The sequence below is a fragment of the Lentzea sokolovensis genome (assembly GCF_033949975.1).
GTDB classification, from domain to species: Bacteria; Actinomycetota; Actinomycetes; order Mycobacteriales; family Pseudonocardiaceae; genus Lentzea; species Lentzea sokolovensis.
The window spans coordinates 906,134-962,590 of the sequence record NZ_JAXAVU010000010.1 but is presented as its reverse complement, the minus strand read 5'-3'; the positions used below and the strand labels follow the sequence as shown (position 1 = coordinate 962,590).

The 56,457-nt window shown below is 68.8% G+C and carries 57 protein-coding genes (2 of these 57 only partly in view); 38 read left to right on the top strand and 19 right to left on the bottom strand.

Features of this window, described 5'->3' with window-relative positions:
• The 8 genes from SK854_RS26610 to SK854_RS26575 form a co-directional block, all read left to right on the top strand.
• Positions 1-61: the end of a F0F1 ATP synthase subunit B gene (locus SK854_RS26610; RefSeq protein ID WP_093593714.1), read on the top strand. 482 nt of this gene lie to the left of the window's left edge; only the last 61 of its 543 coding nucleotides appear in the window; its start codon lies beyond the left edge, outside the window; the stop codon is at positions 59-61.
• Positions 62-64: 3 nt separating this feature from the next.
• Positions 65-898, top strand: a complete 834-nt coding sequence (locus SK854_RS26605; protein WP_319977870.1) for a F0F1 ATP synthase subunit delta — start codon at positions 65-67, stop codon at positions 896-898.
• Positions 899-944: 46 nt separating this feature from the next.
• Entirely contained in the window at positions 945-2,591 is a 1,647-nt protein-coding gene (gene atpA, locus SK854_RS26600; RefSeq protein WP_319977815.1) for a F0F1 ATP synthase subunit alpha, read from the top strand.
• An 8-nt stretch (positions 2,592-2,599) separates the two neighbouring features.
• Entirely contained in the window at positions 2,600-3,514 is a 915-nt protein-coding gene (locus tag SK854_RS26595) for a F0F1 ATP synthase subunit gamma (protein WP_319977814.1), read from the top strand.
• Positions 3,507-4,943, top strand: a complete 1,437-nt coding sequence (atpD, locus tag SK854_RS26590; protein ID WP_030480452.1) for a F0F1 ATP synthase subunit beta — start codon at positions 3,507-3,509, stop codon at positions 4,941-4,943. The genes SK854_RS26595 and atpD overlap by 8 nt, the downstream gene beginning before the upstream one ends.
• Before the next feature lie 165 nt (positions 4,944-5,108).
• Entirely contained in the window at positions 5,109-6,275 is a 1,167-nt protein-coding gene (locus SK854_RS26585) for an MFS transporter (RefSeq protein ID WP_319977813.1), read from the top strand.
• Positions 6,276-6,291: 16 nt separating this feature from the next.
• Positions 6,292-7,797: an ABC transporter ATP-binding protein gene (locus tag SK854_RS26580; RefSeq protein ID WP_319977812.1), complete on the top strand. Its 1,506-nt coding sequence runs from the start codon at positions 6,292-6,294 to the stop codon at positions 7,795-7,797.
• Entirely contained in the window at positions 7,794-9,521 is a 1,728-nt protein-coding gene (locus SK854_RS26575) for an ABC transporter ATP-binding protein (protein ID WP_319977811.1), read from the top strand. The genes SK854_RS26580 and SK854_RS26575 overlap by 4 nt, the downstream gene beginning before the upstream one ends.
• On the opposite strand, the gene SK854_RS26570 is transcribed toward SK854_RS26575, so the two are convergent.
• Positions 9,518-10,756, bottom strand: coding sequence for a hypothetical protein (locus SK854_RS26570; RefSeq protein WP_319977810.1), 1,239 nt, complete (start codon positions 10,754-10,756; stop codon positions 9,518-9,520). The genes SK854_RS26575 and SK854_RS26570 overlap by 4 nt on opposite strands.
• Complete coding sequence (locus tag SK854_RS26565; RefSeq protein WP_319977809.1) at positions 10,747-11,235, bottom strand: SigE family RNA polymerase sigma factor; 489 nt, start codon at positions 11,233-11,235, stop codon at positions 10,747-10,749. Before SK854_RS26565 ends, SK854_RS26570 begins: the two co-directional genes overlap by 10 nt.
• A gap of 106 nt (positions 11,236-11,341) precedes the next feature.
• Here SK854_RS26565 and SK854_RS26560 point away from each other — a divergent pair, with 106 nt between their 5' ends.
• Together SK854_RS26560 and SK854_RS26555 are read left to right on the top strand one after the other, a co-directional pair.
• Positions 11,342-11,707 carry a F0F1 ATP synthase subunit epsilon gene (locus tag SK854_RS26560; protein WP_093592737.1) on the top strand — a complete coding sequence of 122 codons (366 nt, stop codon included), beginning with the start codon at positions 11,342-11,344 and terminating at the stop codon, positions 11,705-11,707.
• 22 nt (positions 11,708-11,729) lie between these two features.
• A complete protein-coding gene (locus SK854_RS26555; protein ID WP_360047835.1) occupies positions 11,730-12,161 on the top strand; it encodes a DUF2550 domain-containing protein in 432 nt (143 codons plus the stop codon).
• A gap of 419 nt (positions 12,162-12,580) precedes the next feature.
• Here SK854_RS26555 and SK854_RS26550 read toward each other — a convergent pair whose 3' ends face one another.
• Positions 12,581-13,153 carry a cob(I)yrinic acid a,c-diamide adenosyltransferase gene (locus SK854_RS26550; RefSeq protein WP_319977807.1) on the bottom strand — a complete coding sequence of 191 codons (573 nt, stop codon included), beginning with the start codon at positions 13,151-13,153 and terminating at the stop codon, positions 12,581-12,583.
• 35 nt (positions 13,154-13,188) lie between these two features.
• Here SK854_RS26550 and murA point away from each other — a divergent pair, with 35 nt between their 5' ends.
• Complete coding sequence (murA, locus tag SK854_RS26545; RefSeq protein ID WP_319977806.1) at positions 13,189-14,457, top strand: UDP-N-acetylglucosamine 1-carboxyvinyltransferase; 1,269 nt, start codon at positions 13,189-13,191, stop codon at positions 14,455-14,457.
• On the opposite strand, the gene SK854_RS26540 is transcribed toward murA, so the two are convergent.
• A complete protein-coding gene (locus tag SK854_RS26540; RefSeq protein ID WP_093592745.1) occupies positions 14,447-14,734 on the bottom strand; it encodes a hypothetical protein in 288 nt (95 codons plus the stop codon). The genes murA and SK854_RS26540 overlap by 11 nt on opposite strands.
• 103 nt (positions 14,735-14,837) lie before the next feature.
• Here SK854_RS26540 and SK854_RS26535 point away from each other — a divergent pair, with 103 nt between their 5' ends.
• From SK854_RS26535 to SK854_RS26520, 4 genes are all read left to right on the top strand, one after another.
• Positions 14,838-16,832: a protein meaA gene (locus tag SK854_RS26535; protein WP_319977805.1), complete on the top strand. Its 1,995-nt coding sequence runs from the start codon at positions 14,838-14,840 to the stop codon at positions 16,830-16,832.
• A gap of 71 nt (positions 16,833-16,903) precedes the next feature.
• Positions 16,904-17,206 (top strand): trypco2 family protein, encoded by a 303-nt coding sequence (locus SK854_RS26530; protein WP_319977804.1) that lies wholly within the window; start codon positions 16,904-16,906, stop codon positions 17,204-17,206.
• Complete coding sequence (locus SK854_RS26525; RefSeq protein ID WP_319977803.1) at positions 17,203-21,873, top strand: trypsin-like peptidase domain-containing protein; 4,671 nt, start codon at positions 17,203-17,205, stop codon at positions 21,871-21,873. Before SK854_RS26530 ends, SK854_RS26525 begins: the two co-directional genes overlap by 4 nt.
• Positions 21,874-21,883: 10 nt before the next feature.
• On the top strand, positions 21,884-22,642 hold the full coding sequence (locus tag SK854_RS26520) for an enoyl-CoA hydratase-related protein (protein WP_319977802.1): 759 nt from the start codon (positions 21,884-21,886) through the stop codon (positions 22,640-22,642).
• Here the strand turns inward: SK854_RS26520 and SK854_RS26515 are convergent.
• Entirely contained in the window at positions 22,557-23,411 is an 855-nt protein-coding gene (locus SK854_RS26515; RefSeq protein ID WP_319977801.1) for a helix-turn-helix transcriptional regulator, read from the bottom strand. The genes SK854_RS26520 and SK854_RS26515 overlap by 86 nt on opposite strands.
• A gap of 102 nt (positions 23,412-23,513) precedes the next feature.
• Between SK854_RS26515 and SK854_RS26510 the strand changes: the two genes are divergently transcribed.
• Positions 23,514-24,212, top strand: a complete 699-nt coding sequence (locus SK854_RS26510; RefSeq protein ID WP_319977800.1) for an SDR family oxidoreductase — start codon at positions 23,514-23,516, stop codon at positions 24,210-24,212.
• On the opposite strand, the gene SK854_RS26505 is transcribed toward SK854_RS26510, so the two are convergent.
• Together SK854_RS26505 and SK854_RS26500 are read right to left on the bottom strand one after the other, a co-directional pair.
• On the bottom strand, positions 24,209-24,616 hold the full coding sequence (locus tag SK854_RS26505; protein WP_319977799.1) for a hypothetical protein: 408 nt from the start codon (positions 24,614-24,616) through the stop codon (positions 24,209-24,211). The genes SK854_RS26510 and SK854_RS26505 overlap by 4 nt on opposite strands.
• The gene (locus tag SK854_RS26500) at positions 24,613-25,191 is read right to left on the bottom strand and encodes a DJ-1/PfpI family protein (RefSeq protein ID WP_319977798.1); all 579 of its coding nucleotides are present in this window, start codon (positions 25,189-25,191) and stop codon (positions 24,613-24,615) included. The genes SK854_RS26505 and SK854_RS26500 overlap by 4 nt, the downstream gene beginning before the upstream one ends.
• A gap of 109 nt (positions 25,192-25,300) precedes the next feature.
• Here SK854_RS26500 and SK854_RS26495 point away from each other — a divergent pair, with 109 nt between their 5' ends.
• On the top strand, positions 25,301-26,218 hold the full coding sequence (locus tag SK854_RS26495) for a GlxA family transcriptional regulator (protein WP_319977797.1): 918 nt from the start codon (positions 25,301-25,303) through the stop codon (positions 26,216-26,218).
• On the opposite strand, the gene SK854_RS26490 is transcribed toward SK854_RS26495, so the two are convergent.
• On the bottom strand, positions 26,209-26,745 hold the full coding sequence (locus tag SK854_RS26490) for an NUDIX hydrolase (protein ID WP_319977796.1): 537 nt from the start codon (positions 26,743-26,745) through the stop codon (positions 26,209-26,211). The genes SK854_RS26495 and SK854_RS26490 overlap by 10 nt on opposite strands.
• A 54-nt stretch (positions 26,746-26,799) precedes the next feature.
• On the opposite strand from SK854_RS26490, the gene nucS reads away from it, so the two are divergent.
• Positions 26,800-27,459, top strand: coding sequence for an endonuclease NucS (nucS, locus tag SK854_RS26485; protein ID WP_319977795.1), 660 nt, complete (start codon positions 26,800-26,802; stop codon positions 27,457-27,459).
• Here nucS and SK854_RS26480 read toward each other — a convergent pair.
• Positions 27,456-27,983, bottom strand: coding sequence for a hypothetical protein (locus tag SK854_RS26480; protein ID WP_319977794.1), 528 nt, complete (start codon positions 27,981-27,983; stop codon positions 27,456-27,458). The genes nucS and SK854_RS26480 overlap by 4 nt on opposite strands.
• A gap of 191 nt (positions 27,984-28,174) precedes the next feature.
• On the opposite strand from SK854_RS26480, the gene SK854_RS26475 reads away from it, so the two are divergent.
• From SK854_RS26475 to SK854_RS26460, 4 genes are all read left to right on the top strand, one after another.
• The gene (locus SK854_RS26475) at positions 28,175-29,866 is read left to right on the top strand and encodes a sodium:solute symporter family protein (protein WP_319977869.1); all 1,692 of its coding nucleotides are present in this window, start codon (positions 28,175-28,177) and stop codon (positions 29,864-29,866) included.
• Between the two features lie 11 nt (positions 29,867-29,877).
• On the top strand, positions 29,878-30,114 hold the full coding sequence (locus tag SK854_RS26470; RefSeq protein ID WP_319977793.1) for a hypothetical protein: 237 nt from the start codon (positions 29,878-29,880) through the stop codon (positions 30,112-30,114).
• 227 nt (positions 30,115-30,341) lie between these two features.
• On the top strand, positions 30,342-31,352 hold the full coding sequence (locus SK854_RS26465; RefSeq protein WP_319977792.1) for a DUF3558 domain-containing protein: 1,011 nt from the start codon (positions 30,342-30,344) through the stop codon (positions 31,350-31,352).
• An 88-nt stretch (positions 31,353-31,440) separates the two neighbouring features.
• On the top strand, positions 31,441-32,946 hold the full coding sequence (locus SK854_RS26460) for an aldehyde dehydrogenase family protein (protein WP_319977791.1): 1,506 nt from the start codon (positions 31,441-31,443) through the stop codon (positions 32,944-32,946).
• Between the two features lie 22 nt (positions 32,947-32,968).
• Here the strand turns inward: SK854_RS26460 and SK854_RS26455 are convergent, their stop codons facing one another.
• Positions 32,969-33,961: an ABC transporter substrate-binding protein gene (locus tag SK854_RS26455; RefSeq protein ID WP_319977790.1), complete on the bottom strand. Its 993-nt coding sequence runs from the start codon at positions 33,959-33,961 to the stop codon at positions 32,969-32,971.
• Between the two features lie 144 nt (positions 33,962-34,105).
• Here SK854_RS26455 and dhaK point away from each other — a divergent pair, with 144 nt between their 5' ends.
• From dhaK to SK854_RS26430, 5 genes are all read left to right on the top strand, one after another.
• Positions 34,106-35,098, top strand: coding sequence for a dihydroxyacetone kinase subunit DhaK (gene dhaK, locus SK854_RS26450; RefSeq protein WP_319977789.1), 993 nt, complete (start codon positions 34,106-34,108; stop codon positions 35,096-35,098).
• A gap of 1 nt (position 35,099) precedes the next feature.
• Positions 35,100-35,726: a dihydroxyacetone kinase subunit DhaL gene (dhaL, locus tag SK854_RS26445; protein WP_319977788.1), complete on the top strand. Its 627-nt coding sequence runs from the start codon at positions 35,100-35,102 to the stop codon at positions 35,724-35,726.
• A complete protein-coding gene (gene dhaM / locus SK854_RS26440) occupies positions 35,723-36,430 on the top strand; it encodes a dihydroxyacetone kinase phosphoryl donor subunit DhaM (protein WP_319977787.1) in 708 nt (235 codons plus the stop codon). The genes dhaL and dhaM overlap by 4 nt, the downstream gene beginning before the upstream one ends.
• A 658-nt stretch (positions 36,431-37,088) precedes the next feature.
• Positions 37,089-38,864 (top strand): 3-hydroxyacyl-CoA dehydrogenase family protein, encoded by a 1,776-nt coding sequence (locus SK854_RS26435; RefSeq protein WP_319977786.1) that lies wholly within the window; start codon positions 37,089-37,091, stop codon positions 38,862-38,864.
• A 43-nt stretch (positions 38,865-38,907) separates the two neighbouring features.
• Positions 38,908-39,501, top strand: a complete 594-nt coding sequence (locus SK854_RS26430; RefSeq protein ID WP_319977785.1) for a DUF3558 family protein — start codon at positions 38,908-38,910, stop codon at positions 39,499-39,501.
• Here the strand turns inward: SK854_RS26430 and sigJ are convergent.
• Entirely contained in the window at positions 39,498-40,367 is an 870-nt protein-coding gene (sigJ, locus tag SK854_RS26425) for an RNA polymerase sigma factor SigJ (protein WP_319977784.1), read from the bottom strand. The two genes, SK854_RS26430 and sigJ, sit on opposite strands and share 4 nt — an antisense overlap.
• A gap of 71 nt (positions 40,368-40,438) precedes the next feature.
• Here sigJ and SK854_RS26420 point away from each other — a divergent pair, with 71 nt between their 5' ends.
• A complete protein-coding gene (locus SK854_RS26420; protein ID WP_319977783.1) occupies positions 40,439-40,810 on the top strand; it encodes a hypothetical protein in 372 nt (123 codons plus the stop codon).
• Here SK854_RS26420 and SK854_RS26415 read toward each other — a convergent pair.
• Positions 40,807-41,010, bottom strand: a complete 204-nt coding sequence (locus SK854_RS26415; protein ID WP_319977782.1) for an FmdB family zinc ribbon protein — start codon at positions 41,008-41,010, stop codon at positions 40,807-40,809. The two genes, SK854_RS26420 and SK854_RS26415, sit on opposite strands and share 4 nt — an antisense overlap.
• Before the next feature lie 32 nt (positions 41,011-41,042).
• Between SK854_RS26415 and SK854_RS26410 the strand changes: the two genes are divergently transcribed.
• A complete protein-coding gene (locus SK854_RS26410; RefSeq protein ID WP_319977781.1) occupies positions 41,043-41,336 on the top strand; it encodes a hypothetical protein in 294 nt (97 codons plus the stop codon).
• Positions 41,337-41,339: 3 nt separating this feature from the next.
• Here SK854_RS26410 and SK854_RS26405 read toward each other — a convergent pair whose 3' ends face one another.
• Complete coding sequence (locus tag SK854_RS26405) at positions 41,340-42,032, bottom strand: alpha/beta fold hydrolase (protein WP_319977780.1); 693 nt, start codon at positions 42,030-42,032, stop codon at positions 41,340-41,342.
• Positions 42,032-42,577, bottom strand: coding sequence for a GNAT family N-acetyltransferase (locus SK854_RS26400; RefSeq protein ID WP_319977779.1), 546 nt, complete (start codon positions 42,575-42,577; stop codon positions 42,032-42,034). Before SK854_RS26400 ends, SK854_RS26405 begins: the two co-directional genes overlap by 1 nt.
• A gap of 24 nt (positions 42,578-42,601) precedes the next feature.
• Between SK854_RS26400 and SK854_RS26395 the strand changes: the two genes are divergently transcribed.
• Positions 42,602-43,129, top strand: a complete 528-nt coding sequence (locus SK854_RS26395) for a histidine phosphatase family protein (RefSeq protein ID WP_319977778.1) — start codon at positions 42,602-42,604, stop codon at positions 43,127-43,129.
• 103 nt (positions 43,130-43,232) lie between these two features.
• On the opposite strand, the gene SK854_RS48280 is transcribed toward SK854_RS26395, so the two are convergent.
• A complete protein-coding gene (locus tag SK854_RS48280) occupies positions 43,233-44,747 on the bottom strand; it encodes a chromosome segregation protein (RefSeq protein WP_406601829.1) in 1,515 nt (504 codons plus the stop codon).
• A gap of 36 nt (positions 44,748-44,783) precedes the next feature.
• Entirely contained in the window at positions 44,784-46,097 is a 1,314-nt protein-coding gene (gene ccrA, locus SK854_RS26385) for a crotonyl-CoA carboxylase/reductase (protein WP_319977777.1), read from the bottom strand.
• Between the two features lie 176 nt (positions 46,098-46,273).
• On the opposite strand from ccrA, the gene SK854_RS26380 reads away from it, so the two are divergent.
• Both SK854_RS26380 and SK854_RS26375 read left to right on the top strand, forming a co-directional pair.
• On the top strand, positions 46,274-46,633 hold the full coding sequence (locus SK854_RS26380) for an SPW repeat protein (protein WP_319977776.1): 360 nt from the start codon (positions 46,274-46,276) through the stop codon (positions 46,631-46,633).
• 60 nt (positions 46,634-46,693) lie between these two features.
• On the top strand, positions 46,694-47,251 hold the full coding sequence (locus SK854_RS26375; RefSeq protein WP_319977775.1) for a TetR/AcrR family transcriptional regulator: 558 nt from the start codon (positions 46,694-46,696) through the stop codon (positions 47,249-47,251).
• On the opposite strand, the gene mce is transcribed toward SK854_RS26375, so the two are convergent.
• Positions 47,223-47,660, bottom strand: a complete 438-nt coding sequence (gene mce, locus SK854_RS26370; RefSeq protein ID WP_319977774.1) for a methylmalonyl-CoA epimerase — start codon at positions 47,658-47,660, stop codon at positions 47,223-47,225. The two genes, SK854_RS26375 and mce, sit on opposite strands and share 29 nt — an antisense overlap.
• Positions 47,661-47,785: 125 nt before the next feature.
• On the opposite strand from mce, the gene SK854_RS26365 reads away from it, so the two are divergent.
• The 6 genes from SK854_RS26365 (at position 47,786) to SK854_RS26340 (ending at position 54,046) form a co-directional block, all read left to right on the top strand.
• The gene (locus SK854_RS26365; RefSeq protein WP_319977868.1) at positions 47,786-48,976 is read left to right on the top strand and encodes an acetyl-CoA C-acetyltransferase; all 1,191 of its coding nucleotides are present in this window, start codon (positions 47,786-47,788) and stop codon (positions 48,974-48,976) included.
• Between the two features lie 11 nt (positions 48,977-48,987).
• Complete coding sequence (meaB, locus tag SK854_RS26360; protein WP_319977773.1) at positions 48,988-49,938, top strand: methylmalonyl Co-A mutase-associated GTPase MeaB; 951 nt, start codon at positions 48,988-48,990, stop codon at positions 49,936-49,938.
• Positions 49,935-50,543, top strand: a complete 609-nt coding sequence (locus SK854_RS26355) for a hypothetical protein (RefSeq protein WP_319977772.1) — start codon at positions 49,935-49,937, stop codon at positions 50,541-50,543. The genes meaB and SK854_RS26355 overlap by 4 nt, the downstream gene beginning before the upstream one ends.
• 145 nt (positions 50,544-50,688) lie before the next feature.
• On the top strand, positions 50,689-52,200 hold the full coding sequence (locus SK854_RS26350) for a GAF domain-containing sensor histidine kinase (protein WP_319977771.1): 1,512 nt from the start codon (positions 50,689-50,691) through the stop codon (positions 52,198-52,200).
• Complete coding sequence (locus SK854_RS26345) at positions 52,191-52,844, top strand: response regulator transcription factor (RefSeq protein ID WP_319977770.1); 654 nt, start codon at positions 52,191-52,193, stop codon at positions 52,842-52,844. Before SK854_RS26350 ends, SK854_RS26345 begins: the two co-directional genes overlap by 10 nt.
• A gap of 14 nt (positions 52,845-52,858) precedes the next feature.
• Positions 52,859-54,046, top strand: a complete 1,188-nt coding sequence (locus SK854_RS26340; RefSeq protein WP_319977769.1) for a hypothetical protein — start codon at positions 52,859-52,861, stop codon at positions 54,044-54,046.
• Positions 54,047-54,063: 17 nt separating this feature from the next.
• On the opposite strand, the gene SK854_RS26335 is transcribed toward SK854_RS26340, so the two are convergent.
• Positions 54,064-55,581, bottom strand: coding sequence for an alpha/beta hydrolase (locus SK854_RS26335; RefSeq protein ID WP_319977768.1), 1,518 nt, complete (start codon positions 55,579-55,581; stop codon positions 54,064-54,066).
• Positions 55,582-55,593: 12 nt separating this feature from the next.
• Positions 55,594-56,457, bottom strand: partial view of an alpha/beta hydrolase gene (locus tag SK854_RS26330; RefSeq protein WP_319977767.1) — the 3' portion only. The gene runs 654 nt beyond the window's last position; only the last 864 of its 1,518 coding nucleotides appear in the window; the start codon falls outside the window, past its right edge; it ends in the stop codon at positions 55,594-55,596.

Genomic DNA, 56,457 nt, shown 5'->3' with positions numbered 1-56,457 from the left:
TGGCACCGTCGACCGCTTCCTCAACGAGCTGGACGCCGTCGCGGCGCCCGCGAGCAAGTAGAGGCTGCCGATGACGTTGCATGCCGCAAGTCGTGAAGCTCTGGCAGCCGCGGAACTGCGGCTGCTGGAGCTGGCCGACGCCACCACGTCGACGGACGACCTCGCCAAGCTCGGCGAGGAGCTCTTCGCCGTGCTCGGCCTGCTGATCCAGCAACGGTCGCTGCGTGGCGCGCTCGCCGACGCCTCGTCCGAGGCCGCGGGCCGTGAGCAGCTGCTCACCGGCCTGTTCGGGGGCAAGGTGAGCGACGCGACCCTGCAGGTGCTGGTCGCCGTCGTGACCGCGCGCTGGTCCAGCCCGCGCGAGCTCGTCGACGGTGTCGAGTCGCTCGCCCGCACCGCGCTGCTGGTGCGTGCCGAGCGCGACGGTCAGCTCGACTCGACCGAGGACGAGCTGTTCCGGCTCGGCCGCATCGTTGCTGGTTCGAACGAGCTCGAGCTGCTGCTGGCGGACCCCGCCGGTGACGCCTCCGGCAAGGTCGCGCTGGTCGACTCCCTGATCGAGGGGAAGGTCAGCCCGGTCACCAAGACGCTGGTGGACCAGCTGGTCCGCAACCCGCGTGGGGTGCGTGTGGCGGACGGGCTCTCCGAGCTCGCCGACCTGGCGGCCAAGCGCCGTCAGCGTTCCGTCGCGCACGTCCGGTCCGCGGTGGCGCTGACCGCGGAGCAGGTCGACCGCTTGACCGCGACGCTGACCACGATCTACTCGCGCCCGATCGCGCTGCACGTCGAGGTCGACCCCGCACTGGGCGGCGGCCTCACGATCAAGATCGGCGACGAGATCATCGACGGAAGCATCGCCGGCCGGTTGGCGGCACTGCGCCGCAATCTCGCCAGCTAGCCCCCGAGCCCTTTCCCAAGAACGAAGAAGTGAGAGCAGGAACGACATGGCGGAGCTGACGATCTCGTCGGACGAGATCCGCAGTGCGATCGAGAAGTACGTCTCGAGCTACTCCCCGGAGGTCAGCCGGGAAGAGGTCGGTACCGTCGCCGAGACCTACGACGGCATCGCCATCGTCGAGGGCCTTCCGGGCACGATGACGAACGAGCTGCTCGAGTTCCCCGGTGGCGTCCTCGGCGTTGCCCTGAACCTCGAGGTCCGCAACATCGGTGCGGTCATCCTCGGTGACTTCGACAAGATCGAAGAGGGCCAGGAGGTCCGCCGGACGGGCAAGGTCCTGTCCGTGCCGGTCGGCGACGGCTTCCTCGGTCGCGTCGTCAACCCGCTGGGCACGCCGATCGACGGCCTCGGTGACATCGTCGCGGACGACACCCGCGCCCTGGAGCTGCAGGCGGCCTCCGTGCTGCAGCGTCAGCCGGTGTCCGAGCCGATGCAGACCGGCATCAAGGCCATCGACGCGATGACCCCGATCGGCCGCGGTCAGCGTCAGCTGATCATCGGTGACCGCAAGACCGGCAAGACCGCGGTCTGCATCGACACGATCATCAACCAGAAGAAGGCCTGGGAGTCGGGCGACCCGAAGCAGCAGGTCCGCTGCGTCTACGTCGCCATCGGCCAGAAGGGCTCCACCATCGCGGGCGTCAAGGCCGCGCTGGAGGAGGCGGGCGCACTCGAGTACACGACGATCGTCGCCGCCCCCGCTTCTGACTCGGCCGGCTTCAAGTGGCTGGCGCCGTACACCGGCTCCTCCATCGGCCAGCACTGGATGTACCAGGGCAAGCACGTCCTGATCATCTTCGACGACCTGACCAAGCAGGCCGAGGCGTACCGCGCCATCTCGCTGCTGCTGCGCCGCCCGCCGGGCCGCGAGGCCTACCCCGGCGACGTCTTCTACTTGCACTCGCGTCTCCTCGAGCGTTGCGCGAAGCTGTCGGACGAGCTCGGCGGCGGTTCGATGACGGGTCTCCCGATCATCGAGACCAAGGCGAACGACGTGTCGGCGTACATCCCGACCAACGTCATCTCGATCACCGACGGTCAGTGCTTCCTCGAGTCCGACCTGTTCAACGCCGGTGTGCGTCCGGCCGTCAACGTGGGTATCTCCGTTTCCCGCGTCGGTGGCGCCGCGCAGATCAAGGCGATGAAGGACGTCGCGGGTTCGCTGCGTCTCGACCTGTCGCAGTTCCGCGAGCTGGAGGCCTTCTCCGCGTTCGCGTCCGACCTCGACGCCGCGTCGCGCGCCCAGCTGGACCGCGGTGCCCGTCTGGTCGAGCTGCTCAAGCAGGGCCAGTACTCCCCGGTGCCCGTCGAGGAGCAGGTCGTCGAGATCTTCGCCGCGACCAAGGGCCACCTGGACGACGTCCCCGTCGCCGACATCCGTCGCTTCGTGGCCGACTTCAAGGACTCGCTGCGCCGCAACCACGCGGACCTGCTGAGCTCCATCGTGGAGACCAAGAAGTTCCCCGAGGACTCGCAGAAGCGCGTTGTCGCCGCCGTGACCGAGTTCAAGAAGCAGTTCACCGCTTCGGACGGCACGACGATCGTCAACGAGGCGCCCGAGAAGGCGATGGACGCCGACAAGGTCGCCCAGGAATCGGTGAAGCTCCACAAGCCCGAGCCCACCAAGAAGTGATCTGAGCCATGGGCGCACAGATTAGGGAGCTCCGCCAGCGGATCCGAACGGTCAACTCGACCAAGAAGATCACGAAGGCGTACGAGCTCATCGCCACGTCTCGCCTCGCCAAGGCGCAGACCAGGGTCGCGGCCTCGCGCCCCTACGCGGACGAGATCACTAACGTGCTCTCCGCGTTGGCCGAGGCCTCGGCGAACCTCGACCACCCGTTGCTGACGGAACGCAAGAACCCGAAGCGCGCCGCTGTCCTCGTCGTCACCAGCGACAAGGGCATGTGCGGTGGTTACAACTCCAACGTCCTCAAGGCCGCGGAGCAGCTGATCGAGCTGCTCAAGTCCGAGGGCAAGGAACCGGTGCTGTACGCGACCGGCCGCAAGGCGATCGGGTTCTACAACTTCCGCCGCCGTGAGGTCACCGCGTCGTGGAGCGGGTTCTCGCAGACTCCGCACTACGTCGACGCCGTCGCGGCGGGTGACGCGCTGGTGGAGGCGTTCCTGGAGGGCACGGAGGACGGTGCGCAGGGCGTGGACGAGATCCACGTCGTGTACACGGAGTTCAAGTCCATGCTGAGCCAGACGCCGACCGCCAGGCGGATCGCGCCGATGGACGTCGAGTACACCGGTGAGACCCCCACGGGCCCGCGCGCGGTGTACGACTTCGAGCCCAGTGCGGAAGCGCTGCTCGGAGCGATGCTGCCCAAGTACGTGAAGACGCGGCTGTTCTCCGCCATGCTGGAGGCAGCGGCTTCGGAGTCGGCAGCTCGTCGTACGGCCATGAAGGCGGCGACGGACAACGCGACGGAGCTCGTGCGCAACCTCAGCCGGGCAGCGAACTCGGCCCGTCAGGCCCAGATCACCCAGGAGATCAGCGAGATCGTCGGTGGCGCCTCCGCGCTTACCGGTGGCGCAGGAAGTGATGACTGACATGAGTGCTACTGCCACCACCACCCGCACCGGCCGTGTGGTCCGGGTGATCGGTGCGGTCGTCGACGTGGAGTTCCCGCGCGACGCCGTGCCGGAGCTCTTCAACGCTTGCCACGCCGAGATCACCTTCGAGGCCGTCGCCAAGACGCTGACCCTCGAGGTCGCGCAGCACCTCGGCGACAACCTGGTCCGCACCATCTCGATGCAGCCGACCGACGGTCTGGTGCGCGGTACGACCGTGACCGACACCGGCAAGGCCATCTCGGTTCCCGTCGGCGACGTCGTCAAGGGCCACGTCTTCAACGCCCTCGGTGACTGCCTCGACGTTCCCGGCCTCGGCCGTGACGGCGAGCAGTGGGGCATCCACCGCAAGGCGCCCGCCTTCGACCAGCTCGAGGGCAAGACCGAGATCCTCGAGACCGGCATCAAGGTCATCGACCTGCTCACCCCGTACGTCAAGGGCGGCAAGATCGGCCTGTTCGGTGGCGCGGGTGTCGGCAAGACGGTGCTCATCCAGGAGATGATCACCCGTATCGCGCGTGAGTTCTCCGGTACGTCGGTGTTCGCCGGCGTCGGTGAGCGCACCCGTGAGGGCACCGACCTGCTGCTGGAAATGGAAGAGATGGGTGTTCTCGCGGACACCGCTCTCGTCTTCGGTCAGATGGACGAGCCGCCCGGCACGCGTATGCGCGTCGCGCTGTCCGCTCTCACGATGGCGGAGTACTTCCGCGACGTGCAGAACCAGGACGTGCTGCTCTTCATCGACAACATCTTCCGGTTCACCCAGGCCGGTTCCGAGGTGTCGACCCTGCTGGGCCGCATGCCTTCGGCCGTGGGTTACCAGCCGACGCTGGCCGACGAGATGGGTGAGCTCCAGGAGCGCATCACCTCGACGCGTGGCCGGTCGATCACGTCGCTGCAGGCCATCTACGTGCCCGCGGACGACTACACCGACCCCGCCCCGGCGACCACCTTCGCCCACCTGGACGCGACGACGGAGCTTTCCCGTCCGATCTCCCAGAAGGGCATCTACCCGGCCGTCGACCCGCTGTCGTCGTCGTCTCGAATCCTCGAGCCGTCGATCGTCGGCGAGGAGCACTACCGGGTCGCCCAGGAGGTGAAGCGAATTCTGCAGAAGTACAAGGAGCTGCAGGACATCATCGCCATCCTCGGCATGGACGAGCTCTCCGAGGAGGACAAGGTCCTCGTCGGTCGCGCCCGTCGTCTCGAGCGCTTCCTCGGCCAGAACTTCATCGTGGCCGAGAAGTTCACCGGTCAGCCCGGCTCCTTCGTGCCCATCAAGGACACGATCGAGGCGTTCGACCGCGTGTGCAAGGGCGAGTTCGACCACTTCCCGGAGCAGGCGTTCTTCTCCTGCGGCGGGCTGGACGACGTCGAGGCCAACGCCAAGAAGCTTGCCGGTAACTGAGGCTCGCTGACTTCCGAAGGGCCGTCCCTCCTTTGTGGAGGGGCGGCCCTTCGTCATGTCCGGAGCACATGACGTTTCCGGTGGATGGAAACCACCCTCCCGGCTGCGGGCCCTGACGTCGCACGATGCTCGGCATCACCAGGCCTCAGCGAGGAGGAAGAGCGCGTGAACAAATGGGTGTTGCCGCTGTGCTGGACCGCTGTCCTGCTCGACGGCTTTGACCTCGTCGTGCTCGGCACGGTGATTCCCTCGCTGTTGCAGGAGAAGCTGCTCACGACGGCGAGTGCCAGCGCGGTGTCCACGGCCGGGCTGGTCGGCATGATGCTCGGCGCGCTGATCATCGGAACCATCACCGACGTCATCGGGCGGCGCAAGGTGATGATCTACGCGGTGGCCGGGTTCTCCGTGTTCACGCTGGCCTGTGCGTTCGCGCCGGACGCGACGACGTTCGGGATCCTCCGCTTCCTCGCCGGCCTGGGGCTCGGCGGGTGCCTGCCCACGGCCATCGCGCTGGTCAACGAGGCTCGGCCGCAGCAGGGCGGGCGGGTCACCACGCTGATCATGACCGGCTATCACGTCGGTGCGGTCATCACGGCGCTGCTGGGGATCGTGCTGATCCCGCAGCTCGGCTGGCGGTCCCTGTTCGTCGTGGGGGCGCTGCCCGCGCTGGTGCTGATTCCGTTGATGGTCAAGAACTTGCCGGAGACGGTGGCGCGCAGGGCTCCCGCGCTGGAGGCGGTCGGGTCGCTGTTCAAGCCGGGTCTGCGCAAGGCCACGATCGCGTTCTGGGTGGCCTCGTTCATGGGGCTGCTGCTCGTGTACGGGCTCAACACCTGGCTGCCGCAGATCATGCGGAGCGCCGGGTACGAGCTCGGCACCGCGCTCGCCCTGCTGCTCACGCTCAACATCGGTGCTGTGATTGGACTTCTGGTCGCCGGCGCGGTGGCGGACCGGATCGGGATCAGGCCCGCGGCCATCGGCTGGTTCGCGGCGGCCGTGGTGTTCCTGGCGTTGCTGAGCATCAAGTTGCCCGGTTTCGGGGTGTACGTCGCGGTGCTTCTCGCCGGGTTCTTCGTGTTCAGCGCGCAGGTGCTCGTTTATGCCTATGCGGGGCGGGTTTACGAGGAGAACCGGGCGACCGGCATCGGGTGGGCCGCGGGCGTCGGGCGGTTGGGTGCCATCAGTGGGCCGCTGTTGGGCGGTGCGTTGCTCACGGCTGGTTTGGCGCACCCGTGGGGCTTCTACGCGTTCGCGTTCGTAGCTGCGTTGGGCGCAACGGCCGTTGGTGCGATTGGGCTGAAGGCGAAATCGGTCGTGGCACAGCCCGGCTGATGGCAAGGTCGGGGGCATGGCCCGACATGCCCCGTACGACGATCCGGGAACCCCCGACCTCAGGTCGCCCTGGCGCTACCTGTGGTGGCTGGTGCTCGCGCAGCGGGGCCGGGTGCTCGCCGGGGCGTGGTGGGGGTCGCTGTGGATGTGCGGGCTGATCCTGCCGCCCTATCTGATCTCGCGGGCCATTGAGGACGGTCTGCGTGGTGGTGATCGCGGCGCGCTCGTGTGGTGGTGCGTGGCGCTGGTCGTCACCGCGGGGGTGTTGTCGCTCGTCGGGATCGCGCGGCATCGCACGATGACGTTGGTGCGCACGGATGCTTCCCTCAGGACGGCTCAGATCGTCGTCCGGCACGTCACCGCGCTGGGCGGAGTGGTGCGGCGCAAGCTGTCCACAGGAGAGCTGACGTACCTGCAGAACGGGGACACGCAGCGGATCGCGCACGCGCTCACCAGCACCGGGCCCGGCGTCGGGTCGGTGGTCGCGTACGCGGTCACGGCGGTGTTGCTGGTGCGGATCTCGCCGCTCGTCGCCGTCGTCGTGCTCCTCGGGGTGCCTGTGCTCGCGCTGGTGACCGGTCCGGTGTTGCGGCGGCTGCACGCGGTCGAGGCCGGATATCGGAGCAGTCAGGGAGCGTTGAGCTCGCGGGCGGGCGACATCGTGGGCGGGCTGCGGGTCCTGTCGGGGATCGGCGGGAAGCCGGCGTTCGAGGACCGCTTCCGGGCGATGTCCGGTGAGGTGCTGCGGGACGGCTACCGGGTGTCGGTGTGGCTCAGCTGGGTGCAGGCGCTCACCTGGGGGCTGCCGGCGGTGTTCCTCGCCGTGGTCACGTGGATCGTGGCGCGGATGGCGGTGACCGGCGCGATCTCGATCGACGAGATGGTCGCGGTGTACCTGTACGTCACGACGTTGATCGTGCCCGTCAGCTTCTTCATCGAGGGCGCGGACAGCATTCCGCGCGCGTTGGTGTCGGCCGGCCGCGTGGTGGACGTGCTGCGGTTGGAGCGGGACGAGCAGGACGACGGCGCGGCGACGTTGGACGTGAAGACAGGCGCGCTGACGGTCGTCGTGTCGGCGAACGCGACGCTGGCGAGGGAAGCGGTGGACCGGTTGCCCGGCGTGGTGGCGGACAACGACGACTACCTGTTCCCGGGGACGGTGCGCGAGTCGGTCTCGGTGGCCGTGCACAGCGACGGCGAACTGGACGAGGCGCTGCACGCGGCGGCCGCCGTGGACGTGGTGGAGGCGTTGCCGGACGGGCTCGACTCGCACCTGGAACCACAGGGGCGCAACGTGTCCGGCGGTCAGCGGCAACGGCTGCGGCTCGTGCGGGCGTTGCTGAGCGAACCGGATCTGCTCGTGCTGGTGGAACCGACATCGGCGCTGGACGCGGTGACCGAGGCCGCGGTGGCGAAGCGGGTGCGGGAAAGACGATCGGGGCGGACCACCGTGGTCGTGTCGTCGTCGCCGTTGTGGGCGGGGCAGGCGGATCAGGTCGTGCACCTGGAGGAGAGCCGATGAACCGCTTGCCGATCGCGGATCGTCGTGAGGTGCGGCGGGCGGCCGTGCGGTTGCTGCGGAGCGAACGGCGGGCGCTCGTCGTGGTGCTCGCACTCACCGCGTTGACGGCGCTGACCGGGCTGGTCGGGCCGTACCTGCTCGGCAAGATCGTCGGCGGGGTGGACGACGGCAGCCTGAATCTGTCCACTGTGGACAAACTTGCGCTGGGCGTGCTCGGGGCGGCGGTGCTGCACCTGTTCCTGGTGCGGTACAGCGCTTTGCAGTCCGCACGGCTCGGCGAACGGCTGCTGGCCTCGTTGCGCGAGGAGGCGGTCAGGCGCACGCTGGCGTTGCCCGCGCGGGTGGTGGACCGGCTGGGCACCGGCGATCTGCTCACCCGAGTGACGGGTGACGTCGGCATCATTGGCCAGGCGCTGCGGGACAGCGTGCCGGAGGTGCTCACGGGTGTTGTGCAGCTCGTGGTCGTGCTCGTGGCGATCTTCTGGTTGGAACCGGTGCTCGGTCTCGCCGCGCTCGTCGGCGTGCCGTTCGTGGCGTGGGTGATGCGCTGGTACCTCGCTCGTGCGCGTGACGCGTACCTGGCAGAGAGCGCGGCCGCCGGTGACGTGGCGGAGATCTCCGCGGCGGTCGGCGAGGGCAGCCGGACGATCGAGACGTTCGGGTTGCGCACCCGGCTCGTGGCGGTCGCGGAGGCCGCGATCGCGACGTCGTTCCAGGCCCGGATGCGGACGTTGCGGCTGCGGAACGTGCTGTTCCCGGTCATCGGTTTCGTGACCACGGTGCCGACCGCGCTGGTGCTGCTCGTCGGCGGGCTGTTCTACGCAGCCGACGGCGTGGGCATCGAGGTCGTCGTCACCGGCAGCCTCTACGTGTGGCGGCTCATCGAGCCGGTGGAGCGGATCACGCTGTGGATCGAGTTCCTGCAGCGCGGCGGGGCCTCCTTCGCGCGGGTCGAGGGGATCGGTGCCGACGTCGAACCCGCGCCCGCCGTCAGCGAACCGGACGGTGACCGCATCGAGGTGAACGGTGTCCGTTACTCCTATGTGGACGGCCACGAGGTGTTGCACGGCGTAGATCTCGTGGTGCAGCCGGGAGAACGGCTGGCGATCGTCGGCGTCTCGGGCGCGGGCAAGTCGACGCTCGGCAGGCTGATCGCGGGGGTGGACCGGCCCGCGGAGGGCTCGGTGCTCGTCGGCGGAGTGCCCGTCGCGGATCTCGCGGCAGCCGGTGAACAGCGGATCGTGCTGGTGACGCAGGAACATCACGTGTTCATCGGCACGGTCAGGGAGAACCTCGCGATGGCGGCCCCGGACGCGCCGGACGAGCGGCTGCTCGAAGCGTTGCGCACCGTGGACGCGCGTTGGTTCGACGAGTTACCGGAAGGCCTCGACACGGTTCTGGGCGCGGGTGGAGTGGAGCTGGATCCCGCGCAGGCGCAACAACTCGCGCTCGCACGGGTCGAGGTCGCCGATCCGCACACGCTCGTGCTGGACGAGGCGACGTCCTCGCTCGACCCGGCCACGGCCAGGCACGCGGAGCGCGCGATCGCGGCCGTGCGGGAGAGACGCACCGTGATCGCGATCGCGCACCGGCTGCAGACCGCGCGCGACGCCGACCGGATCGCGGTCGTCGACGCGGGGCGGATCGTCGAGCTGGGATCGCACGACGACCTGGTCGCCAGGGACGGCACCTACGCGACGCTCTGGCGCTCCTGGCACGGCTAAGGCAGCCGGATCACCCTGGGCACGCCCTTCTGGCGCACGGTGACCTCCTTGGTACCCGCAGGAGCCAGCCAGGCGTGGTCGCGCTCCTGGGGGCCGACGGTGGCGTTGAACTCGGCGACGATCGTGCCCTGGCCGTCCGGCAGCGGCAGCACCGCCGAGTCACCCCTGACCACCTTGCCGCCGACGACGGAGGCGCTGAACGCGCCGTCCGGCCGGTAGAGCGCGCCGTACAGCTCGCCGTACGACTCGAACATCAGGGCGTACCGGCCGTCGGGCAGCCATGCGCAGACGCTCCAGTCGGTGGTCCCCTCCCAGCTGACGACGTAGTCGAGCACCGCGCGCTTCTGCAGTTCCTGCCGGATCGTCTGCATCGTCAGGCGCTGCCACGACCTCTTCTGCTCCGGGGTCTGCTCCGGGAAGTCAGTGGCGCAGAAGTTCCCCTCCCAGCCGAGGCCGGGGTGGGGATCGAACGGGAGGTCCGGCTGGAGTTCATCACTGATGATCGCGGGCTGGGTGAAGTCGCCGGGCTGGGGAACGGAGTCGCCGCGCACGAACACGGGCCGTTCGCCCACCGGGACGACGGTGAAGACCACGCCGTCCTGGTCGTGGGGCGCGGAGGCCCACGTGCGGGTCAGTCGGTGGTCGGGGCCGCGCTTCGGGCTCTGCGACCAGAACACCGTCTTGCCGAGGGTCAGCACCACGTACTGGTCGCCGGTCGGGCCGAAGCGGTAGAGCCCGGTCTCGCGATCCCTGGCTTCCGCGACCACGACCTCGCGGTTCACCACCTTGCCGTCGGCGACGAGACCGACGAGTGTCGCGGGTTTCTCGGAGGTGCGCACGTTCACCTGCTGCGCGACCAGAGCCGCGGGGCCGGTCGGCGTCTGCCCGGTCCAGAACATGTTCGGCTTCGACGAGACTTCGGTCACCGGCTCGTCCCGCTTCCACGGCTCGTCCTTCTGCGCTTCGTTCCACAGGTGCAGCGCGGTCGCGGTGAACTCGGCGTCGCCGGCGAGCGGGCCGGTCGGTGCCGCCGTCAGCCGCGGGTCGGGAGACTGCTCCGCCGGCCGCGTCAGCACCACCCCCGTCGTCACGCCTGCGAGCAGCGCCACCGCCGCGGTCACCGCCACCAGCCTGCGCGTGTGCCTGCGTCGTCCCCCCACCATCACGTCCCCCACGAATCCGGGCCGCACGTCCAGGTCCGCCGTCGCGGCCTCCATCGCCTGCTTCAGTTCCACGTCAGCACCTGCTCACCCATGAGTTCCCGCATGCGGGCGAGGCCGCGTGAGGTCTGGCTCTTCACCGTGCCGATGCCGCAGCCGAGCGCGCGTGCGGTATCGGCTTCGCTGAGGTCGTCGAAGAACCTCAGCACCAGAACGGCGCGCATCTTCTTCGGCAGTTGTGCCAGCGCACGCACCACGCTGTCCGCGTCCACGACCTGCTGTTCGTGCCCGCGGGCCGTCGGCACCGTCCCCAGTTCGAGCGGTGCCTCAGGTTTGCGCGAACGCCGTCGCCAGCGGTTCGCGGCCGCGTTGGCCAGCGCGGCGCGTGCGTAGGCCTCCGGAGAGGTCCTGATCCGGCGCCACTTGCCGTACATGCTCATGAGAACGTCCTGCAGAATGTCCTCAGCGGCGCCGATGTCGCCGCCGCACAGCAGGTAGGCGGTGCGCAACAGTGCCTGCGAGCGCAACGCCACGAAGTCTTCGAAGTCCTGCATGTCCCCCCTCCGGCGGTCGTCGAACGTACTGACACCGGGCGGGGCGGCAAGGTTGTCAGGCGACCGTTTAGACTCAGATCGACTCCAGACGACGAGGGAGATACGCGTGGCCGAGATGACCGTTGAACTGGTCGCCGTTGAACGCCGTTTGTGGTCCGGTACGGCCACCTCTGTTTCGGCGCAGACCACCGAGGGCGAGATCGGCATCCTGCCCGGTCACGAGCCCGTGCTCGGCCAGTTGGTCGAGGGAGGCGTGGTGCGCGTGCGCACGACCGACGGTGGCCTGGTCACCGCCGCCGTGCACGGTGGCTTCCTGTCCGTGACCGGCACCGGCGTATCGATTCTCGCCGAGGACGCCGAACTGGCGGGCGAGATCGACGTGGACGCGGCGCGCACAGCGCTGCAGGACGCGGACGACGCAGAGCGCGCACGTGCGGCAGCGCGCGTGCGGGCCGTGGAACAGTCGGCCTGAGACCGGGCACGAGGCCGCAGCCGTGGGGATCACCGAGATTGCCGGCCTGATCCTTCTTGGGGTGGCGATCGTCATCGCCTACTTCGCCTGGCGTCGCATCCGGCTGCTGCGTGAGGGTGGCGTGCACGTCGCGCTGCGCAGTCAGTTCGACGATCGCGGGCGTGGCTGGCACTTGGGCGTCGGGCACTACCGGGGCGACAAGTTCGCCTGGTTCCGGGTGTTGTCGCTCGGGTCCGGGCCGAACCAGCTGATCACCCGGGACGGGCTGGAGATCGACGCTCGGCGGGAGCCGACCGGTCCTGAGGCATATGCCATGCCTGTGGGGGCCACGGTGCTGAGGTGCCGGTCTGTTTCCGGTGAGGTCGAGATCGCCATGGGGCCGGATGCGCTCACCGGGTTCTTGTCCTGGCTCGAGTCCGCGCCGCCTGGGCGGTCCATTCCTTGGGCTTCTTGATGTGAAGTGTTGCGAAGGGCGCGTTCCTGCGGGGGCGCGCCCTTTGTGGTTTACAGGGTGCGGGTTGCGTGCGTTTGTCGCGTTCCAGCGGGGTGGGTCGCGTTCCGTGCGGGTGGTCGCCTTGCGAGGGTGGTCCATCAGGTCGTGACGAAGTGCGGGGTTGCGATTGGGGCTTGACCTTGAGCCTCTAGCTGGGTGCGTAGTCGGCCTCAAAGCCGGGGTGAAGAGCGTCCCGGCCGAGCCCAGACAGGGTGGCACCCAGCCCCTCAAGGTCAAGCCCCAATCGCCATGAGCGGGGCTCACCGCTTACCCGGCGCCCTAGGTTCAGACGGCTCGCTTCGCATCGCCACGCCAGGACTCGTACGAGGTCGCCTTGCGTGCGTGCGTCGCCTTACGAGGGTGGTTTCTCGGGTCGCGGGTCAGGCGTTTTCGCCTGGCTGCCAGAGCACGTCGCCGTCCGGGTTCGCCACGCGGGCCAGGATGAACAGCAGGTCCGAGAGCCTGTTCAGGTACTTGGCCGTGAGGATGTTCGTGTGTTCCGGGTCGGCTTCGATCAGCGACCACGCCCGGCGTTCCGCTCGGCGGGAGATCGTGCGGGCCTGGTGCAGGAGGGCTGCTCCTGGGGTGCCGCCGTTCAGGATGAACGAGTCGAGTTTGCCCAGGCGTTCGTTGAACGTGTCGCAGTAGGTCTCCAGGCGGTCCACGTAGGCCTGGGTCACGCGGAGTGGGGGGTACTTCGGGTCGGGCACGATCGGGGTGCAGAGGTCCGCTCCTACGTCGAAGAGGTCGTTCTGCACTTTGCGCACCACTTCGAACACGTCCGGTGCCAGCTGGCCCAGGGCCAGGGCCACGCCCAGCGACGCGTTCGTTTCGTCCACGTCCGCGTACGCCTCGATGCGTGGTGAGGTCTTCGGGACGCGGGAGAAGTCGCCCAGGCCGGTCGTGCCGTCGTCGCCGACCCGCGTGTAGATCTTGGTGAGATGTACCGCCATGACCGGCACTCTATGGGCGTACGTAGGATTGCCGCGTGAGCGAGCATTTCCGGGTACACGGTGGAGCAAGGCTGGTCGGCGAAGTTGACGTCGTCGGCGCCAAGAACAGCGTGCTCAAACTGATGGCGGCGGCTCTGCTCGCTGAGGGCACCACGACCATCACGAACTGCCCGGACATCCTCGACGTGCCGCTGATGGCGGACGCGTTGCGCAGTCTCGGGTGCGTGGTCGAGCTCGAAGGTGACGTGGCGAGGATCACGACGCCCCAGGAGCTCAGTCACCGCGCCGACTCCGAGGCGATGGGCAAGCTTCGAGCGTCTATCTGCGTGCTGGGGCCGCTGGTCGGGCGGTGCAAGCGCGCGGTCGTGGCGTTGCCTGGTGGGGACGCGATCGGGTCGCGGCCGTTGGACATGCACCAGAGCGGTCTCGAGAAGCTCGGTGCCCGGACCTGGATCGAGCACGGCTGCATCGTCGCCGAGGCCGAGGGGCTGCACGGCACGCAGATCTGGCTCGACTTCCCGAGCATGGGTGCCACCGAGAACATCCTGATGGCGGCCGTGCTGGCCACCGGGACGACGGTCATCGACAACGCCGCGCGCGAGCCTGAGATCGTCGACCTCTGCCTGATGCTCGTGCAGATGGGCGCGAAGATCGAGGGCGCCGGCACGTCCACGCTCACCGTTCACGGCGTGACCGAGCTCAAGCCGACCGAGCACCGCGTCATCGGTGACCGGATCGTCGGCGCCACGTGGGGGTTCGCCGCCGCCATGACGCGCGGCGACGTGCGGGTGCGTGGTGTGAATCCGCACCACCTCGACCTGGTGCTGGAGAAGCTGCGCATGGCGGGCGCCGAGGTCACCGTCTACGAGGGCGGCGAGGACGAGGGGTTCCGCGTCGTCATGGAAGGGCGGCCCAAGGCCGTTGACTTCGTGACGCTGCCGTACCCCGGTTTCGCCACGGACAACCAGCCGTTCGCGATCGCGCTGTCCACGGTGTCCGAGGGCACCGCGATGATCACCGAGAACCTGTTCGAGTCCCGGTTCCGGTTCATCGACGAGATGATCAGGCTCGGAGCCGACGCGCGCACGGACGGTCACCACGCCGTGATCCGCGGCATCGAGAAGCTGTCCAGCGCTCCGGTGTGGGCGTCGGACATCCGCGCTGGTGCGGGGCTTGTTCTCGCCGGTCTGTGCGCGGACGGGGCCACCGAGGTCTACGAGATCTTCCACATCGAACGCGGTTACCCTGGGTTCGTGGAAAACCTCCGCAAGCTCGGGGCCGACGTGGAACGCGTCAGCTCCTGAGCACCAGCCGCGCGTTCGCGACGTCCGCCGGGAACACCATCACCCGGTAAGGCGCGTTCCGCGAGCGCGTGGCACGCACCCCGTTCCTCTTCAGCTTCTGCACCAGCACGTTCGCGGCCTCTTCCGTGGGCACGACCGCCACCTCGTTCAGCAACCCGAAGTCCGTGCCGTCCAGATCCGGTACGGGCCGCTTGTCGTTGCCCGCGAAATACCTCAGCACCAGGGCCAGCAAGCCGAGAACGCCGAAGACGACCGCAGTCTGGTAGAAGCCCGTCACCCCTTCATCATGCTCCCAGTGGTCACGATTCAGTGAGCAATCGCACGCGCAGCAACGGTTACCGGCCAGTACGCTCCGGGGAACGACGATGTGGGAGGTTGCTGTGCCTTACCCAGCTGACCGTGAGCGTGACCGGCCCTGGGTGATGCGCACGTACGCGGGTCACTCGTCGGCCACCGCTTCCAACGCGCTCTACCGCCGGAACCTGTCCAAGGGGCAGACCGGGCTCTCCGTGGCGTTCGACCTGCCGACGCAGACCGGCTACGACCCCGACGACGAACTGGCGAAGGGCGAGGTCGGCAAGGTCGGCGTGCCCGTCAGCCACATCGGCGACATGCGGCAGCTCTTCGACCAGATCCCGCTCGCCGGTGCCAACACGTCGATGACGATCAACGCGACGGCCATGTGGCTGCTCGCCATGTACGTCACCGTGGCCGAGGAGCAGGGCGCGGATCCGTCGGCGCTCGCCGGCACGACGCAGAACGACATCATCAAGGAGTACCTGTCCCGCGGCACGTACGTGTTCCCGCCGGGGCCGTCACTGCGGCTGATCACCGACATGGTCGCGTGGACCGTGTCGAACGTGCCGAAGTGGAACCCGATCAACATCTGCAGCTACCACCTCCAGGAGGTCGGCGCGACGCCGGCGCAGGAGGTCGCGTACGCGATGTGCACGGCGATCGCCGTCCTGGACTCGGTGCGCGACTCCGGCCAGGTGCCGCAGGAGAAGTTCGGTGAGGTCGTCGCCCGCATCTCCTTCTTCGTGAACGCCGGTGTGCGGTTCATCGAGGAGATGTGCAAGATGCGCGCGTTCGCCCAGCTGTGGGACGAGATCACACTGGAGCGCTACGGCGTCGAGAACCCGAAGCACCGCCGGTTTCGCTACGGCGTGCAGGTCAACTCGCTCGGACTCACCGAGGCGCAGCCGGAGAACAACGTCCAGCGCATCGTGCTGGAGATGCTCGCGGTCTCGTTGTCCCGCAACGCTCGTGCGCGCGCGATCCAGCTTCCGGCGTGGAACGAGGCCCTCGGCCTGCCGCGCCCGTGGGACCAGCAGTGGGCGTTGCGCATGCAGCAGGTCCTGGCCTACGAGACGGATCTGCTGGAGTACGACGACATCTTCGACGGCTCACCGGTCATCGAGGCGAAGGTCAACGAGATCCTCGCCGGTGCCCGCGAGGAGATCGACCGCGTACAGGCCATGGGCGGCGCCGTCGCGGCCGTCGAGTCCGGCTACATGAAGTCGAACCTGGTGTCCTCACTGGCGGATCGCCGCCGCCGCGTCGAGGCGGGCGAGGACATCGTGGTCGGTGTCAACAAGTTCGACACGACCGAGCCGTCGCCGCTGCAGGCCGAGGGCGCGAACTCGATCGAGACCATCGACCCGATCGTCGAACTGCACGCCGTCGAGGCGATCCAGCAGTGGCGTGCTTCTCGTGACAACGCTGCGGTAGAAGCATCTTTGGACGCTCTGCGCGAGGCCGCGAAGACCGACCGGAACCTCGTCGAGGTGACGTTGGCCTGTGCGCGCGCCGGAGTCACGACAGGCGAATGGTCGCAGGCATTGCGTGAGACGTTCGGCGAATACCGTGCCCCCACAGGCGTTTCCGGCGCCTCGGCGTCCGGCGAGGCAGGCTCGGAGATCGCCCGCGTGCGCGACCGGGTGCGCGCGACCGGCGAGGAGATGGGCGAGCGCCTGCGCATGCTCGTCGGCAAGCCTGGCCTCGACGGCCACTCCAACGGCGCCGAGCAGGTCGCCGTGCGTGCCCGCGACGTCGGCTTCGAGGTCGTCTACCAGGGCATCCGCCTCACGCCGTCGCAGATCGTCGCCGCGGCCGTGCAGGAGGACGTGCACGTCGTCGGCCTCTCGATCCTGTCCGGCTCGCACCTCGAAGTGGTGCCCGCGGTCGTCGACGGCCTGCGCGCGGCCGGCGCCGGGGACATCCCGGTGATCGTCGGCGGCATCATCCCGCCGGACGACGCTCAGAAGCTGCGCGAGCGTGGCGTGGCGCGGGTCTTCACGCCCAAGGACTACGAGCTGACCCAGATCATGGACGAGATCGTCACCGTGATCCGGGAGGTGCGCGGGCTCGGCTGATCGGCTCGTGCCGCTGCTGCGCCCGGTGTAGAACTTCCCGTAGATCTTGTTCACGCGGGAGGGGAAGTGCGATGGCGGTGGAGCTCGCCGACCTGATCGGTCAGCTGCGTTCGGAGCTGACCGAAGCGATGCACGCGGGGGAGAACGAGGACCTGCGCTTCGAGCTGGGCCCGGTCGAACTGGAGCTGACCGTCGCGGTCACCAAGGAGGCCAAGCCGGGAGCGAAGGTCAAGTTCTGGGTGGTCGAGCTGGGTACCGACGCCACGCTCTCGTCGGCGACGACCCAGACGATCAAGCTCGTGCTGGATCCGCGGCGCCGCGGTCAGACCGGCAAGGTCGAGATCTCCGGCGCCGAGGTCGCTGACGAGAAATGACGGGAGCCCCGCTCGACCGGGCGCGGGTGGCGGAACTGATCGTCACCCGCGACGGTGAGCGGCACCGGGGGTCCGGCTACCGCGTGCGCGCCGGCGCAGTGCTGACGGCGGCGCACGTCGTTGACGGCGCGTCGTCGGTGCGCGTGCGGTTCGAGCCGGACCTGCCCGGCGAGTGGTCTGTCGACGCGACGTCCTGGTGGGCCGACCCGGTGGCGGACGTCGCGGTCGTGACGATCGACGGCCGCGAGTCCGTCGCACCGGTGACCTTCGGCCGGATCGACGACCGCGCGGCCGTGCTCGTGGTGGAGGCGGTCGGGTTCCCGCGGTGGAAGATGCGGGCGGACGCGGCCGGCCAGCGCTACCGCGACTCTGTGCACGTGCACGGGACCGTCGCGGTGCTGTCCAACTGGCGTGAGGGCACGCTGGAGGTCGTCGTCGAGCCCGCCGGTGCCGTGGTGGGAGACGTCTCGCCGTGGCAGGGCATGTCCGGTGCGGCGCTGTGGGCCGCCGGGCACGTCGTCGGCGTTGTCGCGAAGCACCACCCCGGCGACGGCCTCGGCCGGCTCGCCGCTTCCCGGCTGGACCTCGCCCTCGATTCCGCGGCCGGCACGTCGTTGCGCGAGGCTCTCGACGTGCGCGCGCCGTTGCCCGACGTGCTGCCCGCTCCCCGTACCGAGTTGATCACGAACGCCTACCAGGCGCTGGTCGCCGACGCCGCGCCCGAGCAGCTGCACGAGCGCACCGCGGAACTCGCCGAGCTGGCCAGGTTCTGCGCGGGCGACGAGCCGTACCTGTGGTGGCAGGCCGGTCCGTGGGCGGGCAAGTCCGCGCTGCTCGCCTGGTTCGCGCTGCACCCGCCCGACGGCGTGGACGTGGTGTCGTTCTTCGTCACCGGCCGCTGGGCGGGGCAGTCCGACAGCGACGCGTTCACCGAGGCCCTGATCGACCAGCTCGCCTCGCTCGTCGGCGAACCGGTCGACCTCGCCCTGGAGGCCCGTGCGCGCCGCGGCCACCTGCTGCGCCTGCTCACCACCGCCGCGGCCGTCCGCCCTCTGCTGCTCGTCGTCGACGGCCTGGACGAGGACACGAGCCGAGCCGACGGAGTGGCCCGGCCGAGCATCGCCGCGCTGTTGCCGCGCCGCCCACCACCGGGTCTGCGGGTGCTGGTGGCCAGCCGCCCGCACCCCGGCCTGCCGGACGACGTTCCCGGCGACCATCCACTGAGGACGGTCATGCCGCGCCCGCTCGCGGTCTCGCCCCACGCCAGGAACATCGAGACAGAGGCGAAGCGCGAACTCACGACGTTGCTCGCCAGGCCAGGCCCGCACCGCGGCCTGCTCGGCCTGATCACTGCGTCCGGAGGTGGTCTGACGCACCCTGACCTGGAGGAGCTGACCGGCAGCCCGAGCTTCGAACTCGACGCCGTGTTCGGCGGCGTGTTCGGCCGCAGCGTCGGCGCCCGCGGCACCGAGTCCTCCGAACGCGTCTACCTCTTCACCCACGACACGTTGCGAGAACAGGCCGAACGCGCCTACGGCAACGGAATCGCCCGATACCGCGAGCAGATCCACGCCTGGGCGGACGACCACCGCGCGCGAGGCTGGACCGCGGACACACCGGGCTACCTGTTCCGCGGCTACCCGCGCCTGCTCGCGGCTCTCGGCGACACCGGACGCCTGGTGGCCTTCGCCCTCGACCGTCCTCGGCACGACCGGATGCTGGTCCTGACCGGTGGCGACGCGCTGGCGTTGACCGAGATCGAGTCGGCGGCGGCGCTCCTGGCCCGCGAGCGGGAACCGGATCTGCTGACGATGCTCAGGGTCGCGCGCATGCGATGGGAGCTGGGCCGGCGCAACGACCACGTCCCGAGCGAGCTTCCTGCCGTCTGGGCGCGACTCGGCGAACTCGACCGGGCAGTCGCACTGGCACACAGCATGGGCAACGTCGACCGTTGTGCTGAAGCGTTCACCAAGATCGTTGCCGTGCTGGGCGACGAGAACCACCGGTTGGTCGACGACGCTGAGAAGGCGGTGATGCGGACCATCGAGCCGCATTGGCGCTACCAGGCCTTGCTGGACCTGGCCGCGGCGTTGCCGTGGGGAGAGCGCGCCCGGCGCATGCTCGCCGACGTCGAGGCGGGCGTACCCGCGGTCGGCGGGAGGTACCGCGACGACCTGTGGGCCGCCCTGTCCCGCCAGGCGCTGGCGAGGGCGGACGACGACGAAGCCGAGCGTTTCGCACTGGCCGTCGAGGACTTCTACGAGCGGGACCGGTTGCTCGAGAAACTGGTCTCGGACGCGCGGCCCGATCTCCATCGCGCTCTTCGGTTCGTGCTGCTGGCCGCCAGCGACTACGACCTCTTCGAATGGACGGAAGAGCTCGCTCGTGAGGCGGTGGCGGCGGGAGACGACGCCGGCGCGTTCCGGATCGCCCAGGAGTCGGGGGCGCAGGACAGCCTTCTGGCCGAGCTGGTAGCGGCCCTTCTGAAGGAGGGCGAACTGGTTCGGGCGGGCCGCCTGGCGTTGCGCGTCGAGACTCCGGGCGAGCGTGCTCTGGCGTTGTGCGCGGTGGCTCACGCGCACTTGGCGGCAGGACAGACCGAAGAGGCGGAGAGGCTGGCCGCACTCGCCGGGGCCACCTTGCCCGGCATCGCGAACCAGCGGGGCCAAGTGGTGCTGCTGACCGAGCTGGCCGCACTGGTGCCCGGTCGCGCGGCGGAGTTCCACCGCGCCGCGGACGCGGTAGTCGAGCGGCTCGGGGCCCGGCACAACCGTGCGATCGTGCTCGCGGAGATCGCCTCGGTCGCGGCGAGAACCGGTGACCCGCAACGGTTCGCCGACTGCGCGGATCGGGCAGCCGAGTTGGCGGAGCAGGCAGAACTGCTGGTCGAACTGGCCAAGCACGCGGTCGTCGCGGCGGACCACGGGCGTGCGCGTCGGCTGATCGAGTCGGCGTGGACGCCGCCGATGCTGCCGACCGGAAAGATAGAAGGCGTTTTGGAGTTCGGAACCGTTCGAGTCGCCTCCCGGATGGGTGCGGTGGACCTGGTGTTGCACGCACTCAAGCGCCGCCCTGCCGATCTGCTGGTTCAACTGCTTGCCGACGCGCCCGCTGACAGGGCCCTTTCGATCGCCGAGGTGATCGCGCGCCACCTGCCGTACCAGACGGCCTCCGACCAGATTCCGGCTCTGGCCGAACTGCGGGAGGACGACCTGGTGCTGTCGCTGGCGGCGCAGACCGGTGCCGGGAGCCTGGGCGGCCACGTGAGAGCTGTCGTGGAGGCCGCGACCGCTGCCGGCGAGGACGACCGGGCGCTGCGCCTCGCCGCGGGCATGGACTCGGAGTACGAGCGGTCTTCCGCATTGCTCGACAGCTGCATGTCGGTCCTCCACGACCTGGACCGGGCGGTGCGCTATGCGTCCGCCATCGAGAACGTCGATCTGCGGGACAGCGCGTTTCTCGAGATGGCCCACGTCGCGGACGACCACACCCGTGCGCTGGGGTTGCTCCAGGAAGTGAGCGGTCCCCACCGCCCGGCGGGGCTCGCCACCCTCGCGTCGGCCGCGGCCGACGCAGGTGATCTCGCCGGCGCACGGACGTTGTGCGTGGCCGCCGAGAACGCCGCACGTGCCGAAGGTGCGGAACGGCCGGAGCTGCTCCACGTCGATCTGGCCGACGCGCTCGCCTGGGCCGGGGACGTCGGCCGGGCCGAACGAGTGGGGCGAACGGTGCTCGGGCCGACACAACTGGCGGTGAGCCTGCTCAACCTCGCGCGCATCGCGCTGAGCGCCGGCGACGTGGACCGAGCTCGCGCACTCGCCGTCGAGGTCGCTGCGTTCGAGCGTGACGAGGACTTTCCGTTGTTCGGCCTCGTGGACACGCTGATGTCCACCGGCGAGCAGGGGCAGGTCGAACGGATCGCCGGCGAGATCGAGGTGCTCTCGGCTTCGTGCACCGACGTCTTTCAACGCGACGGACTGCGTGCGACGTTGGCCGGGATCGTGGCGAAGCTCGGCCGGCACGAGGAGGCGCTCGCTCTCGCAGGCGAGATCGGGGGAGAGCCAGAGCGTTTCGAGGCCTGGACCGCCATCGCGCGTGCCGTGCCGAACGGCCAGGTCCGTGCGGCCGTCAGAACCGCGATTCTGGATCTGACCGGCGATCTCAGCGAGTTCGCCAGGGACTACCGGTGCAAGTACGCCGTCAGGGCGTTGGCGGCGGTCGGCGAGCATGAGCACGCCTTGAGCGTGGTGGGTGGTTGTGAGCTGCCCGAGCACCAGGCGGACGCGTTCGCGGCGCTCGTCGGTGAGCCGGTTGCCGGACGGGAGGACCGCCGGGCGCTGTTCGAGTTGTGGGAGGCCGTGCTTGCGGGAGTGACCGACGACTACCACCGCGACTACACGTACTTCCGATTCGCCGTGTCCCGGTACCGGCAGGGCGACCACGAGGACGCGGTGCGGCTCGCCGGGCTGATCGTCGATCCGGCCGCGCGCCACGAGGTGCTGAGGACCTTGAGGCTCTGGGAGATGGCGGACGGACGCCAGACCGCGGACGCCCGTCGGTTCCTGGCCGGGGTTCTGGCCACGGACCAGTGGCGCAAGGCGCTGCCCTCGGTCGCGAAGCTGGACCGGGGCGCGCTCCAGCGGTTCGCGGACGAGGTTTTGGGTTAGCGTCTGGGGAATGGTTGACGTTTCGCGGGACGGGTCCGTCGTCCGGATCACGATGAACCGCGCGGCCAAGCGCAACGCGCTGTCCGCCGAGCACCTCACGGAGCTGCTGGACGCGTTCCGCGAGGTGCGCACGTCGGATGCCGCCGGGATCGTGCTGGCCGCCGAGGGGCCGGTGTTCTCCGCCGGGCACGACTTCGCGGACGTGCACGCGCGCGACGAGGAAGGAGTGCGGCTGCTGCTGGAGCTGTGCACCGTGCTGATGAAGACCATCCAGTCCGCGCCGCAGGTGGTGATCGCGCGCGTGCAGGGGCTGGCGACGGCGGCCGGGTGTCAGCTGGTGGCCTCGTGCGACCTCGCGGTGGCGGCGGACACGGCCGGGTTCTCGTTGCCCGGTGGCAAGGCCGGGTGGTTCTGCCACACGCCCGCGGTGCCGGTGGCGCGGTCGATCGGGCGCAAGCGGTTGATGGAGCTCGTGCTGACCGGGGACGTCATCGACGCGGCGACGGCCGTCGAGTGGGGGCTGATCAACCGCGCCGTGCCGTTGGACGAGTTGGACGCCGCCACGGACGACCTGCTGGCGCGGGCCACGCGGGGGAGCCGGGCGTCGAAGGCGATCGGCAAGCGGACGGTCTACGCGCAGCTCGACCGGCCCGAGATCGACGGGTACGAGATCGCGCTGTCCGTCATGGCCGAGACCTCGCAGTCCCCGTCAGCCAAAGAGGGACGGGCGTCGTTCCTGGAGAAGCGGCCGCCCGTGTGGCCCGACTAGTCGCGAGGAGCTTCAGCGCGTCGGCGTTCGGGCCCGGCTCGGCGCGGTAGACCACCAGGAACTGGCCGGGTGCCTCGCGGACGTCGAACGAGTGGTAGTTCAGCTTGATCGGGCCGACGGCCGGATGCACGAACTCCTTGGCGTCCTGGGTCTTTCCGCGCACTTCGTGGTGCTCCCACAGCTCCTTGAACACCGGGTTCTGGTTGAGCTCCTCGACCATGTTCTTGAGGCGCCGGGACTTCGGGTCGGCGGTCTGCCGCAGGTGCGCGACGGTGCTCTGCGCGACCCAGTTCCAACGCGGGTAGAAACGCGCGGCGGCGGGATCGAGGAACGTCATCCTGGCCGCGTTGTCGGCGGGTGTGAACGGCTCGTAGAGGGCTTCGGCCAGCGCGTTCATGGCGAGCATGTCGAGCAGCCCGTTCATCACGAACGCCGGCATGTCGTGCATGCCGCTCATGAGCTGCAGCAGTTCCGGGCTGACCGTGTCCGTGGCGTGGCCTTCGACAGCGACGACCCCGGCCAGGCGGTGCATGTGCGCACGGGCGTCGGTGTCGAGCTGAAGCGCGCGGCTCAGGGCGTCGAGGACCTGGGCCGACGGGTTGGTCTCGCGGCCCTGCTCCAGGCGGGCGTAGTAGTCCGCGCTCACGCCGGCCAGGACGGCGACCTCTTCGCGTCTGAGACCTTTCACCTTGCGCTGGGTGTGCGACGGGATGCCCGCGTCCTGTGGGTTGACGCGGGCGCGGTGGGCTTTCAGGAACTCGCCGAGCACGTGTCCGAGGTTATTCGCTGGGCCCGTGCTCTGCCTGGGTGTGGCACTCCTAGGGAGAAGGTGTCCTGGCTGAGGCCGGTTTCCGGCACGAGTGTGGTGGCCATGAGCAAAGTTGTGTTGATCAGTGGAGCGTCCAGCGGCATCGGTGAGGCCACGGCCCGAGTGCTGGCGAAGGCAGGACATCAGGTGTTCCTCGGGGCACGGCGGGAGGACCGGCTGGCGGCGTTGGCGGACGAGATCGGTGGTGCGTACGCGCCGCTGGACGTGACGTCGCGTGCGTCGTTCCAGTCCTTTGTGGATGCTGCGGTGGAGCGGTACGGGCGAGTCGACGTGCTGGTGAACAACGCCGGCGTGATGCCGTTGTCCCTCATGGACTCGTTGAAGGTCGACGAGTGGGACCGCATGGTGGACGTGAACATCAAGGGCGTGCTGAACGGCATCGCCGCCGTGCTGCCCCGGTTCGCGGGCGGCGGGCACGTCGTGAACGTCGCCTCGATCGGCGCCCACATGGTCATGCCGACCGCCGCCGTGTACTGCGCTACCAAGTACGCGGTGTGGGCGCTGTCCGAAGGGCTCCGTCAGGAGCGCGACGACCTGCGCGTCACCGTGATCTCGCCCGGTGTCACGGAGTCCGAGCTGGCGGACACCATCACCGAGGACTTCGCGGCGTCGTTGATGGAGGACTTCCGCAAGCTCGCGCTGCCGGCGACCGCCATCGGTGACGCCATCGCGTACGCGATCTCGCAGCCGGCGGAGGTCGACGTCAACGAGATCGTCGTGCGGCCGGTTTCGCAGCGTTAGGCGCCGGTGGTCGAGCCCGGCCGGAGGATCATCAGCACGGTCACGGTCGCCCACAGCAGGTTGAAGACGCCCGTGTACATGGCCAGGTGCTTGATGTCCTTGGTCTTCAACGCCTTCTCCTGGCCGGGCAGGATCTTCAGGGCCAGCACGAACGCGGCGGCGGTGGTGAGCGCGATCGACACGATCACCCAGGGGTGGCCGGTCACGCCCATCACGCCCGCCGTCGCGAACCCGAAGACCGGCACCGAGATGCCGATCAGGGCGTAGACGCGGCAGATCCGGTGCAGCAGCTCGGGATTGCCGGCCGTGGTCACCGCCTTCGGGAACATGCTGGCGGCGACGGTGACCGGGCCGATGGCGATGATGGCGGCGAGCACGTGCAGCGAGAGGAACAGCTTGCTCACGCGGCCCTCCACGCGGTGCCGCGGCGTTCGTGGGCGAACAGCTCCTCGACCTTCAGGGCCTGCTGGGCGCCGATCTCGCGGTCGATCAGGTAGAGGCCGAGGTCGACGCCCGAACTGACGCCCGCGGCGGAGACCAGGTCGCCGTCGTCGACGATGCGCGCACGGACGGCGTTCACGCCCATGGACTCCAGCGCGTGCAGGCCGAGGTGGTTGGTGGTGGCGTTGCGGCCTTTGATCAGGCCGGCGATGCCCAGCAGCAACGACCCTCCGCACACGGTGGCGATGATGGCCTTCGTCTCTCTCAGTGCGGGTCCGAGCGTTGCGGCACCTGCGCTGAGCAGGGCGAACACCTCCTCGTCCTTGAGGGCAGCCGCTCCGGGGACGATGATGACGTCGGCGCTGGGGTCGATCCGGCCGGTCGCCTTGAGGGACAACAGGCTGAGGCCGGCGGGGACCTCGCGCGCACCCTCCGCCGTCACCAGCTCGGTCCGGACTCCGCCCGCGGTCAGCGTCTCGTACGGGCCGATCGCGTCCAACGGGTCGAAGCCGTCGAACAACACCACTTGAGCTTTCACTTCGTTGACTCCTCGCTTCGGTGATCAAAACGGTAGGAGCGGGAGGCCGTGGCGAGAACTGGCTGGAATGCCATGTTCCAACGGATTCTCGCCAGCTACGGTGGTGGACGTGCACGAGGTGGCAGTGGTGGCGATGGACAGCGTGGTCCCGTTCGACTTCGCGACGCCGGTCGACGCGTTCAACTGGGTCGGGCGGTACCGGGTGCGCGTCTGCGGTCCTAAAAGGACTGTCGACGCGGGCTGTTTCGAACTGAAGATCCCGCACGGCTTGGAGTTGCTGTCCGAAGTGGACACCATCGTCCTGCCCGGCCACGACCCGGACATGGTCGTGCCGAAGGCGTTGATCGACGCGCTGCGGCAGGCGGCGGCGAGGGGTGCGCGGATCGCGTCGATCTGCACCGGGGCGTTCGTGTTCGCGGCGACCGGCCTGCTGGACGGGATGCGGGTGACCACGCACTGGCTGGGAGCCGAGGAGCTGGCGGCGCGGTTTCCGGCGCTGGAGGTCGATCCGGACGTGCTCTACGTCGACAACGGGCAGTTCCTCACGTCCGCGGGCGCCGCGGCGGGGCTGGACCTGTGCCTGCACATGATCCGGCGCGACCACGGGTCTGCGGTGGCGGCCGATGCGGCGCGGTTCGCCGTGATGCCACTGGAGCGTGAAGGCGGGCAGGCGCAGTTCATCGTGACACCGCCCGTGACGCCTCAAGGTGCGGAACTGGAGCCCGTACTGCGGTGGATGGAGGCCAACGCGTCGCACGACCTGACGCTGGAGGACCTGGCGAAACAGGCCGGCATGAGCACGCGGACGTTGAACCGGCGCTTCCGCGAGCAGACCGGCACGACGCCGCTCCAGTGGCTGCACCGCGCGCGGGTCCGCCAGGCGCAACACCTGCTGGAGACGACCAGGGACCCGGTGGAGCTGATCGCGAGCCGCGTGGGCTTCGGCTCGGCCACGGCGTTCCGCGACAGGTTCAAGCGGATCGCCGGGACCTCACCGCAGAGCTACCGGGCGGCGTTTCAGGGCTGAGAGTGCTCGTGCAGCAGGAGGAGGGTGTAGGCGGCAATCGACTGGGCGTCGGTGATCTCGCCCTTCGCGATCATCGACTCGAAGTCGGCGCGCGGGAACCATGCCGAGCGCATGTCCTGCTCCTCGTGCTCCCGCTCGTGGAAGCCCTCGATGAGCTGGGTCGCGAGGAACACGCGCCCGCGCTGCGACGACATGCCGGGCGCGACGTCGAGCAGACCGAGCTCGATCATCCGGCCGGCCCGCAGACCCGTCTCCTCGCGCAGTTCGCGGGCGGCGAGCTGCAACGGGTCGGAGGCGGCGCGATCAGGCGCGGTGCCCTGGGGGAACTCCCAGCGGCGCAGGCCGATCGGGTAGCGGAACTGTTCGACGAGCCGCACGCGCTCGCCGTCGAGCGGGATGATCAACGCGAAGTCGGGCTTGTCGACCACGCCGTAGATGCCGCTCGAACCGTCCGCACGCTGGATCTCGTCCTCGCGAACGGTCATCCACGGATTTACGTACACCTGACGGGTGCCGAGGCTTTCCACGCCACGGACCGTACCTAACGCAGGCATTCTGGACACACCCCGTAGCCTGTCGCGGTGCGTCTCGTCATCGCTCGCTGCAAGGTCGACTACGTAGGCCGACTCACCGCCCATCTGCCCATGGCACAGCGACTGCTGCTGATCAAGGCTGACGGCTCTGTGTCGATCCACTCCGACGACCGCGCGTACAAGCCGTTGAACTGGATGAGCCCGCCCTGCTGGCTGATCGAGGACCCGGACATCTGGACCGTGCAGAACAAGGCGGGGGAGAAGCTGATCATCACCCTCGAAGAGGTCATGCACGACTCCAAGCACGAGCTCGGCCCCGAGCCAGGCCTGCAGAAGGACGGCGTCGAAGCCGACCTGCAGAAGCTGCTCGCCGAGCACGTCACCACCCTGGGCGACGGCTGGTCCCTGGTGCGCCGGGAGTTCCCGACCCCGATCGGCCCGGTCGACCTGATGTGCCGCGACTCCGCCGGCAAGTCGGTCGCCGTGGAGATCAAGCGGCGCGGCGAGATCGACGGTGTCGAGCAGCTGACCCGGTACCTGGAGCTGCTCAACCGCGACCCGCTGCTGGCGCCGGTGCAGGGCGTGTTCGCGGCGCAGCAGATCAAGCCTCAGGCGCGGGTGCTGGCCGAGGACCGCGGAATTCGGTGCGTGGTGCTGGACTACGACGCGCTGCGCGGGATCGAGCCGGACGAGTTCCGCCTGTTCTAGCGGACGACGCGGTGCAGGGGGAGGTGCACGAGCTCGACGGCCTCCTTGAGGCCGCAGCCGGCCACCTCCCTGACCCGCTTGATCGCCAGGATCGTCTTCTTCGCCTCCAGCAGCCTGATGATCTCCGTGCGGGCGGAGCCGGGCCACTTCGCCCACTCCCGTTCCGCGTGGCACCACGTGCACGACTCGCCTGCGCGCGTACGGCTGCCGGCCTGGAAGTCGCCGCACTCAGGGCAGTTCCACGACGTGTGCTGCGCCGAGCACGCGTCGCACAACGCGCCGAACGGGTAGTCGTCGCGGTTGCTCGCCGGTGGCTGGTGGCAGTGGGTGCAGCGCAGATCGACACCGATGCGTGCGGCGAGCACCGCGACCGCCTCAGCGGCCAGCAGGCGGTCGCCGTCGGGGTCCGCGGTCTGCAGCTTGTACATCGCCACGTCTGACATCCGGTGCAGGACGTACGCCCACGCTTCGGCGTAGCGGGCTTCCGGCAGCGTGTCCAAGAACGTGATCGCGGCGTCGGTCATGGCCTGACTGTGTGTCCCGAAGATGTTTCGCGCACCTGTTTTTCCCAGCTCCCGACTTCAGTGAGCGCCCCAGATCAGGTCGTGGTTTGGTGATCAACCACACGGGGTAGGAACTCGCTCACCTGGAGTACTGTCCTCTCCTGGTCGGTTATGTTCGACTTTGTTGAAAGTCTTGGAGGTGGGCAGTGTCGATGTCGGTGCTGGCCGAGGCGGACCTGCGGCTTGACGCGGGACCGATCGACTACGCGTTGCTTCTCGTCTACTTCGTGGTGGTTCTCGGCATCGGCGTGATGGCACGACGATCCGTCTCCTCCAGCCTGGACTTCCTGCTGTCGGGGCGGTCGCTGCCGGCGTGGGTGACCGGGCTCGCGTTCATCTCGGCGAACCTCGGCGCGCTCGAGCTGATGGGCATGACGGCGAACGGCGCGCAGTACGGCATGGCGACCGTGCACTACTACTGGATCGGCGCCATCCCCGCGATGGTGTTCCTCGGTCTGGTGATGATGCCGTTCTACTACGGCTCGAAGGTGCGCAGCGTTCCCGAGTTCATGCGCCGCCGTTTCGGCAAACCGGCTCACCTGGTCAACGCCATCAGCTTCGCCGTCGCGCAGATCCTGATCGCGGGCATCAACCTGTTCGCGCTCGCGGTGATCATCGACGCACTGCTCGGGTGGCCTTTGCCGGTGTCGATCGTGGTCGCGGCCCTCGTGGTGCTGGCCTACACGACGCTCGGTGGCCTGAGTGCCGCCATCTACAACGAGGTGCTGCAGTTCTTCGTCATCGTGGCCGCGCTGGCGCCGCTGACGATCATCGGTCTGATCAAGGTCGGTGGCTGGCAGGGCATCGTCGAGAAGATCAGCGACCCCGAGCAGCTGTCCGCGTGGCCCGCGACAGAACTCACCGGCATCAACAGCCCGGTGTGGAGTGTCGTCGGATTGGTGTTCGGTCTCGGCTTCGTGCTGTCGTTCGGTTACTGGACGACGAACTTCGCCGAGGTGCAGCGCGCGATGAGCGCCAAGTCGATGTCCGCGGCCAAGCGCACGCCGATCATCGGCGCGTACCCGAAGGCGCTCATCCCGGCGATCATCATCATCCCCGGCATCATCGCCGCGCTGATCGTGCCGGAGATGGCGCAGCTCAAGGCCGGCGACACGAGCAGTGGCGTGGCCTACAACAACGTGCTGCCGCTGCTCATGCGCGACCTGCTGCCCAACGGCATCCTCGGCATCGCGATCACGGGTCTGCTGGCGAGCTTCATGGCCGGTGTGGCGGCGAACGTCAGCTCGTTCAACACCGTCTTCACGTACGACCTGTGGCAGGACTACATCAAGAAGGACCGGCCGGACGAGTACTACCTGCGCATCGGGCGGTTGGCCACGGTAGGCGCGTGCGTCCTCGCGATCGGCACGGCGTTCATCGCGGCGTCGCTCGGCGGGTCCAACATCATGGACTACATCCAGGCGCTGTTCTCGTTCTTCAACGCGCCGCTGTTCGCGACGTTCATCCTCGGCATGTTCTGGAAGCGGATGACGCCGACGGCCGGCTGGGTCGGTCTGCTCGCGGGCACGTTCACCGCGATCTTCATCTACGCGATCTCGGAGCCGTCGTTCGGCATCGAGCTGCTGGAACTGCCCGGTCAGGGCGCGAGCTTCCTCGGCGCGGGTCTCGCGTTCGTGGTCGACATCGTCGTGAGCTTCGCGGTCACCCTGGTCACGAGGCCCAAGCCGGACAGCGAGCTCGTCGGGCTGGTCTACAGCCTCACGCCCAAGGAAGACAGGGCGCACTCCACCACCGGTGAGGACGCGGGCTGGTACCGCTCGCCCGCCCTGCTCGGTGGCGGAGTGCTGGCCCTGACGACCGTTCTCTACTTCATCTTCGGCTGAGGGAGGCTGCCATGAGGTTGTTCGACCTGCGACTGATCATCGCTTTCCTCTTCGGCCTGTACGGCGTTGTACTAGTCGTCATCGGGCTCGCGTTCACGAGCGACGACGACCTGAAGAAGGCCGAAGGGGTCAACATCAACCTGTGGGCGGGCATCGCCATGGCGGTGCTGGCGGCGGTGTTCGCCGCGTGGGCGATGCTGCGGCCTCAGTTCGCGGAAACGGACAAGCAGCCGCTCAAGGAGCTATGACTGGGGACGACCAGGGTAAACAGGGTTGAAGGCCTCGATCGTCCACGCGTCGAGCCAGTTGAATGCGCGGCGAATACGATTTCGCACGTCTCTCCTTCTCTCGGGGTCTTCACCCTGTACAGCGCGTCGATCTTCTGAATCGTTCCCGTAGCACTGGGTGACATGTGCCACGGGACAACTCGGGGTACCGCCCACGAACGCACGCAAAGGTCGCTACCGTGCACGTCGTGCCTCGTTTTCGTGCCACCGCTGTGGTCGCCGCCGCCGCGCTGCTGATGGCCGGCTGTGCGACCGGGCCGGGTCTTGCCAAGACCAACTCGCCGCGCCGGACCGTGCAGGCGGGTGCGGAGGCGACCACGACCGATCCGTCGACCAAACCGTCGGCGCAGGCGGGCAAGCCCGTCGATCCGGCGTTCGCGGCGGAACGGTTGCGGCTGATCAACCCGTGCGCGTTGATCGACAAGGACTTGCTGCAGACGGTCGGCACGCCGTCGAGGTACACGAGCAGCTCGTACACGCGCTGCTCCAACTACATGAAGGACAAGGGCGGCAAGACGCTCAACTTCACGCTGGACATCGGGTACTCGCTGACTTCGAGCGAGGTGAAGAAGGCGACCAAGCAGATCGCGAGCCTCAAGAGCGGTGAGCAGAGCCTGAGCGGCACGTCGTGCTTCATCTGGGCCCTGACGCAGGAGAATCCGGCACAGGCCGTGCGGATCCAGGTGGGCACCAGCAGCGACGGCAGCGAGGCGTGCGAGCCGGGGCGCAAGGTGCTCGAAGGCGCGGTGCGCAAGCTCAAGGGCAACCCGCAGAAGTACAGCCCGCCCAAGGGCTCGCCGGTCGAGGTCGATCCGTGCACGATCGTCGACAAGGCGACGCTCTCGCCGGTGCTCGGTGCATCGCCGCGTGCGCTGCCGTTCGGTCTACACCAGTGTTCGTGGACTGGGCAGAGCGCGCAGATGCAGATCGAGTTCAAGACGGCGCGCATCCCGAAGGACGGCAAGTTCGACACCAAGTCGGTCGAGACCGACCTCGGTGGCGGGCTGAAGGGCTATCAGGCGTTGAAGGACGGTCCGTTCCCGACGTGCGAGATCGTGGTGGTCCGGACGAAGGACCAGAGCGACGCGGGTGAGATCGTGGAGTTCATCGTCGCGGCCTCGAAGGAGAAGGAAATGGATCGCTGCCAGGCGGCGCAAGCGTTCGCCAAGGCGGTTCTTCCTGCCCTGCCCCAGGCCTGACAGCTCCCCGCGCGGGACCAGGCGGGGGCTGAAAGTTCTTCGAGTACGCGTTAGTGTCGAGGTTACTGGCGAGTACCGGAGGAGTCCTATGACGCAGACCGCTTCGAACAGCGCGCTGTCGGCCGATGGCGAGCAGCGGCGGTTCGCATCACTGGACCCGCGCACCGGCGAGGTCGTCGCGCATCACCCGATCCACACGGCCGCCGAGGTCGAGGACGCGGTGTCCTCGGCGCGCGACGCCGCCGCGTGGTGGGCGGGCCTCGGGTTCGAGGGGCGCAAGACGAAGCTCGACGCCTGGCGCAAGATCCTCTCGCAGCGCTCGGACGAGTTCATCTCGTTGATCAGCTCGGAGACCGGCAAGCCCGCCGACGACTCCCGCGTCGAGGTCGCGCTGGTGATGGACCACCTGCACTGGGCCTCGCGCCATGCGGGCCGTGTGCTGGGCAAGCGCCGGGTGTCCTCGGGCATGCTGATGTTCAACCACGGCGCGACGCTGGAGTACCGGCCGTTGGGCGTCATCGGCGTCATCGGGCCGTGGAACTATCCCGCGCACACGCCGATGGGGTCGATCTCCTACGCGTTGGCCGCGGGCAACGCCGTCGTGTTCAAGCCGTCGGAGTTCACGCCTGGTGTCGGCACGTTCCTCGCGTCGACGTTCACCGAGGCGGTGCCGGAGTTCCCGGTGTTCCAGGTGGTCACGGGCTTCGGTGAGACGGGCGCGGCGCTGGTCGGCGCCGGCGTGGACAAGATCGCGTTCACCGGTTCCACCCGGACCGGCAAGAAGGTCATGGCCGCGGCCGCCTCGTCGCTGACGCCGGTGCTGGTCGAGTGCGGTGGCAAGGACGCGCTGATCGTCGACTCGGACGCCGACCTGACCGCCGCCGCCGAGGCCGCGATCTGGGGCGCGGTGTCCAACGCGGGCCAGACGTGCGCGGGCGTGGAGCGGATCTACGTGGCCGAGGACGTCGCCGACGAGTTCACCGAGATCGTCGTGAAGCGCGCGAAGAAGCTCAAGCCGGGTGGCGAGCCGAACGCGAACCTCGGGCCGATCACGATGCCGTCGCAGGTGGAGATCATCCGCGAGCACGTGCAGGACGCCCTGGACCGCGGCGGCAAGGCGCTCGTCGGCGGGCCGGACTCGATCAGGCCGCCGTACGTCGAGCCGGTGGTGCTGGTGGACGTGCCGGAGGACTCGCTGGCTGTCACCGAGGAGACCTTCGGGCCGACCGTGGTGATCAACCGCGTGCCGAACGCGCTGGAGGGCGTGCGGCTGGCGAACCAGTCGAAGTACGGGCTGGGTGCTGCCGTGTTCTCGAAGGCGCGTGGCGAGGAGCTGGCGTCGGAGCTGCGGGTCGGGATGGTGTCGATCAACTCGGTGCTGACCTACGCGGCGATTCCCGGGCTGCCGTTCGGCGGTGTCGGCGACTCCGGGTTCGGGCGCATCCACGGCGAGGACGGGCTGCGCGAGTTCTCCTACGCCAAGGCCGTGACGAAGCTGAAGTTCAAGTCGCTGATCAACATGGCGACTTTCGACAGGTCTTCCATGGCGGGCAAGCAGATGCTGCGCCTCGCGCGGACGCTCTTCGGTCGCTGAAGAACGTCCGCGCGCTGAGGTCTCAGACGCCGAGCTGCTTCTTCATGTCGTCCAGGACCACGTCCGCGGCGAGCACGCCGAGGCCGAGGAAGTAGGTCTCGTCGAGGACCGGCTTGGCCTTGCCCGCCTTCACGGCGTTCAGGCCGGTCCACAACGGACCACCGAGCACCGAGGCCTGCGCGGTCTTGGCCGGGTCGCCGTAGGTGGAGTAGAGGATGAAGTCGCCGTCGGCCTTGCCGATCTGCTCCGCGCTGACCTCGGCTGCCAGGTCGTCCACCTGGGACGAGGTCGGCTGCCCGATCTTGGCGTCGATCAGGATCGTGCCGATGAACGACTTCTTGGCGTACAGGCGGATGCGGCCGGGCATGAAGCGCAGCGCCGTGACCGTCGGGCGCACGCCGAGCTTCTTCTCGACGGCGTCGCCGGTCTCCGTGGCCTTCTTCGTGTAGTCCTCGAGCATCTTCGCCGCGTCGGCCTGGCGGTCGAGCGCGGCCGCGTTGAGGAGGAAGTTCTCCTTCCACACGTAGCCGGGGCGCACGCTGAACACCGTCGGGGCGATCGCGGAGAGCTTCGGGTAGAGGGCCTCCGCGCGCAGCTGCGAGCCCAGGATCAGGTCCGGGTTCAGCTTGGTGATCGCTTCGAGGTTGAGGTTGTTGGTCGTGCCGACGTTCTCCGGCGTGCCGCCCTTGTCGCCGATGTAGGACGGCATGGTCGGCGAGCCGTCGGTGTAGGCGATGCCGACCGGCTTGATGCCGAGCGCCACGACGTTGTCGAGCTCGCCGGTGTCGAGCACGATCACCCGTTCGGGTTTCTTCTCGAGCTTGGTCTCGCCCATCGCGTGCTTGATGGTGCGGGGGAACTCACCGGGCTTCTGCGTCGTGCCGAAACCGTTGCTCAGTTCGTACGCCTTGCCGAAGTCCTCGCCACCTTGGGCGACGGTCGGCTTGTCCGGCGTGCTGGAGCACGCGGTCAGGGTCAGGACGACTGCGACGAGCAGCGCGGCTCTCTTCGACACGACGTTGTTCCTCCACTACGGAACGTGATGTTGACCTGCGTTTCTTAGGGCGGCCTAACGGTACGCGGGTCCTTTGCCAGTTCCGAGTGTCAGACCCCGGGAGTAAGAAGGAACACGGCACCGACTTCTCGGGAGGGCTGATCGATGAAGAAGATCATCAATGATCCGGAAACCGTGGTGCGGGACGCGCTGCGGGGAATGCAGGCAGCCCATTCCGACCTGCTGACCGTGCACCACGACCCGGCGGTCGTCGTGCGCGCGGACACGCCGGTGAGCGGGAAGGTCGCGATCATCTCGGGTGGAGGGTCGGGCCACGAACCGTTGCACGGCGGGTTCGTCGGGCCGGGCATGCTCGACGCGGCCTGTCCCGGCCCCGTGTTCACGTCGCCGACGTCCGACCAGGTGCTCGACGCCGTGGTGCGGACGGACGGCGGTGCGGGCGCGTTGCTGATCGTGAAGAACTACACGGGCGACGTGCTGAACTTCGAGATGGCCGGTGAGCTGGCGGAGTCCGAGGTCAGGTCGGTCGTGATCGACGACGACGTGGCGGTGAAGGACTCGCTGTACACGGCCGGGCGTCGTGGTGTCGGTGGCACGGTGCTGCTGGAGAAGATCGTGGGCGCGGCGGCGGAACGCGGTGATGATCTGGCGGCGTGCGAGGCGCTGGCTTTGCGGGTGATCGCGTCGGTGCGCTCGATGGGTCTGGCCTTGACCTCGTGCACGGTGCCGCACGTGGGCTCGCCGTCGTTCGAGCTGGCCGACGACGAGATGGAGATCGGCATCGGCATCCACGGCGAGCCGGGCCGGCAGAAGGTTTCGGTGGGGACCGCGTCCGAGATGGTGTCGGCGTTGCTGGAACCGATTCTGGAAGACCTGCCGTTCGCCTCGGGTGATCGGGTGCTGCTGTTCACGAACTCGATGGGCGGGACTCCGCTGATCGAGCTGTACTTGGCGCACGGCATCGCGGAACAGCTGCTGGCCGATCGGGGGATCGTCGTGGAACGCAGGCTGGTCGGCCCGTACATCACGAGCCTGGAGATGCAGGGCATGAGTCTCACACTGCTTCGCCTGGACGACGAGATGCTCTCCCTGTGGGACGCGCCGGTCCACACGCCCGCACTGCGGTGGGGAGTCTGAGGTGGGCTGCACGGCAGCGGACGTCGTGACGGCACTGCGAGCCGCCGCGACGGTGGTCCAGGAACACCGCGACGAGCTGGTGCGCCTGGACCAGGCGATCGGCGACGCCGACCACGGCGAGAACATGAAGCGAGGCTTCACCGCCCTGCTGTCCCGTTTGGACGCCGAACCGCCGGACACCCCGGGCAAGGTCCTGAAACTGGTGGCCACCACGCTGATCTCCACGGTGGGCGGCGCGGCGGGCCCGTTGTACGGCACCGCTTTCCTGCGCGCCTCAGCCGCCGTGGGCGACGCACCCGAACTCGACGGCCCCCTGATCGCCCGCGCCTTGCAGGGCGCACTGGAAGGCGTGTTCGCGCGCGGCAAGGCCGTTGTGGGCGACAAGACGATGGTCGACGCCCTCACCCCGGCCGTGACAGCCGCGGCAAGCACGGAGGGCTCAGCGGCCGCGGCCCTCTCCGCGGCGGCCGACGCGGCAGCGGAGGGAGCGGAGTCGACGGTCCCGATGGTGGCGCGCAAGGGCCGGGCCTCCTACCTGGGTGAGCGCAGCGCCGGCCACATGGATCCGGGCGCCAGGTCGACGGCGTTGCTGCTGCGCGCCTTCGCGGACGCGGCGGCCAAGGCATGACGGCGGCCGCGGACACCGGCCGAGTGGGCCTGGTGGTCGTCTCGCACAGCGAAATGCTGGCCAACGGCATAGCCGAACTGGCCGCCCAAATGGCCCCCGACATCTCCGTACTTCCCGTGGGCGGCACAGAAGAAGGCGGCCTGGGCACCGACTACGCCTCAGTCGTCGAAGCCCTGGCGGACGCCGACTCCGGCGCGGGCGTCGTCGTGCTCTACGACCTGGGCAGCGCCAAGATGACGGCCGAGATGGCCGTGGAATCCGCGGACGACCCGTCCCGCTACGTGGTGGTGGACGCCCCACTGGTGGAAGGCGCGGTAGCCGCGGCCGTCGCCGCCCAGGGAGCCGCCTCCCTGGCCGACGTGGCCGCCGCGGCCGAGGGCGCGTCCGGCGAGGCCCCGGTGGCCGCACCCAGCCGCCCCTCCCTGCACCTCGTGCCGGACGCGGTGTCGGCGGAAGTGCTGCTGACCAACGAGGTAGGCCTCCACGCCCGCCCAGCGGCCTTGCTGGCACGCACCGTCGCCGAACTCGACGCCGACGTCGTCGTCCGCTACGGCGACGAGGAAGCGAACGCGGCGAGTGTGCTGGCGCTGATGGGCCTGAGCGCGCCCGGCGGCAAGTCGATCACCGTGGTGGCCACGGGGAAGGACGCGGGGGAGGCGGTGCGCCGCATCGAGGAGCTGGCGGGGAGGGGGTTCGACGACTAGCGGCCATCGCGGCCGCGGCCGCGGGCTCGCGACGCGAGGTGCGGGCGGGCTGGTGGCAGCGGACCGCGGTGTGAGCGGCTGATCGCAGGCTGGGCTGTGCGGTGGGGTGTGAGCGGCTGGTCGACGGCGGTGCCACGCGATGTTCGATGGCGTCGCGCGGAGGCAGCCGTGTGGCGAAGCCATGCCCGGTCTTGAAGGCGCCGCCCGAAACCAGCCTCCTCGTCCGGCGCCTTGGACTTCGGCCTCCACGCGGGTCGCTGCGGCACTCGTCCCGACCGCGCCGCGTCCGAAGCGACCTGCACGTCCCCTAGGCGGTCCCGGGCCCCGCCGCGTTCGAATCCCCACAGCGGTCCTCGGCCCATCGAGTCCGTTGCGACCCGCGTGTCCCAGGGCGGCCCCAGTCCTCGTCGGCTCCGATGCGACCCGCGAGAACCACGGCAGCCCCGGACCGAGCCGTTCCACCGACCCGGATGGCGCAGCTCTGCGTTCACCCACCTGGGTTCATCAGGCAAAAGGCCGGGTCTAGGCGTTTGCTGGACCGATAACTGTTTCGATCCTGATGGCGAAGCTCACGGCCCTCCTCAGCGCTGGGAGTGGCATAGTCGCCCGCAAGTTACTCCTTGGTAGCCCACGCTTTACCCCGCATGGGAGGTCTGCAGTGGCGCGCGAAATCAACACCGTCGGAGTCGTCGGCTTCGGAACCATGGGCGCGGGCATCGTGGAGGTACTCGCGCGCACCGGGCTCTCGGTCAAGGTGGTGGAACTCGACGCGGCCGGGGTCGAGCGCGGGCTCGGGCACCTCGAGCACTCGACGAAGCGGGCCGTCAAGCGGGAGAAGCTGACCGCGGACGAGAACGCCGCGCTGCACGGCCGGGTCACCACGAGCCTCGACCTGAGCAGTCTGCAGGACTGCGATCTCGTCATCGAGGCGGTGCCGGAGAGCGTCGAGCTCAAGGCGCGGATCTTCCGTGAGCTGGACGAGATCCTCAAGCCCGAGGCGATCATCGCGTCCAACACGTCGTCGCTCTCGATCACCGAGATCGGCGTGGTGACGAAGCGGCCCGGCAAGGTCGTGGGGCTGCACTTCTTCAACCCGACGCAGGTCCTCAAGCTGGTCGAGGTCGTGCGCACGGTCGTCACGGAGCCGGACGTGATCACCGACGTGGTCGCGTTCACCGAGAGGCTGGGCAAGTCGCCGGTCGTGATCGGGGACAGGGCCGGCTTCATCGCGAACGCTCTGCTCTTCCCGTATCTCAACCACGCGGTGAAGATGCTGGAGTCCAAGTACGCGACGCGTGAGGACCTCGACGCGGCCATGCGGTACGGCTGCGGTTATCCGATGGGACCCTTGGCGCTGTTGGACCTCATCGGTCTGGACACCGCGTACGAGATCCTCGACACGATGTACCACCAGTCGCGCAACCGGTTGCACTCGCCGGCGCCGCTGCTCAAGCAGATGATCACGGCGGGTCTCCTCGGCAGGAAGACCGGGCGCGGTTTCTACACCTACGACGGGCCCGACTCGCCGGTCGTCGTCAAGGACGTGCAGACACCGTCCGAAGTGGACAGCGCGACGCAGACCCGTGAGGTTCAACGGGTCGGTGTCATCGGCACGGGCACGATGGCTACGGGCATCGCCGAGGTGTTCGCCAAGCGCGGGTACGACGTCGTGCTGCGGGCGCGCGGTCTCGACAAGGCCGAGAAGGCGATCGGCGCGGTCCGCAAGTCGCTCGACCGCGCGGTCAGCAAGGGCAGGCTGTCGGAGCAGGATCGCGACGCGACGCTCGCCCGCATCTCGCCCGCCGTGGAGTTCGTGGAACTGGCGGACTGCGACCTGGTCGTCGAGGCGGTGGCCGAGGAGATCGGGATCAAGAAGGAGGTCTTCGCGGCGCTCGACGAGGTGTGCAAGCCCGGCGCGGTGCTCGCGACGACCACGTCGTCGTTGCCGGTCATCGAGATCGCGGCCGCCACGAACAGGCCCGCGGACGTCGTCGGCCTGCACTTCTTCAACCCCGCGCAGGTCATGAAGCTCGTCGAGATCGTGGAGACGATCTCCACGGGCGCCGATGTGGTCGCGACGGCCCGCAAGATCTGCCTCGACCTCGGCAAGCACCCCGTGCACTGCGGTGACGTGGCCGGTTTCATCGTGAACGCGCTGCTCTTCCCGTACCTCAACGACGCGGTGAAGATGCTGGAGGCCCACTACGCCGAGGCCGACGACATCGACAACGCGATGAAGGTCGGCTGCGGCCTGCCGATGGGACCGTTCGCGCTGCTCGACGTCGTGGGGCTGGACGTGTCGCTGGCGATCCAGCGCACGCTCTACAACGAGTTCCGCGAGCCCGGCTTCGCGCCGGCGCCGTTGCTGGAACACCTGGTCACGGCCGGTCGCCTCGGCCGCAAGACGGGCAAGGGATTCCGCGACTACTCGTGAGCCGCTAACAGGGGCACCATGTCGCGTCTGGCATGGTGGTGACATGCGGCGACTGGTGCTCCTGTTGGCTGTCCTCGTGCTCGCGTCCGGCTGTGCTCACGCGACCATCGGGGGCAGTCCGGTCGCGCAGGCGCCGCTCGACGTCGCCTCGCCGTTCGACCAGGAGGGCTCCACGGATCCGAGCACGGACCCGAGCGAGTCGCAGGACCCGGAGAGCTCGCCGATCGACGGCGAGATCACGCCCACCTGCGCCAAGCTGAAGTGGACGGACCTGCCCTACCCCGGCGCCAAGGCCGAGACGCCGCCCACGCAGATCAACTACGACTCGACGTTCGAGGAGTCGTGCCGGTGGACGACGAAGGTCGACGACGTCGAGGTCGGCGTCTCCCTGCGCTACCGCGAGGGCAAGCAGATCACGATCGAGCGCACCACCGGTGACTGGGACGTGAAGGGTCACAAGGTCATGTACCTGGACCGTTCCGACGAGCAGGACGTCGAACCGTCGTGCGTGCTGGCCCTGCCCTACAACGGTGGCGGGCTCGGGATCATCATCATCGACTCGTCCGGAAAGTTCGGCAGCGTCTGCGACCAGGGCCGCAAGGTCGCCGAGGTGCTGATCGACCGCGAGACCGCCTAGTCCTGTCCCGCGGTTCGCCAGGGCTTCAGCTTCTCCGGGTTCCGCACCGCCCAGATCCTGGTGATCCGGTCGTTCTCCACCTCGATCGCCGCCACCGTCACCGCGACACCGTCGTACGTCGCCACCAGGCCCGGCCTGCCGTTCACCGTCCTGGCGAGGAGCGTCAGATCCGGCGCCGTCCTCCCGATGCCGATGAGGTAGCGGGCGATCTGCTCGCGGCCTTCCACCGGCTTCAGCACCGTGCCGACCTGGCCGCCGCCGTCGGCGATCATGACGGCCGCCGGGTCCAGCAAGGCGATCAGGGCCTGGATGTCCTGCGCCTCCCACGCCTGCTTGAAGTCCCGCACCACGTCCGCCTGCCGCGCGGCCGGGATCTCGTCGCGCCGCGACGCGCGAATCCGCCGCCGTGCGGACGTGGCCAGTTGCCGGCACGCTGCCGGGCTCCTGCCGACGATGTCCGCGATCTCCGCGAACGGGAACCGGAAGACGTCGTGCAGCACGAAGCTGACCCGTTCCGCCGGGGTCATCTGCTCCAGCACCACCAGGAACGCCATGGTGACCGACTCGTCCAGGGTGACGCGGTCCGCCGGATCGGGCTCACCGCCCCATTCCTCGCGGTCCGGGAGCGGCTCCGGGATCCACTCGCCCACGTAGCGTTCCCGCCTGACCCTGGCCGACCCCAGCAGGTCCAGGCAGATGCGACCGGCCACCCTCGTCAGCCACGCGCCGGGGGACTCGATGGTGTCCCGCTGGTCCGCTGACAGGGCGTACCACCGCGCGTAGGTCTCCTGCAGCACGTCCTCGGCGTCGGCGAGCGAACCCAGCAGGCGGTAGGCGAGGTTCAGCAGCTGCCGCTGTTCGCTCACGACCGCGTGCACACCAGGATCAGCCAACGTCCCCCGCCTCACATTTCCGGCCGCTGCGTCGTCGGACCGTCATGGCCACGCACACCACGGCGAAACCCGCCAACCTCAAGCTCCTGCACGCCACCGTCGCTCTGCAGACCGCGGCCGTCTTCGTTCAGTCCATCACCGCGGGGCTGATGATGACCCTCCCGTACGGACACGTCCTGCACAGCGCCGGCTCGTACACGTTGTGGGTCGTGACGGTCGTCCACGTCGTCGTCGCGGTTCTCGCCTGGCGGCCGGGCGGCGGGTCGGCTCAGCCCATTTGGTACGCGGTGGGCTTTCTTGCATTGATCACCGCTCAGGTGTTCAGCGGCTTGTTCCACCTCACGGCCCTGCATGTTCCCCTCGCCGCGGCGCTGCTCGCCGCCAGCGTGGTCTACCTCTTCCGGATCCGGCGCTAGCCGCAGCAACCTCCACCGCAACAACCGCCGCCACCGCCCGCGGGCTGCTGCCGGGTGCCACCGATACCGGCCATGGACAGCAGTTTCACGGTGTCCTGGTGACCATCGGGGCAGCTCGCCGGCGAGGACGACTCGCTCATCGGGCGCTGCACGTCGAACGTGTCGTCACAGGTACGGCAACGGAACTCGTAGGTGGGCACGGACCGATTCTACGAGCGGTTAACGTGTTGTCGTGCCACGTCGTAACAGCCCCAAGCCAGAAGAATCCCGTCCCCTCGGAGGGGGCGTCGGCTGGGCGCGCGCCGAGTCAGGCCCGGACGGCGACTGGCTGGTCCGAGCCATCTCGGGCGCGCAGGCCCAGAAGACCTACCGCTGCCCCGGCTGCGACCACGAGATCCGCCCTGGTGTCGCGCACGTCGTCGCGTGGCCCGCGGAGGACACGGGCTCGGTCGAGGAACGCCGTCACTGGCACCAGACGTGCTGGGACTCGCGCGGCCGGCGAGGGCCGACCGCGCGTCGCTGGTAGTCCTCAGACCCCGACCTGCTTGCGCCACCGCTCCAGCCGAGCCAGGAACTCCTCCGGCTGCTCGACGGGCGGCAGATGTCCCGCGTCCTCGATGCGTTCGCTCGTCGCGTGCGGCAACGTCACGGCGAGCTTCGCGGCCACGTCGGGCGGCGTGAGCTTGTCGTGCTCGCCGACGAGCACGAGCGACGGGACGTCCAGCGACTCCAGCACGTCCGTGGAGTCCGGCCGCTTCGCCATCGCGCGCTGCCACCACGCCACGTCCTCGGCCCGCTGCTCCAGGATCATGGTGCGCACGGACGCCCGTGCGGTGTCCGAGGCGTTGGGGCCGAGCAGGTTCGGCAGCATCGCGTCCGCGAGCCAGTCGCCGACGCCCTCGCGTTCGACGCGGTCCGCCATCGCGTGCCGGTTCGCGGCCGCCTCCGGTGCGTCCGCGGTGTGCTTGGTGTCGACGAAGATCAGGCCTCGCACGCGTTCCGGTGCACGCCTGAGCAACGCCATCGCCACGTAGCCGCCCATCGAGCAGCCGCCGAGCACGACGCTGTCCAGGTTCCGTTCGTCGAGCACGCCGAGAACCCGCGCCGCGACGGTGTCGAGATCGGGCTCGCCGTGGCCGCGCAACGACGGCGTCAACGCGCCCGGCACGTCCCACATCCGCGCGTCGAGCGGAAAGGCGTGCAACAGCACCAGATCGTCCATCAGCTCTCCCACTCCGACGCCAGCACCGACCACACCTCGAGGTCCTGACGAACCCCGTGGTGCAGGAAGTACGAGCGCAGCACGCCGTCCCTGCTCATGCCGAGCCGCCGCGCGACCGCGATGCTGGGCGCGTTCTCCGACGACACCTGCCACTCAACCCGATGCACGCCGCGCTCGCAGATCGCCCAGTCGATCAGGATCCGCGACGCCCGCGTGATCAGCCCCCTGCCCGTCGCGGCCGGCTCCAGCCAGCACCCGACCTCGGCGCGCCCCTGCGGGATGTCCATCACGCGGAACAGCACGCCGCCGACCAGCTTCTCGTCGAGCCAGATCCCGAAGATCCGCCCGGTGTCGGCCGCCGCCTTGTCCGCGTAGCTCTGCAGGAGCTCCCGCGCGCTCTCCAGGTCCTTCGCCTTGTCCGCGAACCCGATGTGCTGCCCGATGAACTCCCGGCCGCGCTCCATGTGCGCGAAGAACTCCTCGGCCTGCCAGGGGTCCAACGGCCTGAGCTCGGCGCCGTCCACGCCCAGCGATCTCACGAACATCCTGTTCCCCCAAGATGGTGTGTTGTGTCCACGCGAATCGTATTGGTGCGCCATGCGCAATCCGTCCTGCCGCGCCTCGGCGAGCCCGACGACGACCAGCGGCCGTTGGCCCCTGCCGGGTTGGCGGCGGCGGAGGCTCTGGTCGATCGACTCGCCGCTTACGCACCCGCGGCCGTGTTGTCGAGTCCGCTGTTGCGCGCGGTGCAGACCGTCAGGCCGGCCGCGGACGCGTTGGGGCTCGCGGTGACGACCTGGCCGTCGTTGCGGGAGTGGGAGTCGGGGTTGGTGCCGAGCGCGGACTGGGAGACGCCGTACGCGTACAGCTGGGCTCATCCCGGCTTCGCTCACGGGGCGGGGGAGAGCCTCGACGCCGTTACCGTGCGGGCGGGGAAAGCGTTGGCGCGCATGGGTGAGGAGTATCCGGACGCGACTGTGCTCGTCGGGTCGCACGGGACGTTCCTGACGCGTGCGCTGATCGCGTCGGGGCAGTGGGCGGATTGGGAGTTCTGCCGCGCCATGCCGATGCCGGCGATCTACGAGGTCACGGTCTGACCTGCGCGGACCCGAAATTGTCGGTGCCGGCTGGGACAATTGAAATCAGGGGTCCCCCTGGGCGGGGGACCCCTGCGTGAGCTTGCTGTGTGAGCTTGCTGGGTCAGGACTTCTTGGCCGTCTGCGGGCGTGCGAGCTTGGCAGTGGGGCCGTCTACCTGAGGCGCCTGAGCCTGGGATGCCTGACCCTGCGATGCCTGGGCCTGAGGCGACTGGGCCTGGGAAGCCTGGCCCTGAGGCGACTGGGCCTGGGAAGCCTGGCCCTGAGGCGACTTGGCTTGGGAAGCCTGAGCCTGGGATGCCTGCGACGCCTGAGCTTGAGCAGCCGGGGCTGGGGACCCCTGCGCCGGCTTGTTCTGCGCCTTGTTCTGCGCCGAGGGCGCGGCCGGCTGAGCCGGTGCAGCCTGAGCGGGCTTGTTCGGCGCGGCAGGAGCGGCCTGGGCGGGAGCTTGCGGCTGAGCCTGCGGTGCCGCGGGCCTCGCCGGTGCCTGACCTGCCTGCGGTGCCTGACCTGCCTGCGGTGCCTGACCTGCCTGCGGTGCCTGAGCGGGCTGGGCCGGCACCGGAGCGCCACCCTGTCCCTGAGCCGGAGTCTGGGTGGGAGCTGGAGCCGCGGGCTTCTCCTCGTCCACCGGGTCGAGCAGCGGCACGACCTCCTGCAGCGCCGTCCGCACGTTGTGGAGCTGGTGCGAGAGGCGGTTGCGGAGGTTGCGGAGCTGGTCGACGCGCTGGGTTGCGGCGGTGGTGCGGCGGTTGGCTTCCTCGGTGGCCTCGCGGACGCGGCGGTTCGACTCGTCGGTCGCTTCCTGGATGCGCGCGGTGGCCTCGGTGATCGCGTCGTGGCGGCGGCGGTTCGCCTCTTCGGTGGCCTCGCGGACTCGGCGTTCGGCGTCGGCCTTCGAGGTGGTCTGCTCGGTCGTGATCGCGGCGCGGACTCGGGCGGCCTCTTCGGCGGCTTCGCGCAGGCGCCGGTCGGCCTCGGCCTTGGAGCTGGCCTCCTGCGCGGCCAGCGTGGCCATCGCCTCGGAGCGGCGGGCGGCCATCGCGATCTCGAAGTCCTCTTCGACGGTCACGCGGCGCTGCTCGGACTCGTCGGCGATCTTGCGGGCGGCGGACTCCGCCTCGGAGACGATCTTCTCCGCCTCGTTGCGCGCCGTTTCGAGAACGCCCTTGTGCTCGGACTCCATGGCGCTGCGGCGCTCGTCGAGTTCGGCGATGAGCTTCTCGTAGCGCTGGCGCAGCACACCCGCGTCGGCTTCCGCCTTGGCGCGGATGTGCCCGCCCTCCGACTCGGCACGGGCCTTGATCTCGTTGGCCTCGTCCTGCGCCAGCCGCAGCATGCGCTGGAGGCGCTCGGAAAGCCCCTCCAGCGTCGTCGGCGGCAGTGACAGGCGCTCCACCTGGTTGCGCATCTCGGTGATCTCCGAGCGTGCGGCTTCCAGCTGGCGCGCCAGATCTGACGTCTGGGAGACAGCGGCATCGCGGTCCGCGGCGAGCAGTCGCAGGTCCGAGTCGAGGCGTTCGAGATGATCCTCGACCTGGTTGCGGTCATACCCGCGCTTGACGATGTCGAAGCCGGATCCCAGTGGGACGAGGTCACGGTCGTCGGCGAGGCCCATGCCCCTCACGCTACCCGTTCGGGTAACCCCAGAAGGTCACACACCCCGGAATCGATTGATAGCCGTGAGGTGTTGTGCGCGTAGTTCGTGATCCAGCACACCAAGACCTTCTTCGGGCGCAAGGCAGAGCACGCCGACCTTGCCCTGGTGCGCGTTGCGGTGCACGTCGTGCGCTGCCTGGCCCGTTTCGTCCATTGAGTACACCTTGGACACTGTCGGGTGGATCTTTCCCTTGGCGACCAAGCGGTTCGCCTCCCACGCCTCGCGGTAGTTCGCGAAGTGCGAGGAGATGATGCTCTTGAGGTTCATCCAGAGGTAGCGGTTGTCGTACTGGTGCATGTAGCCGGACGTCGACGCGCACGTGACGATCTTGCCGCCCTTGCGCGCCACGAACACCGAAGCGCCGAACGTCTCCCGGCCGGGGTGCTCGAACACGATGTCCGGGTCCTCGCCACCGGTCAGCTCACGGATGCGCGCACCGAACCGCTTCCACTCGCGCGGGTCTTGCTCGTGCTCGTTCTTCCAGAACTTGTAGCCCTCCGCCGAACGATCGATGATCAGCTCGGCGCCCATGGAACGAACGATCTCCGCCTTCTCGGGCGAGGACACGACGCAGATCGGCGTGGCGCCACCGTTCAACGCGAACTGCGTGGCGTACGAACCCAGGCCGCCGGACGCACCCCAGATCAGGACCGTGTCGCCCTGCTTCATGTTCGCGCCGTTGGTCGAGACCAGCTGGCGGTACGCGGTGGAGTTCACCAGGCCCGGCGACGCGGCCTCCTCCCACGTGAGGTGCTTCGGCATCGGCATGAGCTGGTTCGACTTCACCAGCGCCAGGTCGGCGAGACCACCGAAGTTCGTCTCGAAGCCCCAGATCCGCTGCTGCGGGTCGAGCATCGTGTCGTTGTGCCCGTCCGGCGCTTCCAGCGGCACGTCCAGACAGTGCGCCACGACGCGGTCGCCCGGCTTCCACGCGGTGACGCCGGGACCCGTGCGCACGACGACGCCGGCCAGGTCCGATCCCACGACGTGGTACGGCAGGTCGTGGCGGCCTCCCAGCTTGCGCAGGAACCCGAACGTGGACACCGGCTCGAAGATCGAGGTCCACACGGTGTTGTAGTTGATCGCGGAGGCCATGACGGCGACCAGCGCCTCGCCCGGCCCGAGCTCGGGCGTGGCCACCTCGTCGACGTGCAGCGACTTGCGAGGGTCCTTGTCCCTCGTCTCCAGGCCCGAGAACATGTCGGCCTCGTCCGCGTGCACGGTCACGCCCCGATAGCTCTCCGGAACGTCCAACGAACCGATCGCGTCCAGCTCATCGGCCAGGATCGCGTCAAGGATCTTCTGCACGGCGGCATTCCTTCCCGATTGAGGGATAGTCGCAGGTTGCCGGAGGTTACTCAGCAGTAACCGATTCAGATGCACGCCTGTGAGGGATTCCACTCAGAAGTGTTGACCGGGCGGCCAACCAAAGAGGAGCATCGAAGGTGTCGAGAGGGAGGTAGCCAGAAAGGACAGGTGCAGTGATGACCAAGGCGTGGACCAGGTGGCAGGACTGGACCGAGGTGGCTATCGGTGTTCTGGTGCTGCTGTCTCCGCTCGTCGTGGACACCTCGAACGCGGCCATGTGGACGATGATCGTGCTCGGCGCGCTCATCGCGATCGACGGACTCGTCGACCTCGCCATGCCCGCGATGATCTACGGGGAGTACGTGCAGATGGTGCTCGGAGCACTGCTGTTCATCTCTCCGTGGGTGATGAGCTACAGCGACCTGATGGCGGCCTCGTGGGTCTCCTGGGTCGGTGGTGTGCTCACCGTTGCCGCGGGGGCGCTGGCGATGCCCTCCGCGAACGCAGCGCACTCGGCCGCCGCACAACCGCACTGATCAGTCAGGAAACCTGTGGGCCCAGGAACCTCTTGGGCCCACACACCCGTGGAGGAACGCGTGGAGGATTCGGCCAAGGAGCGCATCCTGGCCGCGGCCGAGGAGCTGTTCGCCGACGGAGGCTTCGACGCCACCCCGACCTCGCGGATCGCCGAACGCGCCGGGGTGCCCAAAGGCCTGGTGCACTACTACTTCAACCGCAAGAAGGACCTGCTCGCCGCACTGGTCGCGCGGTTGCCGGACAGCACGGTCGACCACCGCCGCGTCGTCGTGGCGGGGGACATCGCCGAGTCGCTCAGAAGACTCGTCGCCGCACTTGACGCGCGGTTGAACGCCTCACCGCTGCTGTCACACCTGTTGTGGCGTGAAGCGGATACGCATTCGGCTGTGCGCGACGCGATGAGGGCGCGCTACGAGAACGTCGCGGCGCAGATCAAGCAGGTCATCCTGGCCGCGGGCGGTGCCACCGTCGCGATGAAGGACGTCGAGGCCGCCGCGGCACTCCTCGCGCTGGCCGTCAGCTACCGGCACTCGGTGGCGCGGCACAGCGACGAGGAGGACCCGATCGACCGGGAACTGAGCTTCGTGGCTAACGCGCTGGCTCGACCAGCTCGATGAGCACGCCGCCCGCGTCCTTGGGGTGCACGAAGTTGACCCGGCTGTTCGACGTGCCGCGCCGCGCCTCCTCGTAGAGCAGGCGCAGGCCCTTCGCCCGCAGTGCGTCCGCCGCGACGTCCACATCGGACACCCGGTAGGCGAGCTGCTGCAGGCCCGGGCCGGAGCGGCCGATGAACTTGGCGATCGTCGAGTCCTCGTTCAGCGGCGCCAGCAGCTGGATGGCGGTGCCGTCGTGGTCGCCGGGCGCGTGCAGCATCGCCTCGCGCACGCCCTGCTCCTCGTTGACCTCCTCGTGCGCCACCTCGAGGCCGAAGTTGTCGCGGTAGAACGCGATGGCGACGTCGAGGTCGGGCACCGCGATGCCCACGTGGTCGATCGCGGTCACGAATCGAGCGATGTCTGCGTTCATAGCGGGCAAGGGTATCTACCTGATCGGTGCAGGTGCCGCTGTGCGGGGTCTCACACGATTACCGCCCAGTAGCCCCAGGTATGGTGCCTAGTTAACGACCGTTCGCTCTTCCAATGGAGGCAGTTGTGTCCGGTTCCGTGATCGTCGCCGGGGCGCGTACCCCGATGGGCCGACTGCTGGGATCCCTCAAGGACTTCTCGGGCGCCCAGCTGGGTGGCGTCGCGATCAAGGCGGCACTGGAACGCGCGGGCGTGGCCCCCGAGCAGGTGCAGTACGTGATCATGGGTCAGGTGCTCACCGCCGGCGCGGGCCAGATTCCCGCCCGCCAGGCCGCGGTCGCCGCCGGCATCCCGATGAGCGTGCCCGCGCTGACCATCAACAAGGTGTGCCTGTCCGGCATCGACGCGATCGCGCTGGCCGACCAGCTGATCCGCGCCGGCGAGTTCGACGTCGTCGTGGCCGGTGGCCAGGAGTCGATGACGCAGGCGCCGCACCTGCTGCCGAAGTCGCGCGGCGGGTTCAAGTACGGCGACGTGACGATGCAGGACCACATGGCGCTCGACGGCCTGTTCTGCGCGTTCGACCAGGTCGCGATGGGCGTCTCGACCGAGAAGTACAACGGCCGCTACGGCGTCACGCGTGAGGAGCAGGACGCGTTCTCGGCGCGGTCGCACCAGCTCGCCGCGAAGGCCGCCGGGAACGGTGTCTTCGAGGCCGAGATCGCACCGGTCTCGATCCCGCAGCGCAAGGGCGACCCCGTCCTGTTCAGCACGGACGAGGGCGTGCGTGCGGACACCACCGCCGACTCGCTCGGCAAGCTGCGCCCGGCGTTCGCCCCGGACGGCACCATCACCGCGGGTTCGGCGTCGCAGATCTCCGACGGCGCGGCCGCCGTGGTCGTGATGAGCAAGGCGAAGGCCGAGGAACTGGGCCTCGAGTGGATCGCGGAGATCGGCGCCCACGGCGTCGTCGCGGGCCCCGACGCCTCGCTGCACGAGCAGCCGTCCAACGCCATCAAGGCCGCGTGCGCCAAGGAGGGCATCGACCCCTCTGACCTCGACCTGATCGAGATCAACGAGGCGTTCGCGGCGGTCGGCATCGTGTCGTCCCGTCAGCTCGGAATCTCCGAGGACAAGGTCAACGTCAACGGCGGCGCCATCGCGCTGGGCCACCCGATCGGCATGTCCGGCGCCCGCATCGCCCTGCACCTCGCGCTGGAGCTGCAGCGCCGGGGCGGCGGCGTGGGTGCGGCGGCGCTGTGCGGTGGTGGTGGTCAGGGCGACGCTCTGATCATCCGCGTGCCCTCCAAGGCCTAGTCTCCTTGGCTGTGGCCACAGCTGTTGACGTAACAGGACTGGTCGACCGCGCGCGTGACGGCGAGCCGCGCGCGGTCGCCAGACTGATCTCCCTGGTGGAACAGGGGAGTGCGCAGCTGCCCCTGGTGGCGGCGGCCCTCGCCCCGTACACCGGGCACGCCCAGGTCGTCGGCATCACCGGCGCTCCCGGCGTCGGCAAGTCGACCTCCACGAACGCGTTGGTGCGTGCTTTCCGCGACCAGGACAAGCGCGTCGCGGTGATCGCCGTCGACCCGTCCAGCCCGTTCTCCGGCGGCGCCCTGCTGGGCGACCGCGTGCGGATGGGCGACCACGCCACCGATCCCGGCGTCTTCATCCGTTCCATGGCCACCCGCGGCCACCTCGGCGGCCTCTCCTGGGCGACCCCGCAGGCGCTGCGGGTCCTGGACGCGGCCGGGTTCGACGTGATCATCGTGGAAACGGTCGGCGTCGGTCAGTCCGAGGTCGAGATCGTGGCCCTGGCCGACACGACGCTCGTGCTCCTCGCGCCGGGCATGGGCGACGGCATCCAGGCCGCCAAGGCGGGCATCCTGGAGATCGCGGACGTCTTCGTGGTCAACAAGGCCGACCGCGACGGTGCCGACCAGACCGCGCGCGACCTCAAGTACATGATCTCGCTGGGCCGCAGGGACCGCGAAGGCCCGTCGTGGCGCGTGCCCGTGGTGAAGACGGTCGCGGCCCGCATGGAAGGCCTCGACCGCGTGGTCGAGGCGATCACCGAACACCAGTCGTGGATGGCCGAGCACGGCGAACTGACCGAACGGCGCCTGCGCCGCGCGGGCGCCGAGATCGAGGCCATCGCCGTCGAACGCGTCCGCACCCGCTTCGGTCCCGTCGACCAGCTGGCGAAGCGCGTGGTCGAGGGTGAACTGGACCCGTTCGCCGCCGCGGAGCTGTTGATCAGCGGTAACCTGCGGTCATGACCGCTTGGGGAGCGCCTGCGCCTGTCGTCATCGACCTCGGCAAGAGCGACACCCGCAAAGTCCTGATCGGCGGCTCGGTCGCCGGAATCCTGGGCATCCTCGCTCTGGTCGGCGCCGTCACGGCGTTCGTGGACGGCGAACCGGTGGGCGGCAGCATCGCGGCCGTCATCGGCATCGCCTTCACCTTCATCGGCGTGATGGCCGTGGTCAAGTGGAAGACGATCTCCCGGCCCCGCAAGCTGATCATCGAGCAGCAGGGCATCCGCCTGGACGACCCGCAGGGCATGCCGTGGGCGGCCGCCTGGCAGGAGCTGGGCGCGATCTCGATCTCCCGGACCCAGGAGCGCGCGGTCCAGCTCGCGGACGCCCTGGTGCGCAGGACCCTGGTGCGCGTCGACCTGCACCCGCGTGATCCGCAGCAGTTCCGGCCCGCGCACCCGACGATGGAGCCGTTGTGGGAGTTCCACCGGGTGCAGAACGGGTACCGGCTGCCGCTCGGTGACTCGGCCGGGTTCATCGGCCCGCTCGACCACGGCTTGCGGACCTTCGCCCCGCAGATCTACCGCGGAGTGATCGACGAGGGGTTCACGGTCGGCCTGCACTGAGTCTTACACCAAACAAGATGCACCTCTACTCTCAGTAGTCCCAAAGTTCACTGTTTGCAGTGATGGTCTCCCCCTTGACTACTGAGTGGAGTTACTCTCAGTCGTTCGTGCGGTGTCACTTCTATCCCCCCAAGGGGTGAAGGCCGTGGACGGCAACGTCAGTACGGAACAGCGAGTGCTGGACGTCGTGCTGTCGTTCGCCGAAGTCGACACCCTCCCCGATCTGCTCCGCCACACCGTCGAGTCGGCCTGCGACCTGATCGGAGCCTCCTACGGCGCGCTGGCCGTGATCAACACCCACCGGGAGCTGACGGAGTTCACCGCCCACCACGACGGGCAGGTGCAGATCACGTCCGGTGATCCGCGCTCGATCGGACCGGCGGACTTCCTGGGCGCGCCGATCAAGGTGCACGACGAGACGTTCGGCAACCTCTTCCTGAGCGGCAAGGCGGAGTTCAGCAACCAGGACCGCGACGTCCTCACCGCGCTGGCCACGGCGGCGGGAAGCGCGGTGGAGCACCTCGACCGCTACGAGCAGACGCGCAAGCGTGAGGTGTGGCTGCGCGCCGCCGCCGAGGTGACGACCAACCTGCTGATGGGCACGAGCGGCCGTGACGCTCTCTACCTCGTGGCGAAGACGGCACGCACAACGGCCAACGCCGACTTCGCGGCCGTTGTGCTGCCCGACCACAACGGCGACCTCGTCATCGAGGTGACCGACGGCGGCACGTACGACGCCGAGGGCATGCGGGTGCCCAAGCAGGGCACGGTCACCTACCGGGTCTACGAGTCCGGCCAGGGCGAGTGCCACGCCGAGGGCAAGGTGTCCGCCGTGCCGGGGCCGTGCGCGGTCGTGCCGCTGAAGGTGGGGAAGCGGACGATCGGCGTGCTGATCTTGTCCAGGCCCAGCACCGAGTCCGGCTTCGACGACCCCGACCTCATCGAGGCCTTCGCCGCGCAGGCCGCGCTGGTGTTCGAGTTCACGCGGGCGCGGGGCGACACCGAACGGCTGGCGGTGCTGGAGGATCGCGACCGCATCGCCAGGGACCTGCACGACCTGGTCATCCAGCGGCTGTTCGGGCTCGGGCTCGGGTTGCAGGGGCTGACCGGGAAGAGCGTCAAGCCTCAGGTCGCCGAGCGGATCAGCGGGTTCGTGGAGGAGGTCGACCGCACGATCCGCGAGATCCGCCGCACCATCTTCTCCCTGCAGGAACCGCCGGCAGGGGGCACGAGTCTGCGCGGCCAGTTGCTCAACGTCGTGCACGAGTCCGCACAGCTGCTGGGCTTCGAACCGGACGTGTCGCTTGAAGGACCGTTGGACACCGTGGTGCCGGACCAGGTCAGGCCTGATTTGCTGGCCACGCTCCGAGAGGCGCTAACGAACGTCGTGCGTCATGCGAGAGCAAAGCATGTTGCTGTTGCCGTGAGCGTCGATCGCACCGTGACGAGTCTTGAGCTCATGGTCAAGGACGACGGCAGAGGCTTGCCGTTGGCTGACGATTCCGGTGGGGCGCCCCATCACTCGGGCGGCCTCGCGAACATGGCGGCTCGGGCGCGGCGCCACCACGGCGACTGCGCGGTGGACTCGATCCCCGGAGCCGGGGTGAGCATCACCTGGTTCGTTCCACTGGTGCTGCAGGAGGCGAGATGGCGATAGCGGTGCTGTTGGTGGACGACCACGAGATCGTGCGGCGCGGGCTGGTGCAGTTGCTCGCGCAGGCGGAGGACGTGCAGGTCGTGGGCCAGGCGGACAGCGCCGCGGCCGCGATCGCGCAGGCGCCGCGGCTCAAACCCGACGTGGCGATCATCGACGTGCGGCTGCCCGACGGCGACGGCGTCACGGTGTGCCGGGAGATCAGGAGCCTGGTGCAGCCGCCGCCGGCGTGCCTGATGCTCACGTCCTATTCGGACGACGAGGCGTTGTTCGGCGCGATCATGGCGGGCGCGGCCGGATACATGCTGAAAGAGGTGTCCGGCAACGATCTCGTCGCCGCCGTCCGCACCCTCGCCTCCGGCGGATCGCTCCTGCACGCCGGCGTCACGGCCACCGTCCTGCAACGGCTTCGCGGTGGCCCAGAGGAAGATCCGCGCTACGCCGCGCTGAGTCCGCAGGAACGCCGGATCCTCGACCTCATCGCCGAAGGCATGACGAACCGGCAGATCGCGAATCGCCTGTTCCTCGCCGAGAAGACGGTCAAGAACTACGTGTCGTCGCTGCTGCACAAGCTCGGTTTCGACCGCCGCACCGAGGCGGGCGTCTACGCGGCACGGCGCAGACGTACCCATCCAGGCGCCTTCTAGGCGATCATCGGTGCATGGGGCACCAGCACTTCGCGTTGATCGACTGGGACCGTCCGAGGGACAACCCGGTGGCCGTCGTCCGGGTCGACGGCGCCTCCGAGGAGATGTTCGTGCCGCCCTTTCACTGGGTGCGGCCTGATCCCGTGTACCGCGAGTGGTTCGTGAACGTGCCCATCTCCGCCGCGGAAGCCGACGTGTTGATCACGCGAACGGGCCCGCGGATCGACATCCAGGACAGGGATCCGCGCAGCTCCGGTCAGCGCATGCACGCGAGCGAGGGCTACGCCGAGCGGCACCTCCACTTCGCGGTCGTGACCGAGGAGCACCCGTTCGACGACCCGCTCACCATCGTCAGGGAGGACCTGACCAGTGCACGGGAGGTGGTGTCGTACACCCGCGACCTGGTCTGGAGTGAGGAACCGGTCGAGGGCAGGCTCGTCCGGATCACCCAGGAGGACGCAGCCCGGTTCCAGGAGGTCCTGGCGCGCCGCGTGTTCGGTGATACCGACGTCCGCCATTTCGCGGTGACGAACCACCTGTACCCGGACGTCGCGGATCCGCACGTGCTCATCCGTGAGCTGGTCGGGGAGAACGGTCACCACCGCTACGAGACCCTCGACGAGAACCGCCGCTGGGTCGAGACCTCCCGCCGGCACCACTGCGGCAAGCCCGTCACCGGAGCGGCCCTCGACCACCTGCTCACGTCGTGGTCACCTCGTCCGCGGATCACCGAACTCAGGTTCTTCGTGTTCACCGACGGCAACGGGGATCCGCTGCGCCTGGCGCGCGTGGAGTCCGAGGAGAACGGTCATCTCAAGGAGAAGGCGTTCGTCGGGGAGCACTGGGAGGACGTGACGTGCGCGTTCGACCAGGAGGGAGAACCGGTCGAGATCGACGAGGCACGGGCGGGTGAGCTCGAGGAGACCGTGGCCCGTCTCAACACCGCGCCCGCCGACGTCCGGTACCGCTACTGGGTGGTCACCGACCGGAAGGTGCCGGGGTGGGAGTTCCTGGACCGCGTCGTGCGGACCTGGGGCGGCGCGGACGGCACCCGGAACTCCGAGTACCGCCACGGAGCCGGGCCCACCTGGTTCCGGGCGGACCGCCACGGCTGGGTCCACGTCCTGAAGGGTGTCGAGGCCGTGACCGAGGCCGAGATGGAGGAGCGGAGGCGCTCACCGCACAAACGCCTCAGCCCCTGATCATCCTGAGTGGACGGTCACCACCCGGCCTGAGCGGCCAGCTGCTGCGCCTTGACGAGCGGGTTGCCCGTGCTCGCACCGGGTGCCGGTAGCGGCACACCGGGACAGCTCAGGTCCTTCGCCGGCACTACGCCGTCGACGAGGTAGCTCTCCACCACGTCGCTGACGCAGTCGTTGCTGAACCCGTAGATGCCGTGGTCACCCTCGTCCTTCACGGTCAGCATCCGCGAGTTGGCGAACCCGGCATGTGCCCGTCGCGCGCCTGCGAGAGGCGTCGCGGGGTCACGCACCGACTGCACCATGAGCGCGGAGTCGACGCCCTTTCCGTTGGGGCGCTTGAGCTGCACGTCCGGGCGGTCCCACCACGCGCACGGGCCGGTCACCTGGTAGCCGCCGACGAGCGAGTACTGCCGGACGCTCTTGTTTCCTTCACGCTCCAACGACTTCCGGTCACCGCGGAACGGGGTGTCGTTGCACAGGATCGACATCTGCGTGCCCATCAGCGCGTCCGGGTACTGCTTCGGAGCCGCCAGTGACATCGGCAGCGTGCCCGCGAGCAGCGCGACCAGCCGGGCCGTGCCTTCGAAGGAGTCCTTGCTGTACAGGCCGCCGAAGATCACGGCGTCCAGCACCACCGGCGTGACGACGGTGCCGTCCGGCAGCGTGGCGGGTTGCTCGGTCAGCCGGGCACGCGTGGTCTCGTAGCTCTGGCGCACCTCTTCGGCGGTCTTGCCGAGATGGAACACGTTGTCGTACTTCGCCACCCACGGCAGGAAGTCGGCGCGGAACCGGAGTTCGGACCCGGCCGGGAGGTTGTCGAAGACCTTCTGCCACGACTCGGTGAACTCGGTGTTGGAGTCGAGGACGATCTTGTCGAGGGTCTTCGGGAAGTAGGTCGCGTAATAGGCGCCCATCCAGGTGCCCGCGGAGTAGCCGAGCCAGCTGACCTTCTTGCGGCCGAGCACCTGGCGGAGCAGGTCGAGGTCGCGCACGGTCTGCTCGGTGGTGATGTATCGGCCGAGCTCGCCGGACTTGGTCTGGCAGAACTTGGCCTGCAGTTCCATGCCGCCGTAGAGCAGGTCGAGGTTGGCCTTGCTCCGGTCGCGCCAGTCGGTGGCGAGCCGGTGCTGGTAGGAGCCGCACGTGACGTTGTCGCTGCCACCGGTGCCGCGCACGTCGATGCCGACGATCTCGGCGTTATCGCTGAGCTTCGGCCGGTTCAGGTAGATCAGTGGCAACGTGCGCCCGGCGCCGCCAGGGCCGCCGGGGTTGGTGAAGACGGTGCTCTTCGCCTTGCCGTTCAACGGAACCGTGCGGCTGACGGCGATCGTGATGGTCTTGCCGTTGCGAGGGTTGTTCCAGTCCATCGGGGCGGTGAAGCTGCCGCACTGCAGCCGTTCGAACCCCGGTTCATCGGTGCACTGCTGCCACTTGATGTCCTGGCGCGCGAACTCGGTGCTTGCCGAAGCCTGTGGTGCGACCAACAACGACGTTGCCACGGTCACGGCGGCTACGGCCGCCAACTGCTTTCTCATCGGACCTCCCCCTTACCAGCCGAGCCGGGTTGCCAGGGTCCGCGCCTGCTCCAGCGTCCCGGCCTGCTGCTGACCCGGCTCGGGCAGCGGCACTCCGGGGCAGGACAGGTCACCGGACGGCGTCACGCGGTCGACGAGGTAGCGCTCGACGATGTCGTTCACGCAGGCGTTGTCGAACCCGTAGATGCCGTGGTCACCCTCGTCCTTCACGGTCAGCAGCCGCGATCCGGCGAACCCGGCGTGCGCCTTGCGCGCACCCTCGATCGGCGTCGGCGCGTCGCGTTCGGACTGCACCATCAGCGTCGGCGTGACGCCGATTCCGTTGGGCTGCTTCAGGTTGACGTTCGGCCGGTCCCAGAACGCGCAGGGGCCCATGATCTGGTAGTACCCCAGCAACGGCCACTTGGCGCCGTCGCGCGCGGCGTCGCGTTCCAGGAACTCGCGGTCGCCGCGGAACTTGTTGTCGTTGCAGACGATCGAGTGCAACGTGGCGTTCTGCGCGTCCGGGTAGGAAGCCTGCGCCGTCATCGGCGCCGGCACCGTGCCGGCCAGTTCGGCGAACTTGCGCGCGGTGCTGTCGAACGCGTACTTGCTGTACTGGCCCTGGACGAGCACCAGGTCCAGCGTGACCTCGTTGTACGTGCCTTCGGGCAGGGTGACGGGCTGCTGTGCGAGCTTCGCGCGCGTCCGTTCGTAGCTCTGCCGCACCTCTTCACCGGTCTTGCCGAGGTGGTAGATGTCGTCGTACTTGGCGACCCACGGTGCGAAGTCGACCCGAAATCGCCGCTCGAAGCCCATGCCGAAGTCGCCGAACACCGACTGCCACGTCCCGGTGAACTCGGTGTTCGAGTCGAGGACGATCTTGTCGAGGGTCTT

Coding starts and splice junctions, on each gene's coding strand:
- SK854_RS26355 (WP_319977772.1), top strand. CDS start 49,935: ATGACCGCTTGGGGAGCGCCTGCGCCTGTCGTCATCGACCTCGGCAAG.
- SK854_RS26480 (WP_319977794.1), bottom strand. CDS start 27,983: ATGACCGACGCCGCGATCACGTTCTTGGACACGCTGCCGGAAGCCCGC.
- SK854_RS26380 (WP_319977776.1), top strand. CDS start 46,274: ATGACCAAGGCGTGGACCAGGTGGCAGGACTGGACCGAGGTGGCTATC.
- SK854_RS26550 (WP_319977807.1), bottom strand. CDS start 13,153: ATGGCGGTACATCTCACCAAGATCTACACGCGGGTCGGCGACGACGGC.
- SK854_RS26405 (WP_319977780.1), bottom strand. CDS start 42,032: ATGGACGATCTGGTGCTGTTGCACGCCTTTCCGCTCGACGCGCGGATG.
- SK854_RS26345 (WP_319977770.1), top strand. CDS start 52,191: ATGGCGATAGCGGTGCTGTTGGTGGACGACCACGAGATCGTGCGGCGC.
- SK854_RS26530 (WP_319977804.1), top strand. CDS start 16,904: ATGGCGGTGGAGCTCGCCGACCTGATCGGTCAGCTGCGTTCGGAGCTG.
- mce (WP_319977774.1), bottom strand. CDS start 47,660: ATGAACGCAGACATCGCTCGATTCGTGACCGCGATCGACCACGTGGGC.
- SK854_RS26460 (WP_319977791.1), top strand. CDS start 31,441: ATGACGCAGACCGCTTCGAACAGCGCGCTGTCGGCCGATGGCGAGCAG.
- SK854_RS26580 (WP_319977812.1), top strand. CDS start 6,292: ATGGCCCGACATGCCCCGTACGACGATCCGGGAACCCCCGACCTCAGG.
- SK854_RS26340 (WP_319977769.1), top strand. CDS start 52,859: ATGGGGCACCAGCACTTCGCGTTGATCGACTGGGACCGTCCGAGGGAC.
- SK854_RS26510 (WP_319977800.1), top strand. CDS start 23,514: ATGAGCAAAGTTGTGTTGATCAGTGGAGCGTCCAGCGGCATCGGTGAG.
- atpD (WP_030480452.1), top strand. CDS start 3,507: ATGACTGACATGAGTGCTACTGCCACCACCACCCGCACCGGCCGTGTG.
- SK854_RS26565 (WP_319977809.1), bottom strand. CDS start 11,235: ATGCAGGACTTCGAAGACTTCGTGGCGTTGCGCTCGCAGGCACTGTTG.
- SK854_RS26595 (WP_319977814.1), top strand. CDS start 2,600: ATGGGCGCACAGATTAGGGAGCTCCGCCAGCGGATCCGAACGGTCAAC.
- dhaK (WP_319977789.1), top strand. CDS start 34,106: ATGAAGAAGATCATCAATGATCCGGAAACCGTGGTGCGGGACGCGCTG.
- atpA (WP_319977815.1), top strand. CDS start 945: ATGGCGGAGCTGACGATCTCGTCGGACGAGATCCGCAGTGCGATCGAG.
- SK854_RS26400 (WP_319977779.1), bottom strand. CDS start 42,577: ATGTTCGTGAGATCGCTGGGCGTGGACGGCGCCGAGCTCAGGCCGTTG.
- SK854_RS26430 (WP_319977785.1), top strand. CDS start 38,908: ATGCGGCGACTGGTGCTCCTGTTGGCTGTCCTCGTGCTCGCGTCCGGC.
- SK854_RS26525 (WP_319977803.1), top strand. CDS start 17,203: ATGACGGGAGCCCCGCTCGACCGGGCGCGGGTGGCGGAACTGATCGTC.
- SK854_RS26520 (WP_319977802.1), top strand. CDS start 21,884: ATGGTTGACGTTTCGCGGGACGGGTCCGTCGTCCGGATCACGATGAAC.
- SK854_RS26335 (WP_319977768.1), bottom strand. CDS start 55,581: ATGAGAAAGCAGTTGGCGGCCGTAGCCGCCGTGACCGTGGCAACGTCG.
- SK854_RS26420 (WP_319977783.1), top strand. CDS start 40,439: ATGGCCACGCACACCACGGCGAAACCCGCCAACCTCAAGCTCCTGCAC.
- SK854_RS48280 (WP_406601829.1), bottom strand. CDS start 44,747: ATGGGCCTCGCCGACGACCGTGACCTCGTCCCACTGGGATCCGGCTTC.
- SK854_RS26475 (WP_319977869.1), top strand. CDS start 28,175: ATGTCGGTGCTGGCCGAGGCGGACCTGCGGCTTGACGCGGGACCGATC.
- SK854_RS26575 (WP_319977811.1), top strand. CDS start 7,794: ATGAACCGCTTGCCGATCGCGGATCGTCGTGAGGTGCGGCGGGCGGCC.
- SK854_RS26470 (WP_319977793.1), top strand. CDS start 29,878: ATGAGGTTGTTCGACCTGCGACTGATCATCGCTTTCCTCTTCGGCCTG.
- dhaM (WP_319977787.1), top strand. CDS start 35,723: ATGACGGCGGCCGCGGACACCGGCCGAGTGGGCCTGGTGGTCGTCTCG.